Origin of the sequence: Pseudomonas sp. C 49-2 (assembly GCF_003970195.1) — a bacterium.
Taxonomy (GTDB): domain Bacteria; phylum Pseudomonadota; class Gammaproteobacteria; order Pseudomonadales; family Pseudomonadaceae; genus Aquipseudomonas; species Aquipseudomonas canadensis.
The window spans coordinates 114,289-168,889 of the sequence record NZ_RXYG01000006.1 but is presented as its reverse complement, the minus strand read 5'-3'; the positions used below and the strand labels follow the sequence as shown (position 1 = coordinate 168,889).

Genomic DNA, 54,601 nt, shown 5'->3' with positions numbered 1-54,601 from the left:
CGAAGGTGGCGCGCTGCGCAGTCAAGTGGTCGCCACGGTGAGTCGCATAGGAGTTGAAGTCGACCTCCGGCAGGCCCATTTTCGCCAGGTATTCGCCGGCGGCGCTGTCGAGCATGATTGCGTTGGACGGCGACAGGTGGTCGGTGGTGATGTTGTCGGGCAGCACCGCCAGCGGGCGCATGCCCTTGAGCGGACGAGCACCGGCCAGCGCGCCTTCCCAGTAAGGCGGGCGGCGGATGTAAGTGCTTTGTGGGCGCCAGTCGTACAGCGGCGCGACTTTCGGGCCGGTGTCTTCGTGGATGGCAAACATCGGGATATACACCGCGCGGAACTGCTCTGGCTTGACCGAGGCCTTGACCACCGCGTCGATCTCTTCGTCGCTCGGCCAGATGTCCTGCAGGCGGATCTCCTTGCCGTTGGCGTCCAGGCCAAGCACGTCTTTCTCGATGTCGAAACGGATAGTGCCGGCAATCGCGTAGGCCACTACCAGCGGCGGCGACGCCAGGAAAGCCTGCTTGGCATACGGGTGGATACGCCCGTCGAAGTTGCGGTTGCCCGAAAGCACGGCGGTGGCGTACAGGTCGCGGTCGATGATTTCCTGCTGGATCACTGGGTCGAGCGCGCCGGACATGCCGTTGCAGGTGGTGCAGGCAAACGCCACCACGCCAAACCCGAGTTTTTCCAGCTCGTGGCCCAGACCCGCTTCCTCCAGGTACATGGCCACGGTTTTCGAGCCGGGCGCCAGGGACGATTTGACCCATGGTTTGCGCGTCAGCCCCAGCTTGTTGGCATTGCGCGCCAAGAGGCCTGCAGCAATCACGTTGCGCGGGTTGCTGGTGTTGGTGCAACTGGTGATGGCCGCGATGATCACCGCGCCGTCGGGCATTTGCCCCGGCACTTCGTCCCACTGGCCGGAAATGCCCTTGGACGCCAGGTCGCTGGTGGCAACGCGGGCATGCGGGTTGCTCGGGCCTGCCATGTTACGCACGACGCTGGACAGATCGAACGTAAGGCCGCGCTCGTATTGCGCGCCTTTCAGGTCATCCGCCCACAGGCCGGTGTGGCGGGCGTATTGCTCAACCAGGGTGACTTGTTCGTCTTCACGGCCAGTGAGCTTGAGGTAGGCGATGGTCTGCTGGTCGATATAGAACATCGCCGCAGTGGCGCCGTATTCCGGGGCCATGTTGGAGATGGTCGCGCGGTCGCCCAGGGTCAGTGCCGAAGCGCCTTCACCGAAGAACTCCAGCCAGGCGCCGACCACTTTCTGCTTACGCAGGAACTCGGTCAGCGCCAGCACCATGTCGGTGGCGGTGATGCCCGGCAGCAGCTTGCCGGTGAGTTCCACGCCGACGCTTTCCGGCAGGCGCATCCATGAAGCGCGGCCGAGCATCACACTTTCCGCTTCCAGGCCGCCGACGCCAATGGCGATCACGCCCAGCGCGTCAACGTGAGGGGTGTGACTGTCGGTGCCGACGCAGGTGTCCGGGAATGCCACACCGTCACGCACCTGGATCACCGGAGACATTTTCTCCAGGTTGATCTGGTGCATGATGCCGTTGCCGGGTGGGATCACGTCGACGTTCTTGAAAGCCTTTTTGGTCCACTCGATAAAGTGGAAACGGTCTTCATTGCGACGGTCTTCGATGGCCCGGTTTTTCTCGAACGCGTCCGGGTCGAAACCACCGGCTTCGACGGCCAGGGAGTGGTCGACGATCAGTTGGGTCGGCACCACCGGGTTGACCTGGGCCGGGTCGCCGCCTTGCTGGGCGATGGCATCGCGCAGGCCGGCGAGGTCGACCAGCGCGGTCTGGCCGAGAATGTCATGGCACACCACACGCGCCGGGAACCACGGAAAGTCGAGGTCGCGCTTGCGTTCGATCAGTTGGCTGAGGGAAGCGTTGAGGGTGGCCGGATCGCAGCGACGCACCAGGTTTTCCGCGAGTACGCGGGAGGTGTAAGGCAAGGTAGCGTAGGCGCCGGGGGTGATTGCCTCGACCGCCGCACGGGCGTCGAAGTAGTCCAGGCGACTGCCGGGGAGCGGTTTGCGGAATTCAGTGTTCATCGGTCAGGACTCGGTCACGGTGGTTGCAAAAGGAGCCCACGGATCCTGGGAGAGAATGCGATCAAAAGGTGGGAGCGGGCTTGCTCGCGAAGGCGGTTTAACAGTCGCCATGTGTGTTGAATGACACACCGCTTTCGCGAGCAAGCCCGCTCCCACATTTTTGATCCGGTTTCACCCCGGGTTCAGCGGTTTCTCCATTCAGCGACGTTCGATTGGCACGAACTTGCGCTGCTCTACGCCGGTGTACTCGGCGCTTGGACGGATGATGCGGTTGTTGGCGCGCTGCTCGAACACGTGGGCAGCCCAGCCAGTCAGGCGCGAGCACACGAAAATCGGCGTGAACAGCTTGGTCGGGATGCCCATGAAGTGGTACGCCGAGGCATGGTAGAAGTCGGCGTTGGGGAACAGTTTCTTCTGCTCCCACATGGTCTTGTCGATGGCTTCGGAGACCGGGAACAGCACCTTGTCACCGACTTCGTCAGCGAGTTTTTTCGACCAGCCCTTGATCACTTCATTACGCGGGTCGCTGTCTTTGTAGATCGCGTGGCCGAAGCCCATGATCTTGTCCTTGCGCGCCAGCATACCGAGGGTGCCTTCGACCGCTTCTTCAGCGGACGAGAAACGCTCGATCATCTCCATCGCCGCTTCGTTGGCGCCGCCATGCAGCGGGCCACGCAGGGAGCCGATGGCGGCGGTGACGCAGGAATACAGGTCGGACAGGGTTGACGCACACACCCGCGCAGTGAAGGTCGAAGCGTTGAATTCGTGTTCCGCGTAGAGGATCAACGAAACGTTCATGACCTTGACGTGCAACTCGCTCGGCTTCTTGCCGTGCAGCAGGTGCAGGAAGTGGCCGCCAATGGAGGGTTCATCGGTCACGCAATCGATGCGTTTGCCGTCATGGCTGAAGCGATACCAGTAGCACATGATCGCCGGGAAGGCGGCCAGCAGGCGGTCAGTGACGTCGTGCTGCGCGCCAAAATCTTTCTCGGGCTCGATATTGCCCAGGAATGAGCAACCGGTGCGCATCACGTCCATCGGGTGAGCGTCGGCGGGGATGCGTTCCAGCACTTCTTTCAGCGCTTGCGGCAGGTCGCGCAGCTTGCTCAGCTTGGCGCTGTAGGCGGCCAGTTCGGCCTTGGTCGGCAGTTCGCCGTACAGCAGCAGGTAAGCGACTTCTTCAAACTGCGCATCGGCGGCCAGTTCGCGCACGTCGTAGCCGCGATAAGTCAGGCCGGCGCCGGCCTGGCCCACGGTGGACAGTGCAGTCTGCCCGGCCACCTGGCCACGCAGGCCGGCGCCACTCAATACTTTTGCTTCAGCCATTTTTCTTCTCCAATCTTGTATTTATAAGGAGGCCTTGGTTAATCGCGGCCCTGTAGGAGCCGGCTTGCCGGCGATAGGCCCTTGAGGCTTGCGCCAGGTTCGAAGGCGCAATCGCCGGCAAGCCGGCTCCTACAGTTGTTCGTCAGGCATTTATTTCTTGGCGGCAAACAGCGCGTCGAGCTTCTGCTCGAAGGTGTGGTAGTCGATGCGATCGTAAAGCTCCATGCGGGTCTGCATGGTGTCGATCACGTTCTGTTGGGTGCCATCGCGACGGATCGCGGTATAGACATTCTCGGCGGCCTTGTTCATGGCGCGGAAGGCCGAGAGCGGGTACAGCACGATGGAAACATCGGCAGATTTCAACTGTTCGGTGGTGTACAGCGGCGTGGCGCCGAACTCGGTGATGTTGGCCAGGATCGGGGCCTTCACCTTTGACGCAAAGAGCTTGTACATCTCAAGTTCAGTGATGGCTTCCGGGAACACCATGTCGGCGCCGGCTTCAATGCAAGCGGCGGCGCGCTCCAGCGCAGACTCCAAACCCTCCACCGCCAGGGCATCGGTGCGGGCCATGATCACGAAGCTGTCATCGGTGCGCGCATCCACGGCAGCTTTGATGCGGTCGACCATTTCCTGCTGGGACACGATTTCCTTGTTCGGGCGGTGGCCGCAGCGCTTGGCGCCGACCTGGTCTTCGATATGGATCGCGGCCGCGCCGAACTTGATCATCGACTTGACCGTGCGCGCCACGTTGAACGCCGAGGAGCCGAAACCGGTGTCCACGTCCACCAGCAGCGGCAGGTCGCAGACGTCGGTGATGCGGCGCACGTCAGTCAGCACGTCATCCAGGCCAGTAATCCCCAGATCCGGCACGCCAAGAGAACCGGCAGCCACACCGCCACCCGACAGGTAGATCGCCTTGAAACCGGCGCGTTTGGCCAGCAGCGCGTGGTTGGCATTGATAGCACCGACCACCTGCAAAGGATGCTCGCTGGCGACCGCGTCACGGAAACGCTGGCCTGGAGTCGTCTTATTATTGGAACTCATCATTCACCTCGTGATTGGGCAGTGCCGTCCGGGAAGTGACGGGCAATGTTGCGTTTGGATGCGCCGATATGCCGGCGCATCAACAGTTCGGCCAGTTCACCGTCGCGATCGGCAATTGCGTCAAGGATGCGGTGGTGCTCGGCAAAGGCCTGGCGTGGACGATTGGGGGTGGCGGAGAACTGGATGCGGTACATGCGCACCAATTGGTACAGCTCGCCGCAGAGCATTTGGGTCAGGGTACGGTTACCGGCGCCTTGAATGATCCGGTAATGAAAATCGAAGTCGCCCTCCTGCTGGTAGTAACCAAGGCCGGCCTGGAAGGCTTCATCGCGCTCATGGGTATGCAGCACCTGGCGTAGCTCTTCGATTTCCGCATCGGTCATTCGCTCGGCGGCCAGGCGACAGGCCATGCCTTCGAGGGATTCGCGGATTTCATAGAGCTCGATCAGCTCGGCGTGGCTCAATGAAACCACCCGAGCGCCGACATGCGGCACGCGCACCAGCAGGCGCTGGCCTTCCAGCCGATGGATCGCCTCGCGCAGCGGGCCGCGGCTGATGCCATAGGTGCGCGCCAGTTCCGGCTCGGAGATCTTGCTGCCGGGAGCGATCTCACCCTTGACGATGGCGGCCTGGATACGCCGGAAGACGTTCTCGGACATGGTCTGGGAATCGTCTTGCGCCACCACTGGGGATTCCAGCTGATCCAGCATATTGTCGACACCTTTAAAAGCAATGCCGCAAAAACTAGCCAATCAGCCCTGGATAGTCAAAGAATAAATCCATATTGTCGACAATCGTCTAATAACCGCCGATGCACCCTTGCAGGGCATGGCCGCCTGCCAGCGCTGGCGCCAAAAAAGCATCATGTTAGAATGCCCGCCACTTTTGCCTGACATCGCGAGATGAAACGGCGCACGAGGGAGCTTGCGCAGTAATGCCAGTCGCCTTGAATTGAACATCGCACTGCACCGCCTCGGGATTTATGAGACTCAAGCCCTTCCTTCTATTGATTTGCCTCCTGGCTGCACCGGGCCTTGGCGTCGCCGCCGAGAAGACCGTGTACGGCCTCAACGAATACGCCCAGTTGGCCGGGATCGACCTGGAAGTCGCCGCCAAACTGGACACCGGCGCCAAGACCGCCTCCCTCAGTGCCCGCGATATCAAGCGCTTCAAGCGCAACGGCGAATCCTGGGTGCGTTTCTACCTGGCCATCGACACTGCCCATTCCCACCCCATCGAACGCCCCCTGGCCCGCGTCAGCAAGATCAAGCGCCGCGCCGGTGACTATGACCCCGATGAGGACAAGAACTACACCGCCCGTCCGGTGATTGCCCTGGATATCTGCATGGGCACCGCTTTACGCAGCATCGAAGTGAACTTGACTGACCGCAGCGCATTCCAATACCCGCTGCTGATCGGCTCCGAAGCGCTGAAACGCTTTGATGCGCTGGTCGACCCCAGTCTTAAATACGCAGCAGGCAAACCCGCCTGCGCCGCCGACGCTCATACCGCCGAGTAAACCGAATGCGCTCTCTGACCCTGCACCTGAAAATCCTCATCGCCATCCTGGTGGTGTTGGGTATTTCGGTCACCGCCTACCAGATCTTCGTGCTGGGGATCCCCGTCACCGAGGACGCCACCGACGACTTGTGGAACATCGACGCCAAGGTCGAGTTCGTCGCCAACCCGAAAGACCCGGTGAAGATCCAGATGTTCGTGCCGCCCCTGAGCCGCGACTTCGTCAGCCTCAACGAGAGCTTTATCTCGAACAACTACGGCGTGAGCGTCAACCGCACCGACGGCAACCGCAAGGTGACCTGGTCGGCACGCCGCGCCAAGGGCAACCAGACCCTGTATTACCGCCTGGTCCTCACCAAGCGTTACAGCGGTGAAAAGGTCAAGGTCAAGGGCCCGACCTTCCGCGACAGCATTGCCGTGGAAGGCCCGGAAAAAATCGCCGCCGAAGCCCTGCTGGCGCCGATCCGCCAGCACTCGGCCGACGTCGAGACCTTTATCAGCGAAGCCATCAAGCGCACCAACAACCTCAATGACGACAATGTGAAGCTGCTGCTGGCGGGCGACCCCTCCATCCCGCACAAGGCCAAGATCGTCGAGTTGCTGCTGTCCATCGCCCACGTACCAGTGGAAAAGGTCCACACCATCCGCCTGGTGGCCGACCAGCCGCAAACCCCGGAACTCTGGCTGCGCAGCTTCAATGGCAGTGACTGGCTGTACTTCAACCCGGAAACCGGCGAACAGGGCCTGCCCACCGACCGCCTGCTGTGGTGGACCGGTGATGAAAACCTGATCACCGTCGATGGCGGCAAGAAGGCCATGGTGACCTTCAGCCTGAACAACAGCGAAATGAACGCGATTCGCCTGGCCAAGCTGACGGACGAGAACACCGACGCCAACTTCCTCGAATATTCGCTGTACGGCCTGCCGCTGCAAACCCAGCAGACCTTCATGATCATGGTGATGATCCCGATTGGCGTGCTGGTGATTTTGATCCTGCGCAACTTGATCGGCCTGCAGACCCTGGGCACGTTCACGCCGGTACTGATCGCCCTGGCGTTCCGCGAGACGCAACTGGGCTTCGGGATTGTGCTGTTTACGATTATCACGGCGCTGGGGCTGTCCCTCAGGTCGTACCTGGAACACCTGAAATTGCAGATGCTGCCGAGGTTGTCGGTGGTGCTGACGTTCGTGGTGGTGCTGATCGCGGCGATCAGCCTGTTCAGCCATAAACTGGGGCTGGAGCGCGGGTTGTCGGTGGCGCTGTTCCCGATGGTGATTTTGACCATGACCATCGAACGCCTGTCGATCACCTGGGAAGAGCGCGGCGCCAACCATGCGCTGAAAGTGGCGATTGGTACGCTGTTCGCCGCGTCCCTGGCGCACCTGATCATGAGCGTGCCGGAGCTGGTGTACTTCGTGTTTACCTTCCCGGCAATCCTGCTGATTCTGGTGGGCTTCATGCTGGCCATGGGTCGTTATCGCGGCTACCGCCTGACCGAGCTGGTGCGTTTCAAGGCCTTCCTGAAGGCTGACCAGTAATGTTCGGTTTCTGGAAGACCTGGAAAGCCCTGGAAGCGCGGGGAATCATGGGCATCAATCGGCGTAACGCCGACTACGTGCTCAAGTACAACAAGCGCAGCCTGTACCCGATCGTGGATGACAAGATCATCACCAAGGAGCGCGCACTGGCCGCCGGCATTCATGTGCCGGAGATGTACGGGGTGATTTCCACCGAGAAGGAGATCGACAAGCTCGACGATATCATCGGCGGGCGCAGCGACTTCGTGATCAAGCCGGCCCAGGGCGCCGGCGGTGACGGCATCCTGGTGGTGGCAGACCGCTTTGAAGGGCGCTATCGCACGGTGTCCGGCAAGATCATCAGCCATGAAGAGATTGAGCATCAGATTTCCAGCATCCTCACCGGCCTGTACTCGCTCGGCGGCCACCGCGACCGTGCGTTGATCGAATACCGCGTGGTGCCTGACCAGATCTTCAAGAGCATCAGCTATGAAGGCGTGCCGGACATCCGCATCATCGTGCTGATGGGCTACCCGGTGATGGCCATGCTGCGCTTGCCGACCCGTCAGTCGGGCGGCAAGGCCAACCTGCACCAAGGGGCGATTGGCGTGGGTGTCGACCTCGCGACCGGCCTGACCCTGCGGGGCACCTGGCTAAACAACATCATCACCAAACACCCCGACACCACCAACGCGGTGGATGGCGTGCAACTGCCCAACTGGGACGGTTTCATGAAGCTTGCGGCGGGTTGCTATGAGCTGTGCGGGTTGGGCTATATCGGCGTGGACATGGTGCTGGACCAGGAGAAAGGCCCGCTGATTCTTGAGTTGAACGCGCGGCCGGGGCTGAATATCCAGATTGCCAACGACTGCGGTTTGACCCTGCGTACGCATGCGGTGGAAGCGCGGCTGGAAGAACTGAAAGCCGCTGGCGTAACGGAAACGCCGGAGGAGCGGGTGAGGTTCGTGCAGGAAATGTTTGGGCATATTCCACCTGTGGAAGGCTGAAGATCGCATCGCCGGCAAGCCGGCGCCTACAGTGGAATGCGGTACAATTGCCGCCCCTTCTATGCCCATAGCTGATTCGCCTCGCATGTCGACCTGCTCTGTATACCCACTGCCTTACCAGGCCAACCCCGCTGCGTATTTTGCGGCGATTCGCAATGCGCCTGGCGCGGTGCTGCTGGACAGCGGCCGACCGGCAGCTGAGCGCGGGCGTTATGACCTGCTGAGCGCCTGGCCACAAGCGACATTGACGGTTTCACCTGACGAAAGCGGTGGTGATTTCCTGCAACGCTTGCGGGAAAACCTTACGCAGTTGGGCGAGGCGGATCTGCCCGCGGGCTATGAGCTGCCGTTTGCGGGCGGGCTGATCGGCTACCTGAGCTATGATTTTGGTCGCCATCTTGAGCACATGCCGCACCTTGCCGCGGACGATTTGCACCTGCCGGACGCGCGCTTCGGGCTATATGCCTGGGCGTTGATCAGCGATCATCAGGCGCAGACCAGCCAGCTTGTGTTTCATCCGGCACTGGCCGAGAGCGAGCAACAACGCTTGATCACTCTGTTCAGCCAGCCGGTAGCCAGCAACGCGGTGACCTTCAAGCTTAAAGGCCCCATGGCTCCGGACCTCAGCGCCGAGGCCTATCGCCAGGCTATCGTGCGCATCCAGGACTACATCCAGGCAGGCGACTGCTACCAGGTCAACTTTGCCCAGCGCTTCCGAGCGTCGTGCGCGGGCGATCCCTGGGTTGCCTACTGCGCCCTGCGCGAAGCCTGCCCGACGCCGTTCTCCGGATTCCAGAGCCTGCCGGACGACGGCGCGGTGCTGAGCCTGTCGCCCGAGCGCTTTGTGCATATCAGCGAGCGCCGCGTCGAAACCCGGCCGATCAAAGGCACCCGCCCCCGCGGCCTGACGCCCGAAGACGACGCCGCCAACGCCGCCGAACTGCTGGCCAGCCCCAAGGATCGCGCCGAAAACCTGATGATCGTCGACCTGCTGCGCAACGATCTCGGCCGCACCTGCCGCACAGGCTCGGTGAGCGTGCCAGAGCTGTTCAGCCTGGAGAGCTACCCCAACGTGCACCACCTGGTGAGCAGCGTCATCGGCGAATTGGCCGATGGCAAAGACGCCCTCGACCTGATCGCCGGCAGCTTCCCAGGCGGCTCCATCACTGGCGCGCCGAAGATCCGCGCGATGCAGATCATCGACGAACTTGAGCCGACGCGACGCGGGTTGTACTGCGGGTCGCTGGTGTATCTGGATGTGCGGGGAGAGATGGACAGCTCCATCGCCATTCGCAGTTTGTTGGTCAAGGATGGGCAGGTGTGCTGCTGGGGTGGCGGCGGGATTGTGGCGGATTCGCAGTGGGAGGCGGAGTATCAGGAGTCGCTGACCAAGGTGCGGGTGCTGTTACAAACTTTGGAAAACCTGTAGCCCCCAGGCTCCTCCTGGCTCTGCAACATAGGGCCAGGCAGGAAGAAAGATCCTGATACGGAACGACTGTGGACGCTGAGTGAACTGGAAGATAGCGTCCAGCTCTGACCGGCGACCCGCCGTTTGTGAGGGATCACATGAAGCGTCTGCTTACTCGTCAGAAATTGTTTCCGAGATTGCATCTCAACTCAACCACACCTATCACCTCCCAAATTGGGAGGTGGCAGCGATGCGAATAATCTCTCTCTACCTTGCGAATATTCTGGGAAAGCCACTCAGCTTATTCCGACGCCAAAACGCCTCTTGTCGAGCTGTATCGCCATATGGAAAAGGCGAATTACCCAACGCCGCAAGCGCTCAAAGCAGAGCTTAGAGCGGCAAGCATTCTTAAAAGTGGCAGGGTTGTCTTCAACGTGGCCGGCAACAAGTACCGAGTGATCATTGCGATCAACTATCAGCGACAGCTTGGGTTCATACGTTTCGTGGGGACTCATGCCCAGTATGATCAGATCAACGCGGAGACCGTGTGATGAACATCAAACCTATACATTCCCATGAGGATCTAACTGCTGCGCTTGCGCGCGTGGAGCAGATATGGGGAGCGCAGATCGGCTCACCTGAGGGTGACGAGCTGGAAATTCTTGCTGTCCTCATTGAGAAGTACGAGGCAGAGCATTTTCCGATGCCGCCCTCGGACCCTGTGGAAGCGATCAAATTTCGCATGGAGCAACTGGGCATGACCGCCCGCGACCTGGAGCCATTTATCGGCACCAGCGGGCGGGTGTCCGAAGTGCTCAATCACAAGCGCAAGTTGAGCTTGTCGATGATCAAGCGCTTGCATGAGGGCTTACGCATTCCTTATGAGCGCTTACTGGCTGGCATATGAGATTTGCGGCGTCTGTGGAGGCCCCATCGCGGGCAAGCCCGGCTCCCACAATTGATCGGGTTCACACCACCCAAAGGTGGGAGCTGGCTTGCCTGCGAAGAGGCCATCCGCCGCACTGAAAAACTTACAGGCTCAACGCCCGATTCGACGCCTTGATGAACTCTTTCTTCAAGTCCTCAAAGGTGTGCACCGCCGGGAACTGCGGGAACTCGCGAATCACATTCTCCGGCGCATGGAACAGAATCCCACGGTCGGCTTCGCCCAGCATGGTGGTGTCGTTGTAGGAATCACCGGCGGCGATCACGCGGTAGTAAAGGGTCTTGAAGGCCAATACCGACTGGCGCTTCGGGTCTTTCTGGCGCAGTTGGTAACTCACCACGCGATCGGTTTCGTCAGTGATCAGGCGGTGGCACAGCAAGGTCGGGAAACCCAGTTGACGCATCAGCGGCTGGGAGAATTCATAGAAGGTGTCGGACAGGATCACCACTTGGAAGCGCTCGCGCAGCCAGTTGACGAACTCGACAGCGCCGTCCAGCGGCTTGAGGGTAGCGATCACTGCCTGGATATCCGCGAGCTTGAGCCCGTGTTCATCGAGGATGCGCAGGCGCTGCTTCATCAGCACGTCGTAGTCGGGAATGTCCCGAGTGGTGGCCCGCAGGGATTCAATACCGGTTTTTTCGGCGAAGGCGATCCAGATTTCCGGCACCAGCACCCCTTCCAGGTCGAGACAGGCAATTTCCACAAGACACTCCCATTGTTGATGTTGTCGGTTGAGCGAGCAAAAGGACTGCCGAACTCTAGCGATTCAAGCTCGCCGCCGCAACGCAGAGCGGATTTTGATACCATCGCTCCCCTATAGAGCGCTCAGCGCCACTGACCTGTAGGAACCGTCCTGATGAACCAAGCCTTCGACGTCGCTGAACTCGCCGCGACTTACGCCAACAAATCTGCCCAGGACACTCTCAAACTGGCGTTCAGCCAGTTCGGTGATGACCTGTGGATTTCCTTCAGCGGCGCCGAGGACGTGGTGCTGGTGGACATGGCCTGGAAGCTGAACAAGAACGTCAAGGTGTTCAGCCTCGACACCGGCCGCCTGCACCCGGAGACCTACCGGTTTATCGAGCAGGTGCGCGAGTTCTATAAAATCGACATCGAACTGATCTCGCCGGACCAGAGCAAACTGGAACCCTTCGTCAAAGAAAAGGGCCTGTTCAGCTTCTACAAGGACGGCCATGGCGAATGCTGCGGCGTACGCAAGATCGAGCCGCTGCGCCGCAAACTCTCCGGCGTCAGTGCCTGGGCCACCGGCCAGCGCCGTGACCAGAGCCCGGGCACCCGCAGCCAGGTGGCGGCGCTGGAAATCGACACAGCCTTCTCCACCCCGGAACGCACCCTGTACAAGTTCAACCCGCTGGCGCAGATGACCAGTGAGGAAGTCTGGGGTTACATCCGTATGCTGGAGTTGCCGTACAACAGCCTGCATGAGCGTGGCTTTATCAGCATCGGCTGCGAACCCTGCACCCGCCCGGTGCTGCCGAACCAGCACGAACGCGAAGGCCGCTGGTGGTGGGAAGAAGCCACGCAGAAGGAATGCGGGCTGCATGCGGGGAATATCATCAGCAAGGCGTGACCCTCGATCTGTACACAAGAATGTCACCATTAGTGCCATTCTTGTGTGCACTTATAAAATTACGCACCGAAAAGTTACATTCTTCCCCGCCTCAACACCCTCGCTGTTTTGCACACACTTCACCCAACAAAATAAATAGCTGTTCAAACGGTCAATTTATATCGCTTTGAATTCAGCTAGTTATTTCATGCGCCTATAAAAACGAAATTACCCACAGTTTTCATAGATCAGAAACTGGCACGCAAGTGGCTTAAGGTGAAATGCGCTTTGTATACAATAAATACAAAACCTACATACACTTTGCCATCTGCGGCTTGGCTGCCGATGCGCTGGAGCCTGCCGGAATGCGTACAAGCCTCTCGAATAACATCGCACTGGATCTGCCCTCCTCCCTGAAGCCCGAAGCCATCGAGCCAGGCCCGCTGGTGCTCAGCCCACGCCTGCACAACAAGGACTTGGCGCCCACCAAAGTCGAAGGCCGGCGCTGGGGGCGCTACAGCATCTTTGCGCTGTGGACCAATGACGTGCACAACATCGCCAACTATTCCTTCGCCATTGGCCTGTATGCCTTGGGCCTGGGCGGCTGGCAGATTCTGCTGTCCTTAGGGATTGGCGCGGCGCTGGTGTACTTCTTCATGAACCTGTCGGGATACATGGGGCAGAAGACCGGCGTGCCCTTTCCGGTGATCAGCCGTATCAGCTTCGGCATTCATGGCGCGCAGATTCCGGCGTTGATTCGCGCGGTGATTGCGATTGCCTGGTTCGGTATCCAGACCTACTTGGCTTCGGTAGTTTTCCGAGTGCTTTTAACGGCAATTCATCCGGGTTTTGCCGACTACGACCACAACTCGATCCTGGGCCTGTCGTCGCTCGGCTGGGCCTGTTTCGTGGCGATCTGGTTGGTGCAATTGGTGATCCTGGCCTACGGCATGGAGATGGTGCGCCGCTACGAAGGCTTCGCCGGGCCGGTGATTCTGCTGACGGTGGCATCGTTGGCTGGTTGGATGTATTTCCAAACCGCTGGGAATATCGCCTGGTCGATCCGCGAACCGCTGCGCGGCGGCGAGATGTGGCGCAATATATTTGCCGGTGGCGCGCTGTGGCTGGCGATCTACGGCACGCTGATCCTCAATTTCTGCGACTTCGCCCGCTCTTCGCCGTGCCGCAAAACCATCCAGGTTGGCAACTTCTGGGGCCTGCCGGTGAATATCCTGGTGTTTGCCGTGATCACCGTGCTGCTGTGTGGCGGGCAATTCCAGCTCAATGGCCGGGTGATCGAAAGCCCCACTGAAATCATCGCGGCGATTCCCAGCACCTTTTTCCTGGTGCTCGGTTGCCTGGCGTTCCTGATCGTCACCGTGGCAGTGAACATCATGGCCAACTTCGTCGCACCGGCCTTTGTGCTGAGCAACCTGGCGCCCAAGTACCTGAACTTCCGTCGCGCCGGGTTGATCAGCGCCACCGTGGCGGTGTTGATTCTGCCGTGGAACCTCTACAACAGCCCGTTGGTGATCGTCTATTTCCTTTCCGGCCTGGGCGCCCTGCTGGGGCCGCTGTATGGGGTGATCATGGTGGATTACTGGTTGATCCGTAAAAGCCGGGTGGACGTATTGCAGCTGTATAGCGAAGACCCGAATGGCGTTTATTACTACAGCCGTGGGGTCAATTTACGCGCAGTAGCGGCCTTTATTCCCGCAGCCGTGATTGCCATTCTCCTGGCGCTGCTGCCCGGTTTCGCCAGCGTGTCTCCGTTTTCCTGGATGTTTGGCGCCGGTATTGCAGGGGTGCTGTACCTGCTGATCGCCAAGCGTCAGCCGTTCTACGCCGATGTCAGCGGCGAAAGCATTGCAGTCGATAACGTCAGTCATTAATCAAGGACATTCCATGCGTATCCTCGTGGTCAACGTCAACACTACCGAATCCATCACTGAAACCATCGCCCAGCAGGCACGGGCGGTGGCTGCGCCCGGCACTGAGATTGTCGGGCTCACGCCCTACTTCGGCGCGGAGTCGGTGGAAGGCAACTTTGAAAGCTACCTGGCGGCCATCGCGGTGATGGACCGGGTGATGGCCTACGACCAGCCGTTCGACGCGGTGATCCAGGCCGGCTACGGCGAGCACGGCCGCGAAGGCTTGCAGGAACTGCTGAACGTGCCGGTGGTGGACATCACCGAAGCGGCCGCCAGCACGGCGATGTTCCTCGGTCACGCCTACTCGGTGGTGACCACCCTGGACCGCACCGTCCCGCTGATCGAAGACCGCCTGAAACTGGCCGGCCTGTACCAACGCTGTGCCTCGGTGCGGGCCAGTGGGATGGCGGTGCTGGAGTTGGAAGAAAATCCGTTGGCGGCCATGGAAGCCATCGTGCGCCAGGCCGAACTGGCCATCAGCGAAGACAAGGCCGAGGTGATCTGCCTGGGCTGTGGTGGCATGGCCGGGCTGGATGAGCAGATTCGCCAGCGCACCGGTGTGCCGGTGGTGGACGGTGTGACCGCTGCGGTGACCATCGCCGAGTCGCTGGTGCGGTTGGGGTTGTCGACGTCGAAGATCAGGACCTATGCAACGCCGAGGGCGAAGAAGGTGATTGGCTGGCCGGGCCAGTTCGGACGGTAGACCGAGGTGTGGCCATCGCGGGCAAGCCAGCTCCCACAGGGGAATGCATTCCAAGGTGGGAGCTGGCTTGCCTGCGATGGCCGCGATGCGGTGTGAGAGTGTAATCAAATGGCACTGAATCGCTGCCCCAACTGCTGTTCGGCAAATTGCTCGATGATGAAATCCACGAATGCGCGGGTCTTGCCGGGCAGCAGTTTGTGTTCGGCGTAGTAAATGGAGATGTTACCGTCGTCGACGTACCACTCGGGCAGCACCCGCACCACCGCGCCGCTGTCCAGGAACGGCACCGCCATGGGCATGCTCACCAAAGCGATGCCCAGGCCCTGGGCGCTGGCGCAGCAGGCGGCTTCGGAGTCGCTCATGGTCATGCCTGGTTTGAGCACCAGCGGGCGGTGTTCACGCTCGGTGCTGGTCAATTGCCAGGAGCGGATGCGGCCGGTTTGCGGTGAGCGGATGAGAATCCCGGTGCAACGCGCCAAGTCCTCTGGGGTTGATACCGAAGCGCGTTGCGCCAAGTAGCCCGGTGACGCCACCAGCACGCGATGAGCCGGCGTCAACTTGCGCGCCACCACGCCCTGGGGCAGCTCGAAACCACCACCAATGGCGGCATCGAAGCCCTGCCCGATCAAGTCGACCTGGCGGTTATCGAAATGCCAGTCCGGGCTGATATCCGGAAACCGCTGCATGAACGTCCCCAGCAGCGGCACCACATACCGATTACCAAACACCGTACCCATGCTGACCTTGAGCGTGCCCACTGGCCGTCCTTCGGCACTGGCCAGGTTGGCCACGGCGTTCTGGATGGTGGTGAGGCTGCCACTGACTTCGTCGAGAAACAGTTTGCCAGCCTCGGTCAGCGTCAGGCGCCGAGTGCTGCGCTGGAACAAGCGCACACCCAGGCGCGCCTCCAGCTTGGCGACACTTTTGCCGACGGCTGCCGGGGTCAGGCTCAGGTGCCGCGCCGCTTCAGCAAAGCTGCCACCTTCGGCGCTGCGCACGAAGCATTCGATACTGCCAAAGCTTTCCATACCGACCCACTCTAAACTTTTGGTTTACACAGACTATAGCAATCACGGTCTACCGGGAGGGGCTGGCGAGGTCGATACTCGGTTCCAACAACAAGGCATCCCGCCTTGAACAGCTAGGAGATCGACATGACCACACAGAACCTCAGCGGCAAAGTCGCCTTGATTCAAGGCGGTTCTCGCGGCATCGGCGCCGCTATCGTCAAACGCCTCGCGGCGCAGGGTGCAGCAGTCGCTTTTACCTACGTCAGCTCGGCTGCCAAGGCTGAAGAATTGCAGAACAGCGTGATCAGCGAAGGCGGCAAAGCCCTGGCGATCCACGCCGACAGTGCCGATGCCGGCGCCATCCGCAACGCGGTCAACGCCACGGTCGAAGCCTTTGGCCGCCTGGACATTCTGGTGAACAACGCCGGTGTGCTGGCCATCGCGCCGCTGGAAGACTTCAAGCTGGAAGATTTTGACCAGACCCTGGCGATCAACGTACGCAGCGTGTTTATCGCCACCCAGGAAGCGGCCAAGCATATGGGTGAAGGGGGTCGGGTGATCAACATCGGCAGCACCAATGCCGAACGCATGCCGTTTGGCGGTGGTGGCCCATATGCCATGAGCAAGGCGGCGCTGGTGGGGTTGACCAAGGGTCTGGCGCGGGATCTGGGGCCACGGGGTATCACCATCAACAATGTGCAGCCTGGGCCGGTGGATACCGATATGAACCCGGCGAACAGTGATTTTGCCGAGAGTTTGATTGGGTTGATGGCGGTGGGTCGGTATGGGCATGTCGAGGAAATTGCCAGCTTTGTGGCTTACCTCGCAGGGCCGGAAGCGGGCTACATCACCGGTGCAAGCTTGACCATTGATGGTGGCTTCAGCGCCTAGGGCTTCCTGAACACCGCAAATCAAATGTGGGAGGGGCTTGCCCCCTCCCACATTTTTAACCGCGATCAGTCAAGGTCGAGGGGGCAGGCCGTAGGCCGCCAGGTCAAAGTCCGCGAGCTTGCGGATGATCTGGTCGGCGTGGTGGTATTTGCTGTCGGCCATGGCTTCATCCGGTACGGCGATAGCGGTCATGTGCGCAGCCTTGGCGGCGGTGACGCCAAACGGCGAATCCTCGAACACCAGGCAATCCTCGGGTGCAACGCCCAGGCGGCGGGCGGCGGTGAGGAAGATGTCCGGCGCAGGTTTAGCGGCGCCGACTTCCGGGTCGTCAGCGGTGACGATGGTGTCAAACAGGCCAAACCATTCGCGGTGCAAGGTGGTCTTGTGGCCAAACGAATTGCGCGACGAACTGGTGCCCACGGCAATCGGGATGTTATGTGCCTTCAAGTGCCGCACCAAGACTTCCGCGCCGGGCATGCCCAAGGCTTTTGGGAAGCGCTCGCTCATCAGCGGTTCACGGATCGTCAGGAATTCGGCGGGCGTGATCGGAAGATCCAGCGCCTTCACCACGTAGTCAGCCAAATCCTGGGCGCCGCGCCCGATGATGTGCTGCTTGATGCCCCAATCGTAGGTGCGGCCGTAGCGTTCAGCGATGATCTGTGTGACTTCGGTGTAGATGCCTTCAGTGTCCAGCAACAACCCGTCCATATCGAAAATCACAGCCTTGATTGGGCCGACTCTACGCGGTGCGTTCATCAAAACAGATCCTTGGGGGGAAGGACTAAAAGGATTCAGCACAATAACGGTCACACTTGTCAGCAAGCAACCCTTTAGACTGTGAACCTCACCTTTCAAAGTACCCGCAATGCTTTACCGTCTAGCTGCCGACAGCCTCGTGCTATTTCACTTGAGCTTCATCCTCTTTGTCCTGTTCGGCGGGTTGCTTGCGCTGAAATGGCGCCCGGCGATCTGGCTGCACCTGCCCGCCGCGGCATGGGGCGTGGCGGTCGAAGTGTTCCACCTGCCCTGCCCACTGACCCGCTGGGAGAATCTGTTTCGTCACCTCGCCGGGCAGGACGGCTATGGCGGTGGATTTATCGAGCATTACATTCTCACGCTGATCTACCCCGCCGGCCTGACTCCGCAGATCCAGCTGGGCCTGGGCGCGTTGGTGCTGGTGATCAACATCGCAGTATACGGATGGTTGATCCGGCGTTATGTACAGGCTTGAGACAGCTTCATTGGTAAAGAATCAGACTCCCTCATCCCCTTCACAGACGCCCCCATGTCCGAAGCCTTCGAAGTCCCAAGCCCCCACGAAAAACACCTCGAACACACCACCGAACATGCCCACGGCCGCGGCGACAATTTCGCCAGCCGCATCGCCGTGATGACCGCCCTCATGGCCACCCTCGGCGCCATGCTCAGCTACCAGGCCGGCTCCACCGAAAGCGAAGCGGCGATGGACAAGAACAACGCCGCCATCTTCAAGACCGAAGCGGCCAACCAATGGAACTACTACCAGGCCAAGTCCAGCCGGCAAAACCTCGCGGAACTGGCCACTCATATTCCCGGTGTGGACGCGGGGCATTACAAGGAAGAAATCGAGCGCTACAAGAACCAGAAGGAAGACGTGCGCAAACAGGCCGAGAAGCTTGAAGCCACATCAAAGGAATGGGATGAAAAATCGGAACAGGCGCTGCACCAGCATCATCGCTGGGCCCAGGCAATGACCGCGATTCAGATCGCGATTTCGTTGGCAGCGATTACCTTACTGACGCGGCGGGAGTGGTTGAAGCGGATGTCGTATGCAGCAGGCGGTATGGCAGTAGTATTGGGTAGCCTGGCCTGGCTGCATTTCTAGCAAATTCCCTTGGGTGCCCTGTCCTATCGCTATATCGTAAATAGCATAACGCTGCTCAGGGCTTGGGTGTACGTGCAGGCCTGAAGCGTTGAGCTTGCTGCCTAAAGGCTGTCATACCCCTGAAACAACAAAACCCCTGGTTTCTCTCGAAACCAGGGGTTTTGTTTACATCGAATTTGGCGGTGAAGGAGAGATTCGAAACTACCCGCAAAGTTACTTTCACTATGCAAGTACCCGGTTTACAAGGGCTGCAGCGATGTTACGTCTCCAAAAAATTGGCATTCTCAGTCCCATGGTAGTCCCATGGCTTTTGCACCAAGTTAGTGCGAGAGGGTTGGAATGGGGTAAAAAACGGCATCCCGGTCGTTTTATGTTGAGGCATGGGAAAAAGGTAATATTGGTAATACGGTGAAGAAATTAGAATAAAAACCTTTAAATTCAATTGGTTGAATGATATTTAGAAAGGTAATAATTTGGTAATTTAAAGGTTAGGTCGTTACCTTTTCAGCGAGTAATTCCTGACAAGCTCAATCCCCAGCAAAACCGGGCACTTGGACGAATATTACCTTTGCCATTACCAAATATTACCCCTCAAGGTAATGCGTCAAACCCACGGACTACGTGGTCTGCAGCGGCTTTAGTACCCTTCCTAACCGAAATTACCTTTTCCCCAGCCCTAGTTCCAAAATAGCCGTCTGTGAGGCGAATCCTGCAGCTTGAGGCTAGTCTGATAGTTCACTATAGGAACCTTCATATGACGCCTGATTATTCGCTCTCAGATGTGCTTGAAAGGATGTACGAGAATCAGTTGGCACTTGAAGCAGCCGTGATGGAGATCACCCTACGCCTGGAACAACAAGGCTCAGCAGAAGTAGCTGAAAACGTGCGTGGGGCCTTAGAGGCAATCGGTGAGAACGCGGGGCATATCAAGCAAGGCTTGGCACGCCTGAAAAGGTCAGGAGCCAGCTAAGGAGGCGGGACAAATTGTGAAATGCTTCAATCTCGACAAGGCCCACACGTTTCGTGGCTTATGGCAGCTTTCAGCCTCTTCAAAGACAGCTACAGACGGCGAGAAAAAAGACCTATCTCGTTTCGGAAAATGCCCGTATTCCTACGTTTTCCTCCCTTCCAACCAATGAACCCGGGGCCTCCAACCCTGCCCCGTTCATGATCGCCTTCTACGTCGCTGTGCGACCGCCCTGCACTTCTCTTCAAATCTTTGCAATCAGTGAAACTGCCGGTCGCCCGTAGAGCGTGCCGGCCCGCCTGGGCTGCGGGTTCGTTTGCACTACATCTGGGTTTGCACAAAAAAAGGACGCAAACCCCGTCGGCGGGAGGGGGATAAGTGCTTTTTCCTGAGTTTTTTCTTTCGCCGTGATTTCTTTTAGAATCCAGCATACTGGCCCCTAGCTAGGCGCTGCCGCTTTCAGTCGAAGGTGAGGCAATTACCGGGATGAGGGTCATCCAAGCTATCGGTGCCTGACAGGAGCCAAATCGGCTGAACGAGAGCGCCAAACTTACCGAGGAAAGAGTATAGAAAACCATCAAGTTTTCTACGACAATGCTACTAATGGCGAAGCTTAAAAATCGACTTAAGTGAATAGCTGAACGAAACGAAGCACCTAACTGATGACTTAGTGTCGCCTCTTGACAGGCTTTCTGTCGAAATCGAGAGCGTCACACTGAAGCCTTGATAAGTTATTATGGGATGACCTGCCAAAGGAGAGCAGATACAACATGGAAATTTTTTGGTTTTTTTTAGTCATTACATCCCCTGTAGCAGTTCCTTTTTTAATAATGATTTTTCTAGAACCAAACGGCAATCTTTTAAACAGATGCAAGTCAACTTTAAAACTAAACTCTCAGACAGGGCTATTAGAGCAAAAGCTATTCTGGTTAAGCATTTCAATACCAATATGCTACTTTCTAATGTTCGGAACGATTATCTGGAAAGATTATACCCCAGACCTTTCGACCACTGGTCTGAACGTTTTCATCAGCATTAGCAAGTTCCCATTAGCCATGCTGTCAATAGCGGTTCCCCTAGCAGTTACTGTGGCAAGCTTTCACTCGACACAACAAACTGCAGAGCAAATCTCAATCGCTATGAGGAAGAGCAATTTAGAATCCTACTACTTACATAGAACCGAATTTTTTTCCTATTTTGAGAGATATGAAAAAGCCACTTACCTAGATTGCTTTAACGCAAATTTCAAAATAAACCCACGACTATATGACAACTGTTTCAAAGGCCGACCTGAAGAAGGAACACCTGAAGTTGAAAACGATTTTTTTGTGAAAATTGAAATCTCGTTTATAACCTTCGAAAAACATATCGACGCAACAATAAGAGGCGAGCGAGAACCAAGGAGCATCATTGGACACTACTTAATAAATGCGTGCCCTAATCTCTTCTACCTCAGTGTTGCGATGGGACTTTCAGAAATATATGAAACATTGTCGGAAAAAGTCAAACTCATCCCCGTGAGCCTAGAATCTTACGAGCCTAATGAGGCGAGACTGCATGGCACCTTAGGAGACAGTACCCGAGAAGCCATCGCTGCATATAGATATGCTCGAGACTACTATGACATTTTATGTAAGTATGCTGGTAGAGAGCCTTATCAGCACACGGACACGTACAACTACTTAGCTTGGGGAAAGCATCCTGACCTTGAAGAAGGAAACATAGAGTGGTTTCATCGGGAAGTTGCCCCAAGCATGCATGCGCACGCGCAAATATTAGGTTTGAAAACGAATACAACTCACTTTAACCAAACTATATCGTAATTAGCGCCATCACTTGATGCAATGCCGCCATCTCTGCGGCGCTTCTTGTAAAATTCACTGCATTTCCCGGCGCGGGTGTAGGTCCGTGTGTGTGCTCCGCTATCTGACGGTTCATTTCTTCCAATAGATTTAGCACATCACACAACACCCGCAATACGTTCACTCCATCGGACCCTAACCAAGTCTTAGGCGCCACAATCCTCTGGCTGACCGCAGCGACACTCTTGCGTAGTCCCTCAATCCTTTCCTCCATGTCGCCACCCACCGTAGCGTTGTGCTTCTGCCCCACTACCAGGTTCAAGTCCCTCCCGGTCGCCTGGTGTAGATCATCCACTGCCGCCAAGCTTGCAGATCCTCCCGATAGCAGCTTGAGCGCGCCCAGCGCCTCCAGGGTCTTGGTACCCCCCACCGACTCAGTTGAATGATCGTCCACGGTACTGGTGTGGCTCTGGTACCGCTCGGTGTTGCCCATCGCCTTCACTTCCCGCTCGATCGCCTTGTCCAGGATCTTACCGTCAGTCTGGCGCAGCCAGTTGCCGTCGGCGTCGACGCGCTGCTGACAGGCTTCGCTGTGCTGCCACACCTGGTCACCCTTCGGGACACTGGGCATGCTCAGGCCGTGGGGCAGAATGGTCTGGATATAGGGCTTGTGTGGCAGGCCGTAGGCAAAGCACACCACAACCTGGGTGCCTTCTTCGGGGAACGCATAAATGCCCATTTCCTCGCCACCGGTGGGCAGCGGCAAGGGCACGCCGGCCAGGATCGGCAGCTTGGTGTCTGGCTCGCCGTCCGGGCCCATGACCTCGATGTCGACCGCGTAACGCGGGCGGAAGTCGTCGCAGATCCCGGCGCCGGCGGGTGCATCGGCCACGGCGACAACCCGGGCAAAGCGTGGCAGGTGGTAACCACCGGTGAGTTCGGGGAATTGTCGTTCTACGCTGCGGCGGATTGCGTCGTCCATCGGATGGCCATCTGGTTGTCGATGAGCGCGACACTGGTGATGCGCTCGCCGTGGTTGATCATTGCACCTGGTCGCAACCCGGGAAGGGCTGCAATCATTGCGCTCTGGTTGCCTTGGTAGTCGTCGAACAGCTCCACCGGCAGCTGCAGCGGCGAGCGAACTCCGAAGAAGCTGTCAGTCCAGCTGCCCACGAATACCTCCCCGTCACCCTGCTGCTGCCAGATGAAGTCGGGGATGTTGAAAACCCGGGCCAGGCTGTCCATGGCTTGATAGCCAGCGGCCAGACTGTAGAAAAACGGCGCCTTAACGCTGGCATACGGCTGTTCGGGGACGCGAAAGCGCAAACCGGTGTGCTGGCCGATCTCGACCAGGACGGCGCGCAGATCGACGTGACGCAGGTTCAGCGGCAGCGGGTTGGCCAGGATCGCGGCCAGCTCGCGACAGAAAAGCACCTGCTGGGTGCTGCTGGCCGTGCTGCTGCGCTCAACGTAGCCAATGAAGTGTCGCTGCAGCGTGCTGCTGTTGTAGCCGATATCGAGTGTCACCAGCCCCTTGACCGGCGCCGTAGCCTGGATCGTGAACGTCGCCCGGCCCGGGCTTTTCGCATCCAGCCGGACTTCGTTTTTAACCAGGACGTAAGGCGCCCCGCTGATGGTCAATTCCTTGTGTAGCTTCATGCCTTGGGACTCCCACCCAACCAGGTATCCACTTTTTTTAACGTGGCTTCAAAGCCGGTCAGTTCTTCGGGGCCACCTGGTGTGTCGCCACCGGTGCCACCGACCGCGCCGCCCGGGCCAGACTGCGCCGTCACCGCGTTGCCCGATCGGCGCCCTTCCACTTTTTCTGGGTTGGAAAGCTTTTCAGTCAGGGTGAACTGGATCAGCCAGCCGCGCAGGTTGTCATCTTCCCGGGCGCTCACGCCTTCGGTGAATGTCACCTGGCGCATGCCAAACGCGGCGGCGGTGTCGTTGACGATCCGGTACGTCTTAAGCTGGCCACCGCCGGCGGTCGCTTCCACCAGGCGCATCAGGTCGCGCAGCTGCACCTGGTCAACGAAAGGAATCATCAGGCTGACGGTCAGGGTTTTGGGCTTGAATCCCTTGTGCCCCTTGTCGGTGTTGCTGGTCTGGCCTGACAGATCGTCGCTTTCAATACGCAGGTTGCCGGTGACCTTGAGGTTCTTCCCGCGCACCTCTTGCCCGTCGAGTAGCAGCGTCATAGGCCCACCAGTTCACGAACAAAGCTCAGGCCCTGCTCAGATCCAACCAGCAGCGCTCCGGCGCACAACACCCACTCATGACCCGGGGAATCACCTGCCAACAGCGCCTGGCGCAGCTCAGTAGCGTTGCCCGGGCCGATCAGCCGCGCACGCATGCTGCTATCAGCGTTGCCGCCGGACAGCAGGGCTTTGAGGTCGGCCAGCTGTTGGTCACGGCCCTGTTGCTGGGCGGCCTTGCGGCTGGCCAGGTCCGAGAGTGCCGCCATGGGTGAGCTGTCGGCGGCGTAGCTCTCCAGGACGGCAATCTGGCCGGCCATGGACTGCTGGGCTGCTTTGACCACGGTGCAACGCTCCAGGGGTAGAGACTGCCAGCGCGGCAAGGTGCCGGCGGCGGGGATCTCCCACTTTTCCGTCTCCAGCTTCGACAGGTGCCGCGCTCGGCGCTCGGTTCGCACCAGGTCAGGCATCGGCAGCAAAGCGTTGAAGCGCGCCAGGCTGTCGGCCAACTGATCGAAACGGGTGGCCAGGAACAGTAGGCACAGCGCGTGCTGGGGGGCGTCGGGCCGGCCAATATCGCTGACATCCACCAGCTTGCCGGCCAGGTGCTGCAGCAAGTTCGGTGCAGACAAAAAACGCTGATAGCCGCGACCCTGGCCAACCCCACTTTGAAACGGCGTCACCACCAGGCAGGCCGGGGCCTCGCCCATTTGATCAGCGAGCGCGGCACGCCCTGCAGCGATCGCGCCCTGGGCCGCATCACCCACCGGCCCCGGGTTGGTCGTGGTCTTGCCGTTGAGATCGGCCAGGCGTTTGGCGGTGCTGGCCAGCTCGCCGCCTGCCAGGTTCTGCGCGTCTGACAGCTGGCCCATCCACTGGGTGGCCTGTTCTGGCCAGCGCATTTTCACTGCATCCCAGGTCATGCCGGCGGTGTCCATTTGATGGACTTCATCACCTTGAGCTTTTTGTCTTTGAGCGCGGTGGCCAAGTCCTGCTTGAGGTTGTCGGCGTGCTGCAATGCTGCCTGCTTGAAGCGCACCAGGTCCTGGCCCACCAGGTGCAGTTGCACTGACGTATGCGGGCGGAAGCCTTTCACCAGGTTGGCGTCGAAACAGGCATAGCTGGCATCCAACCCGCTCAGCACCATGCCTGTGAGGTTGATTTGATCGTCCATCTGGCTGGCGTAACAGTGGGGCTCGCCCAAGGCACTGGAGACAAACCCGCTTTCGATATGACGATTGCAGCCGTCATTGACCTCCTGCAGCTTCTGGTCATACAGCGTTGCCAGAATCGCGCCAATATCGTCTACCCATTCGCCGTTCTTCCAGACCTGGTCGGGGCCCGGCTTTTGGGTGGTGTATCCGCTAGGGATCGGCCCCACGCCGGTGACCGTCAACGGTTCACCCGTGGTGGTGCTGTAGACAATCAAGCCGTCAAAGTAATCGACCAGAACCCACTTACCATTGCTCCAGCAGGCGCCTTTGTTGGCCGGGATCTTCGGTGGTGCGACCTCCACACAACCACCAGGAATCAGGAACACGTCTGGTTCCAGGGGGGATTCGTCAGCCTCTGTTGTTCCGATGTAGAGGCCCAGTTGATTGGTCTGATAGACCGTTTTGGTTTTCATGTTGGACCTCAATGCTTAATGCAATAAACCACTGCGACGTTGACCGGGCGCGACTCGTTGCCCCCGGATGCGTCGACGGTGATGGTGTGGTTATGAGCGCCGGCAACTGGGCCTGCAGCCGTTGGACTTGGCCCCACCGAGTAGTGGCCACCACCCTGGTTAGTGGCAATGTTCAGAATGATGGGATACATGCCGTGGCTGTGTGCACCCTGGACATCGCTCGACGCGGTGTGGCTGTGTGAGGCGTTTTGACTACCTTGGGGTGCGTGGAGAACTCGCCCCGGATCGAGCCCCTTACCATCGTCGAAGCCCCGGAGAAACACGCCGCGCATGTCAGGGAGATTGAACGTAGTCGCGCCATCGCCGCCCCCGTAGAACGTACCGATTCTGGCGAATAGCGCGGCAAAGGCTGTTCTGGATACGGCCGCACCATTCGCTTTCAGGTAGCCGGACGGGATGTCGGACATGGCGAAAGCCATAATGGCGCCGGCAGGCACGATGCTGCTGGGGTTCAGGTTCCCCTCATGGAAAATCCGTTGGTTGTTCCAGAACAACGCGCCGGTGTGGTCCATCGCCAGATCGAAAGCAACGAAAGAGCCCCAGTGGAAAAGGATTCGCGGCGCGTAACTAAAATCTGTCGAGCCGCCGCCGACCTGCTTGGCCTCGCGGATCTCGATAGCCCCCCCGCCATTGGCGAAACCTCCCGTGTTCGGCGCAGCAAGGCTAGGGCGCTGCCGCGTAGTACGATCGGTAACTAGGGCGTTGGTAATGCCGTAGGTCTCGACCGTGGTGGGCTTGCCGCTGGTGATCTTTGACCAATCCAACCCAGGGATATCTGAGGGCAGGAGCGTTTCGCCATAAGTCACCAGCCCCTTGGAGTTCACCGTGACCTTGGTGTACTTCCAGGACGCCACGATGTCGGGCATCGTGACCTGGATGTTCACATCGGCCGTACCATCAAAAGTTGCACTACCCGTGCCGACGCCGCTGATCGACACTTTGCGAGCGGTTTCCAACTGCTTGGCTTTGCCCGCCGGCGTCGTGCCGTCGATCAGTTTGTCGATCGCTTGCTGCAGGAATTTGCGAACGCCAAACACTGCTTTGGTGGTTGCCAAAATTTTGCTGCTGTCGGTGCCGGCGTCGTCGCTGATGGCGTTCGGCAGATTGCCCAGCTCCACGTCGTCCTTGGTGGTCGCCCGGGCGCGCAGGTGCTCATAGTCGCCATTGCGGGCGGCTAGGTGCTGAATCAGTGGCCCGCTGATAGGTTCAACAGTCCGAAAATCGGTGTTGTCTGAGGTTTTGAGGTACGCCAAGGCAACGAAGTAGTGACGTGTACCAGCACTGTCGGTGTAGTCGACGCCTTCATACGCAATCGACCACGCAGCAACGGTGTCATTCAGCTCGCGGCGTAACGCCACATGCACAAATACAGCCGTCGGCAACCCCGGCAAAGTGATGGGTAAGGTGTTGGCCAGCTCAATGCGGACCCCCTCAACGTAGGCCAAACCTGGTTTCAGCTGGTACGCGGTACCGACCTTTTCAACCTGGAACGCCTGCCCGAAAAAGCACGCCCGACCGAAAATATCGCGGTTGCTCAAACGCTCGCGCTCGTCGATACCCTTTAGCCGAATCGTGAAGTCGTGCTGCCAGGTCTTGGCGTCAATCGTGATGCCGGTCAGAGCCTGGGCCCCGTCGAACACCACCAGGATGTTGCGGGTCACGTTGTTGCCCAGCTGCAGCGGCGGGATGTTTTTGCGCTTCTGCTGCAGCGGCATGTAAGCCACGGCCAGCAACACGTTCTCGGCGGTTTCCAGGCCGATCCAGTTCCAATCGAAGTCCCCGACATCACTGCCCAACATCGAGCTATAGACCACCTGGTTGGGGTTCACATACCCCACGTTTTGCTGGGGGATGGTGTAGCTGTGCACGATCTGAGCCGCCGGCGGCTTCGCGGCAGCGCGGTTGACCGGTGCGTTTGGGTCCAGGCCTGGCACGTTGGCAAAAATGAAGCGCACGACATCAAGGCGCTGTTGCGATCCCAGTTTCTGGGCGATCAGGCTTTCACCTGCAAGGGTAATACTGGCTCCCATTGGGGCTCCTACAGGCTGGCGATCAGCGTTTGCTGATCGTCGTTGAAGTCCACCGCGACGATGCGCAGCGATACGGGGGTGATGGTCACGAAGTCATAGCGCCGGCAGGTGCGGCCGTATTGCTGAATCAGCACGCGCAACAGCTCAGGGTTCTGCGACAGCTGGGAGTCGGAAAGGCGCAACAGCACCACGTCCCAGTCCCGATCGGGCATGCGCTCGTCTATCTCCACGTAACCCACGCCAAGGCGCTGCAGGATGCGTTTGAGCCCCGCTGTGCTGCCGGCATCGACGGCGTTGATAAAGGCGAACTTGACCCGCAAGCGGTACAGGCTTTCCGGTTCGTCCTTGAAACGGCTGATGTCCCGCTGCCAGGCCAGCAGGTCGAGAATGGTCAGGTGGCAGGTCTCGGCGTCCATCTGCAGCAATGGCCACTGCATCCAGCCTTCAACTTTCTCCCACCAGGCCTGGCAAGCCGCTTTGAGCTTGGCCAACTGCGGCCCATCCAGCCAGAACGGCAAATTGAGCTTGATCATGGCAACACCACCTGCAGGCTGCTGATCCGGGGGATGGTCAGCTCTGACACGATGTCGGCGTTATCGAAGTGCAGCGACTCGATGCCGGCGAACTGCTGGTGGAGTTCTTCGGCCAGGCGGCTGAAGGAAAAGCGCGCCTGGGGATAAGTCAGCGTCGGCTGATAGTCACCGGTGCCACTTTCACGAAAGGCCGCACGGATGAATAACGCGGACTCGGCCTGCAGCTTGGCGCGTTGCTCGGTGGTCAGTGCAGGACGTGGCCACAGCGTCACACTCAGTTCGTGCAGGGTCTCCGGCATCACCAACACCAGCAGATCGTCCCCGTGGCCATGGTTGCCCTGGTCACGGATATGGGCGTTGATTTGCTCCAGGTAAGCCGCTGCCGGCACATCCGCTTCAAACAGCACATAGGCGTTCGCACTGCCCGGGCCACGTGGTGCACCGTGCAGGAAGTAAACGCCATCAGGCCGCACCGCCGGGAACGCGGAAATCATCGCCCGGTAGACCGCATCGGTGTGCCACTGGTTGACCGCCGAGAACTGGTTACGGACCCGCAAACGCAGCTGATCGTCAGGCTCAGGATCTGCACCTGGTGCAATCAACCAACCGTCGGTGTTGACCACTTGGACGATGCCGGGAATGGGCACCGGCAGAATCGCGTAGTAACCCGGGGCTAGGTTGTAACCACTGCCGACCTCTTGCGCCTGGGCCGGGACTTCCAGCTGCAGCACGCCATCGGCAAAGGTCACAGCCTGGGTGGTGACCAGCTGATAAATATGGCCGTTGATGGCTGCGGACTGCACCTGGATGCCGGCGGGCATCTGCAGCACACCGCCGGCAACGTCGCGGGTGAACAACAGCATGCCCTGGGCCTTGGTGGCGCCTTTGCGCTCGACGTTGACCGCCCAGGCCAGCATGTCCAGCCACTTGTCCCGGGCGGTTCTCACAAAGAAGTTGGGCAGGACAGTGCCGCTGATAAAGCTGATCAGCCACATGACCGGCTTGGTCACCAGGGCGGTCATCACTCGCCAGAACGGCGAATAAGCGCTGGTGTTGCTCATCTTGCTGCCCTGGGCCGCTACTTCCTTTTCCCAAGCCTTACGCAAGCCGTCCTCGGTCGTGGGAATGCCGGCATCAGCGAGCGCCTGCTTAAAATCTACGTCGCTCACAGGGTCACCTCGATGTCGCCAAACTTCAGCGTTTTGGCCGTGACCAGGTACTGGCCGGATTGCACCTGGTTAATCAGTGCTGTGCCCGGTACCAGGCGTTCGTCAGCCTCCACCAACAGCTCCAGTTGCTGGATGCAGTCGCGTTGACGCAGGCGGCTGCGTTCGGCGACCAGCGTCACCAGCAGGCCGCTTTCGCGGATCATGTGCGCGATGTCCTGGGCGATGCTGGCCCGGTCCTCGATCAGCAGCGGCTGACGGGACGGGTCCAGCACCAGGTCGTTGTCGACGATCAGCAGGTCGATGTATTCGCTCATCCACCCACCGCCATGGCCAACATGCCTTCCAGCTCAAGCGGGTTCATCGGTTTACCGGTGTGAATGTTGACGTTCTCCACATGGGTGCCCTTGTTCTGGGTTTGGTTGTTGTTCTGGATGCTGCTCAGCAAGCCGCCCCGGGGCACGGCTTCGGGCCGTGCCGGTGACAGACCGGCCACAGAACCATTGATCCGTTGCTGGGTTTGCTCGGCCTGCGCGGTGGGTGCCGGTGCCATGACCAGGGCCGGCGGTTGAGCCTGGGGCTGCAGGGCTTCCAGCATCGGCATGGCCATCGCCGGCGCCGCTGCCTTTGAGGCAGCCGCCATCACCAGGGGCGGCGCCTGGTTGGGCTGCTGGGGGACGCCCATCAGCTGCGGCAAGATGGGGGTGTCGATCTTCGGGGCGCTAATACCGGGTAGGTCCGGAGCTTTCGGCATGTCGCCAAATGCGGCATCGATCTGGACGCCGGGGATCTTGTTCAGCATCTCGATCAAGCCATTGATGGCCGATTTAAAGATATTGACGATGCCGTCCCACGCGGCGCTGGCCATGCCTGTCCAACCGCCCATGGAGTTGAACCAGTCAGACAGCGCCGTCAGTTGGCCACTGATCCACTGGAACGCCTCGGTGTTCATCAGGGCGCTGGTCCATTCGTCCCAGTAGATAATCGCCGCCGCCACGGCAGCGACCAGGGCGACAATGCCGACCACGATCCAGGTCACCGGGTTGGCCAACAGCGCGGTGTTGACCAGCCAGATGGCGCCCTGCCACAGCAGCATCGCGCCCTTGACCAGGCCCATCCAGGCGACCATCAGCACCAGGCCCGCGACGAACCCGATCACCATGACGGTGTGGTACAGGAACATGGCGATACTGCGCAGGCCGGCCATGGTCAGGACTTTCCACACAGTGACCAGGCCCAGCCAGACGATTTTCGACATGCCCACGGTCAGCGTAAGCAACGACATGGCCGCAATGATCCCGAACACCACCAACGTGGTGATGCCGATCACGCGGGTGATATTGGGAAACAACTGGGTCCAGCGGGTCAGCGTGCTGGCGATTGCCACCAGGCGATCCATCAGCGGCGTCAGAATCGGGATCAGCGACTGCCCGAAGGCGATACGCAATGCCTGCACAGCGGCGCCGAACTGTTGCCACGGGTCTACCATCTGTTTGGCCATGCGCTCGGCGTTCTCCAACCCGTGCACATTTCCCAGTCGATCCATGCCGTTCTTCAAGCGGTCGGTGTCACCCAGCAGTGTGGTGATCAGTCGCGCCGCTTCGCCACCAAAGGCGTCACGCAGCTTTTTGCCGTTGGCCTCAATCGACAGATCGCCAAACTTGCCTTTGAGCTTGTCCAGGATGTCCATCATCGGCAGCAACTTGCCCTGCTGGTCGACAAACGACATACCGAGCTTTTCCGATGCGCCGCTGACGTTCTCAAAGAACGATTTATAGAGGCCGCCGGCCTCCCCGCCGTCCATGGTGCTGCCCAGTGTACCCAGCACCGCCATTTGCTCGGCCAGGCTCACACCTGCGGTGCTGGCCAGGCCGCCGGCGGCTTTAAATGCCTCGCCGATCTGCTCGCCACTGGTGCGAAACAGCTGCACTGCAGTGGCGGTTTGGCCGGCCAGATTCTCAACCCATTGGCCTTTGCCCATGGCGTCGGCCTGGCCTTTGAACAGGTTGTACATGGTGCCGACGTAGGTACCCATGGTGTTCGCATCGGACTTGGTGGCCTTGGCCAACAGGTTGCTAGCGTTGGTGAAAGTGGCCAACTGACTGCCCGCCAACCCCTTTATGGCTCCCTCAATGTGGTACGCCGAGGCTACAAAGTCCCGGGCGTTTTCACCGTAGGCCACCGAAAACTCCAGCGACTTGCGGTTCAGAGCGGTCAACGCATCCTCAGCCACACTCAGCGATCGGACTTCGCCCAGGGCGCGGTTCATCTCCAGGGCGGGCTCCAGAGACTGAGTGATGGCCACGCCGGCACCGACCAAGCCCGCCAGGCCAAGGCCCATGGTCTTAATGTGCTTTTCGCTCTGTTCCGCCAGGTCAGAAAAGCCCATTTTCACCTTGCCCAACGGGGCGGTGACCTTATCGGTCAGGCTCAAAATGAAGGCCAGGCGGGCGCTTTGGTCAGCCATCTGTGTTTATCCGTTCAATGCGTGGGCGATGCCGTTGGCGATGGCGATTTCCATCCGCCGCCAGTGTTCGTCCTCAAGCCACTTGGCCGTGCCCATCACCTCGGCGGTGGGCTCGGCACCTGGTAGCCAGCGACCGGCCAGGGCCACAAGTTGGCCAAGGCCGTTTTCGGTCAGTCGTTCGGCGTGGTCGAGGGCTTTTTTACGGTGATTTCAACGTCGGGGCTGTATTCCTCCAGCAGCGCGCCGGCCAGTTGCATCACGAATACCGGGTTGCCCAGCATCGGTTTGAGGGTGGCGCGTTCTTCCTGCTTAACGGTGGTCACCAGCAAGTTGTTCGCCGGCGCGACCTTGTTGGTCTGGGTCACGGCGTTGAAGTACTTGGTCACGTCCTGTGGGGTCAGCTCAAAGGTGAATTCCTTGGCGCCGACTTCCAGGGTGATCTCGCGTTTATCGGTCATGGGTGTAGTTCCGTTCAGGGTTTAAAAGTGGGAAAACGTCAGCGCAAGCAAACCCGGCGCACGTGGTCCTGTAGGCCCAGGATCATTTGCCGACTGAGGGCGAGCTGATCTCTGAGGGTGAAATAATCTTGTCGAGCGTCTTCTGTGAGTTCGGCGGATCCGCCATCAGCCAAGCCGCCGGCGCCGGTGGTACCGGTCGCGGGGGCGCTGCAGGTGGCGTTGAGCTGCAGCCGCTTAAGGCCAGCGCGAACAGCGAGGCGCAGGCCGTCGTTTTGGGCGCGTTCATGGTTCAATTCCTGGGTACGTTGAAGGTCGATGGCGTCACGCTCAGCCAGCCGCTCGCCGGTGATGCGAGCCGCTTCGCGCAGACCGGTGACTTCGAACAGCGCTGCATCGCGCTCGCTGCGGGCGATATCGCGCTGACCTTCCAGCAGGTCAAAGGCGAACCAGGCCACCAGGCACAGCACCAGGGGGAAAATGGCTTCGCGCATTACAAACCCGCCTTGCACAGCTGTGCTTCGGCCAACCGGCGCCGGTGCAGGCCCCGGACAAACTCCTTTTGCCCCGGGGCGGTGGTGACGTAGGCCCACACTGGAGTTTTGCCGTCAGCGGCCCACGCCAGCGCGTTGCATCCGTCCTTGATGCGCCCGACATTGATCAGCGCGACGGCCCGACTGACGCAGGTGCTGGGCACGCCGAAGTTGTGGCTATGGCTGCTCAACGCATCGAAAGTGTTCTGGCCCACGTCCTGGTTGGTGATGCAGTCGGCCAACTGCAACTGGCCCTTGCTGATCACCAGCTGCTCCACCTCGGCGCACCGCGCGTCTGACCAGTAGTCGCCAACAACCACTGGATAAGGACTGGTGTGGCGGGTGATGCCTTTGCACACGGTCGGCAGGCCCTGGGCGAGCTTGTCGGCATAAACGGTGTTCTGGCCGTTGCCTTCCCAGGTGCCCAGGAACACCACCAGCGTGGAGCTGCAGAGCGCAATGGCGCCGGCGGCGATCTTGCCGCGCAGGCTCATGGGAACACCACGCGAAGCAAGGTTGGGCCGATCATCTGCAGCACGGCCCACAAGGTGCTGGCCACGGCCAGCGCCCAGGTAATTTTGGTGCCGAGGCCGGACACAACGCTGGTCAGCTTCTGCTGGCCCTCATTGAGTTCCGAGAGTTGGCCAGCCAGGTGTTCAAACTGCTGTTCCAGCTTGGTGACACGGGTCGGGACCGTTTCCATCTGGCCCACGCGGTGTTCGACCACTGCCATTTTTCGCTCAAGGCGCCCCAGGCGAGCGGAGTTCGCCACCAGGTCGGGCGTGGTTCCATCGGTCATCGGCGGCGTCCTTTCTCGAAAGTGGTTTGGCATGGCGTGCAGCGCGTTTTCCCGCCGAGGGCCCGGCGCGCCTCCGGAATTTCGTTCTCACAGTCCAGGCAGTGGATACAGCTGGGGCCTGTCGACTGCGCCCGGGCCAGACGCAACTGAGCGTCGATAGCCTGTTTTCGTTGACGCTGTTCCAGGGCCTGAGCGCGGTCGAACAGGCAAGTCATCAGCTCAGGCCCTCGATCTCGGTTGCGTCGAGGTAGGGCACGCCGTTGATGCGGATAAAGTCCGGGCTGGTGACCTCAAACGGCACCTTGTGCTTGGTCTTCTCGCCGCCCTTGGGATCGATGCTCAGCAGGCTGGAGACCTTCAACTTGCAACCGAAGGCCTCAATGCGCAGTTCGTCGTCGCCGGCCTTGGCAAAAAACACCGCGTCGAAGGCTTCCAACTTGCGAAAGCTGCCAGCAGTGCGGGCCGCTTCGATCAGCAGATTGAAGTTGGTGGAATCCAGCTCCAGGTCGCCCGCCGCTGCCACATCGCCGTCGACGTAGCCGTCAGGCACGCCCCGGGTTTGCGCCGTTTTGCTGTTGTCGGTGATATCCAGGGTGCAGCTTTCGACGTGGACCCGTAGGTCGCCCAGGTTCACGTCAAAGTTCTTGCCGCCAATACGTGACATGGGGGGTTACTCCGAATCGTCGGTGGAAAGGTCAAGGGCGATGTTCGCCGTGAGGTCTTTCGGGCAGTTGTGGGGTTTGAGCTTGATGAACGCCTCTACGGCGGTTTTGCTCTTCCAGACCAGCACGATGTCGCCATCCTTCGGTGACTCGATTTCACCCGGGAACACCTGGCCGGCGAACTTCACCGACTTGGCCATACGGCGCAGGGGCGCCATCAGCGCGTTGATGTTCACGGCCATGCTGTTGGGTGTGCTGTTCAATCGGCGATCGCCAACACGGCGGATAAGCAACGGACGCACCTGACGTGCCGCCTTGTCGGCCAGGCGCAGGTATTCAATGACCTGGAAGTCGCTGGCCGGGGTGTCCAACATGTTGCCGTCGCCCCAGTACACGCCCGGGTAATCGGGGTAGGTCTGAGAGACGGAAAAGCGGGCCTTGTCCAACTCGGCGCGGATCGAGGACGGCAAAGGGACACCCTCCTTATCCGCCGGCACGCTGCCGAGGCCGAGAACGGCACCGGTGGCCACACGCATAGGACTGTCTGCAACACTCACAGCGGCGTTGGCCAAGCGACCGGCCAATACGCCCAGGTCGTTGCCATGTAGCTGGGGCACTACCAAGACACGGGGGGCAGCCAGGTCGGCGGTGATCGCCTTCTGTTCCAGCAGGTACTCGTCCCAGGTCTGCAGCGGCGTCGGGCTGGCGGACGCTGCCATGACGAACACGCGGCGCCCGTAGACATTGCTCAGCGACACAGCGGCGTCGTGCATTGCTGCCAGCTCTTCGCCCTTGGCCACGGGTTTGGTGATGACCACGGCCTCGACGGAAAAACCCTGCTGTTGCGATGCTTCCAGCGCCGGTTTCCAATCGCCTTCCGCGCCAATCGGCGCCGCCAGGCATGCCCAACGATCGCCACCGTTCAAGCGTGCTGCAGTGATCTGGGTTTTCAGGTCGCTGGGCTGTAGGCCCAGGGTGGCGTCCAGGTCGCTGTCGTTATTGAGCGCGACCAATTTGCCGGCGTTTTTCGTGCCGGGACCAATGAACAGGAAATAGCGCTCGATCTCAGTCACGGCGCCTTGGCCCAGATTGAGATTGTTAACGCTGACTTTGCCAAGTGCCATGCTGTGCCTCGTTAGCGGGGTGAATTAAGGATTTGTTGGAAGACCTGGTTAACCAGCTCGCGGGTTTCGCTCCCGGTCTCTACCCCGAGGAACTGGCGTTTTGGCAGGGTGATGTCCCAGCTTTGTGCGCCCGATGTCTCGGTTTTTTCATCGTTCAAAATGCGGATCAGCAAGCCGGCCTTGGCGTAGTTCACGTGTTCTTGAATCCATGCAACCGACGGCCGGGTCAGCGTCTTTTTGCCCTTCTGCCGGGTGCGAAACCCCAGCCGGCGTAAGCGCTTGGCTTGTTTGTCGGTGCAGGCGATTCCCGGCGGGACTTTGTTCCAGCGCTTCATCTGTGTAGCGGTACGCCGCTCGCTGACACCGTTGTGCTGCTGGGAAGCGACCCATCTGGTGAGCGCGTTTTTCCAGCCCAGTTCGGCTTCATCGGAGCTGACACGGGTGACCTGCAGCAGCTTCGCCAGGCCGGCTTCCATCTTCTTTTTGCCCTTGGCAGAACCCTTGCGCTCGGCGAAGGGGCTACCGTCCAGGTTCTTTTGTTCACGTACCCGCTTGCGGCTCATCGAGCGCACGCGCTTGGTCACGTTGTTAAGCAGCCGCCGGCGCAACTGGGGCGACAGATCAAGCAACGCCAACTGGGCGTCGACGTTGAGCAAGCCCCTGACATCGAGGTCGAGCGGGCTGTCAGCCATGGCCGACCTCGCCGTGCTCAGCAATCCACAGATCGAACGGCACAAAGGCCCAGGTCTTGTTGAACGCCTCGATCTCGCCGGCGGGATCCTCGGCCAGGTATTGCGGCTCGACGAATTCCAGGGACAGCTCCACGTCGAAGCTGTCCTGGTCCAGCGGCTCAACGGCAAACAGTGGCGCCGGCAGGTCGTGGCGGTACCGATCGGGATCGTGTGTTTCCAGCCAACTGCCCACCAGGGCCATCAGCCTGGCCGGGTGATCGGTGAAGCGCTCCAGGGCGAACACGGCGCGATAGCGCATGTCACTCATGTGCAGGCCGTCGCGGTCGGGCTTCCAGATCAGTTCCAGATTGACCTGTTCGGTCCAGCTGTCGAACTGTTCAGGCGCCACTAGGTTGCGGGCCATGAGGTAGGCGGTCAGCGCCTGCAGCTGGATCATTGCAATGACGCCGTGATGCGGCCACGGCCCTGCAGGGCCCGGACGGCCTGCTGGCTGAAAGCCAAGAACGTTTCCGCCCGCTCCGGGGCTTCCTTGCCGGTGTTTTCAGCGCTTTCCCTACGGGTGACCGTGGCGAACTGCGGCAGCAGATTGGCTTTGGTGCGGCAATACACGGCGCGCTTGTACAACTTCACCTTGAACGCACGTTCCTGCAGCAGCACCGTGTCTGCGGCTTCAACATTGTTGATGCCGAAGGCCTGCCACCGGGCCTTGCACTTGGCCAGGTCACCATTGACCTCGATCATGGCCATGGTCATGTCACCGCCCAGCAGCTCTATCAGGTACTCCGCCGGCAGGCGGTATTCCTTCTGGAATTCGGACAGGGAGAGGTCTGGCCAAAAGCCGTCGTTCTCGATTGTCTGTTCCACAAAGGTGGTGGGTTTCCCGGAAAAGCTCATCGCTGGGCGCTCAAATAGGGCGGGGAGCCTGTTTTCAGTGGGACGGTCCATAAATAGGCGGCTCACTTCCACAGGTCCCCGCTGGGGGGGGTAGTCGGTTATTCGGAAGCCGTGCTGGCCTGTTGTTTTGCCAATGCCTTGCGGCATTTCACGATGCGCGTTTCGTTGCCCGCTTTCGGGTACAGCTCGGTGGAGCGCTCAAGGTGCTTGAGCGCGGTTTCCCACTGCTCGGCCTCCATGGCGCGCATGCCGATCAACTTGTGGTACTTGCTTGGGATCTGTTCCGTCAGGTTCCACTCGTTGTCTACACGCGGCAGCAGGTCCGACAGGTAGGGCTCTGGGCTGCGACCGGCGTTGTATTCGGCATAGGCCCACTCGCACACGGCGTCAGCGACAAACGTCTGGATGTCCCGGCGCTTGAAGCGCTCCGGCATTTCCTGGCCCTGCTCCATCAGGAAGTCGGCCAGCTCCAGGGCGTCTTCGAACTGGGCGGTGTCGAACAGCCAGACCAAAACCTGCACCGCAACACGGTTGGGGAAGTTCAGCCCCGATTCGCAGTAGCGCTGGACGTATTCCTGGTATTTGGGCAGCAGCTCTTCACGCTTCAGCGCCTGGCGTCCGGCCAGGCCGTTGATAGCGCTGATTCGCGCCAGGTCCTGGTCCAACGCCGCTTCCTGAAGCAGCAAATGCTTTCGGGCATTGGCCGGGCTGCTCAGAGCATCGGCCGGGGAATAGGCCATGCCTGCAGCAGCGGCGAGCGCCGCAACTGCAGTGCTGCCCAAGGCCAGGGTGCGGCGCTTGTGCGCCAGGGCCAGGCTCACGCGACCACCAGCTCAACGTTTTCGGTGAACGCGATCTTTTCCAGTTGCTCGATCACGTAGCCTTCGTTGCGGCTGTTGTAGTCCTCGACGCGGGAGCGCTTCGGATTCTCGATCGTCTGCTTACGCCAGCTAGTGTCCTGGTAGTAAATCGAGAGGTTGTCCCAACTGGTGACCAGCACCGCGTTGACCGGAAAGTTAGGCACGCTGAACGCCGGCAGGCCGCCATAGGTCGCAATGACCTGAGCGTTTTCGATACGCTCCTTTTCGGTCGGGGTGTCGCCCTGTTTGGTGTACAACTTGGCCTTATCAGCAGCGAGCAAATCGGTGCCGATGATCGCGACCAGGTCGCCGTCTTCGCGCAGGATCTCGTCCACCATCTGCTTGGTGTCATGCACCAGGGCATCAAGGTTGGCGTAGTCGCCACCGGCGCCCAGCGTGACCTTACCGGCAGTCTTGCCCTCTTTGAGCACCTGCTGTGGGGCCTGCTCGCGAAGTTGCTGCAGCCAGCCTTTGTTCACGTCCTGCAGCTTGGGGAATTTCTCCAAATCAGTATCAACAGCAGCGTGAGTGCCATGGAAGCCGATAACGATCCGATCTTGCGCGATACGCTTCTGCACGGCGGCGGAATAGCGCTCTTTGAAGTCGGGAAACTTCGCCCAGGCGTCGATTTTGGCGTACGGAAGACCAACGTCCGACTGGGTATCAGCCAGTTCGTATTGGGTGTTGTCCAGCGCCGATGCGTCCTTGGCTTCGCGATCGGTTGTCTTGGTGTTGGTGCGGCCAGTGACCGGGCCGTTCACACCGATGAACACCTTCTCACCTTTGATCTCGCTGACCGGAGTGACGTTGATGCGCTCCAGGAAGTCGGCCTTAGCGGTGATCGCGTCGTTCAGCTCCTGAGCAATCGACGGTTCCACACTGAACATGCGGCTGGATCGTTCCACACCATAGGCTTCGGCGATTGCGGCCTGCAGCTCGGCATATTGTTTGGCGCCACGGGCGCTTAATGGCTGGGCCATGTCAGAGCACCTTGCGTCGTGGGGTGTTTACCGGGCCTGGATTGCGTGGCAACTGGCGACCGGTCGAGGTGTTCTGCAGTGCGGAAAACTGCTGCTCCAACTTCGCCATGCTGGCGAGCAATGCCTTGTTGGTGGCGCTGCCTTTACGGCTGAATTCACGGTCGTCTTCGGCAGTGGTGACGATATCGTCAACAGCTGCTGCTACGTCGTCGATTGGGGCGGCTTCGGGCTCTGGGGCGTCTTCCGCGACGGGCTCAATCACAGCCTGAATGCCGGCAGCGACAATCAGCAATTGAGCCAGCAGGGCTTTAAGGGCCGTTGCTGTAGCTTCATCCATTGGGGGTTTGCTCTCGTTTGGGGTGGTGGGTTCGACGGGCTCGTCATCCGTGGAAAAGCACTTGAACAAGCCAGCGAGCAAGCCGATAAGCTTGCCGACCTCGCTCTGTGGCTCAGCCTCAAAAGAGCCCAGTTCCACGGACGCGGCATAGAAAGAGTTTTTGTGGGTCTGCTTCGAAAAATAGAGTTCCTGGGTGCCCAGGCTGGCCGGCTCATCGGTGACGCCCAGACCTGTCAGGTAGGCTTTTCCGCTGCCGGCGAAGTTCGGGGTGATCTCGATGCTGGAGAAGAGCTTTTGGCCCTGATCATTCAACTGCAGTAGGCGATCATTCGGCTTGAGTTGTGCCTCAAGAGCGATTTGCCCGGGCTCCAGGTCTTCGCCCTCCTCCACCAAACGCACGGCAAAGACGGTGCCGTGGGAGCCGCTCCAACGCTCGTGATCGCACCAGATCACCGCCGTGTATTTCGAAGGCTTGTAGGTTTCAGCGATATCGCGCAGTTCCTGGGGAAGGATCTCGCGACCATCGGCGGTGGTGCCGCTGGTGGCGACACGTTTCCAGTACGAAACAAGGGAACGGGGCATGGGCGTTAGCTGCGCTCAATCGGTTGAATGAGCCGCCAAGATAGGGAGCCGCCAAGCCCTAAACAAACGGTTCAAATGCGCGTTTCTCCTATATTCGAGATATAGGAGAAACGCGGAATTTAACCCCGCGTTTCAAGCGTTTTCGCCGCATAGACTGCGGCCCATGTACTACTCGACCGAAGTTAAAGAAGCCGCCAAACGCCTGTTTCTGCGCCGCTGCAAGGCCAAGGAAATTCAGGCGCAGCTCAACCTGCCCAACATCCGCATCGTCTACTACTGGATCCGCCAGGGGGGGTGGGAGGACATGCTGTCGGACGAAGAACCGCTGACCGCCGTTGGCCGGCGAATCACCCTCCTCCTGGACAAAGCCAGCAGCCTGACCAAGGACGATCTGAACGAACTGGACCGGCTGACCACTGTTCGCGAGCGCCTGTTAAAGCAGGCGGTCAAGCCGACGCCCGCGCCGATCGGGGAATCTGCCAGCGAGCCCCAGGAACGTCGCCCGGGGCAGCGCGGCGAGCGCTCCAGCCGTGGCGATGGCGGCGGCAAGAAGCGCGAAAAGAAAGTAAAGAACGACGTCAGCGAGCTGACCGAAGTCGACTTCCTGGATAAGTTCATCAGCAAGATGTACCGGTATCAGCAGGAGCTGTTCGCAGCAAAACAAAACCCGCTGACGTGCCGGATCCGCAACATTCTGAAAAGCCGCCAGGTCGGCCTGACGTACTACTTCGCCGGCGAAGCGTTCATGGACGCGGTGCTAACGGGCGACAACCAGGTGTTCCTGTCGGCCAGCCGCTCGCAGTCGGAAATCTTCCGCAGCTACATCATCCAGTTTGCAAAGCAGTGGTTTGACATCGAGCTGACCGGCAACCCGATCGCGCTCAGCAACGGCGCCGAACTGCGGTTTCTCAGCACCAACAGCAGCACCGCCCAGGGCTACCACGGCCATGTGTATGTGGACGAATATTTCTGGATCCGCGACTTCGAAAAACTCAGCACCGTGGCCAGCGCCATGGGCACCCACAAGAAGTGGCGGAAAACCTACTTCTCTACGCCCAGCGCCGTGTCGCACCAGGCATACCCGTTCTGGTCCGGAGAGGAATTCCGCAACAGCAAACGCGGCAAGAAGACCGGTGGCACCTGGCCCACCGAGGCGGCCTACACCCAGGGCGCGCTGTGCCCCGATGGCCAATGGCGCAAGACCATTACCATCGACGACGCTATCGCCGGCGGCTGCGATCTGTTCGACCTTGAGCAACTGCAGCTGGAGTACGACGAAGACAAATTCCAGCAGCTGTTCTACTGCAAATTTATCGACAGCAGCCAGAGCGCCTTCGGCCTCAAGGATCTGGAGCGGTGCTATTCCGACCTGTCGTTGTGGGAGGACTACAACCCGGAACTGGATCGCCCTTACGGCAACAGCCCGGTGTGGCTTGGCTACGATCCCAGCCGCACCCGCGACGACGCCACGTGCGTGGTGGTCGCCCCGCCGCTGGAGCCCGGGGCAAAGTTTCGCATCCTGGAGAAGCACAGCTGGCGGGGGCATTCGTTCACCTATCAGGCCGCCCAGGTCAAAAAGCTTACGGAGCGTTTCAACGTCCAGCACATCGGGATCGATATCACCGGCGTGGGTTACGGCGTGTTCGACCTGGTGCGCGACTTCTACGCAAAGGCAACGCCGATTCACTACAGCCTTGAGACCAAAAACACCCTGGTACTCAAGGCCCAGGACACGATCCAAGGAAGCCGCATCGAGTGGGACGCCGGCTGGACGGACATCGCCCAGGCGTTCCTGACCATCAAGCGCGGCACCACCAACAGCGGGCAGGTCACCTACAGCGCTTCGCGCACAGACGCCACCGGTCACGCCGATATCGCCTGGGCAGTCATGCACGCCCTGGCCAACGAACCCCTGAATACCAACAAGCGGCGCCGTAGCCGCTATGTCACGAGCGGAAACAATGCCCAAACCACAACGCAGAAAGCCCCAAGCCAGTCAGCAGGTACGACAGCAGCAGCCAATGCGGGCGTTCACGTTCGGGGAGCCCGAACAGGTGCTGTCCGGCAACATCGGCGAGTATCTGGGGGTATTTCTCAGCGACGACGGCGAAATCTACAAACCGCCGGTATCGCGGGCGGGCCTGGCCAAGTTGTTGCGCGCCAACGCGCACCACGGCGCCATTCCCAAGTTCAAACGAAACCTGCTGTTGCGTGAGTTCATCCCTTCCGAGGGCTGCAGCACACAGACCATGGGACGGGCGAGCCTGGATTACATGGTGTTCGGCGAGGCGTATTTCTATCGCGACACCAATGCCTTCGGCGAGGTGCTGGAGATGCAGCACCTGCCGGCGATCAACATGCGGGTGAGAGTCGACGGCGGTTTCAGGATGCTGCTGCCAGACAGCAAATTCATGGACTTCGACCAGGACGAAATTGAACACGTCCTGGACTACGACGTTGAACAGAACATCTACGGAGTGCCCGACTACCTGGGCGGCCTGCAGGCGCTGTTGCTCAACGAAGCCGCGACCCTCTTCCGCCGGCGCTATTACAGCAACGGTGCGCACGCGGGTTACATCTTCTACACCAACGACCCGGACCTGACCGAGGAAGACGAAGAGAACCTGCGCGCCCAGATCAGCGCCAGCAAAGGCGTGGGCAACTTCCGTTCGATGTTCGTCAACATCCCCAACGGCAAGGAGAATGCGATCCAGATCATCCCCGTGGGCGACTTTCAGGCCAAGGACGAGCTGGAGAAGGTGAAGAACATTACCCGCAATGATGTGATCGCTGCCTGGCGCATGAACCCCGCGCTGGCGGGCATCATTCCGGAGAATAACGGCGGATTTGGCGATATCGAGAAGATCGATCGCGTGTATACCAGCAACGAGATCAGACCGATCTGTCAGCTGTTCAATCAGTTGAATGACAGCCTTCGACGCGACAGGCACATCAACTGGAAAAAGATAGATAACACAGGGGAAAGCGTTATCTGATCGATCAAAGATAGAGAAATATCCTGCACCACATGCGACCATAGTGGCAAATAGCTGCACCCTGGGGAGGGAATATGAGAGTTACTTGTAAATGCGGGCACAAAGGCAGGATTGCGTCGCGTGAGGTGCTATCTACCGACTTCGCGAAGCTCTATTGCCAGTGCCTTGACGCAAAGTGTGGGCACAGCTGGGTCGCAAATCTCACCTTTTCCCACACACTCAGCCCGTCAGCACAGACGTTCGACAGGCTGCTGATTGATCGTCTACGAGACATGCCCAGGGCCCAGCAGCGGGAGCTATTCGAAAAGCTCGGATCGCAGGCAGTCGCATGATGCAAACCGCCGACAACTGCATGCCGGCGGCTCAGGAATCAATCTTCGTCGGATTGGTCCGGATTGCTTATCAGCGCTTCGGTCAGCCGGCGCAATTGCTCCTGATCATGCAAGCTCAACTGGCGATAGAAACCAATCAGGCGACGTTCAATGTGCGAAAGCTCATACCGCGCGGATGCAGCTATTTCAACGTAACCGGCATCGGCGTTTGTGCGATCCAACATGCTTACCACTCCATAAAATCCATTGCTGAAACAGAGATATGGGGGCAAGCCGGTGGTAAGACAGGAACAGTGGGCTCAGCTCACTCCTTTGACAGCATCGTCAGCCATGGCCTGGATAAAGCGTCGAATCGCCCTCTGATCATCTGCCGGGATACTGCGATATTGCTGAACAATTCTGTCCTCAATCTCATTCAGCGAATCAAGGGCCAGCGTGCTACGCCGCCCGGTGAGGATGTAGGGCACATCGAATTCGAACTGGACCGCCACCTTACTCAGATAGGACGCCGTAGCATCGCTAGATCCTGCCTCGTAGTTCGCCTGTGTTCGCTTTGCAATCCCAAGTGCTTCCGCGACCTGGTTCTGTGTCATGCCGCATCGCTTCCGTTCTTCTTGCAGCCGAGAACCGATATCTTCCGAAAGATGCACTTTTTTTCATCCTTACTATTTACAAGTGCACCTAAGTGCATCATTGTGCATCTCACACCACATGAAATTGCACGGATCTGCACTATGCCGAACACCAGCGTTACCGAGCAAGCCCGTCATCAAGCACGGGAAGCATTAGAAAAACGCGGCCAGTCAGCCAAAGACTTCGCTGCCCAACATCAACTCAACCCCAGCACCGTCTATGCGGTCCTGAGTGGGCAAAGCCAATGCCGTCGTGGGGAAGCTCATCGCGCGGCCGTATTACTCGGAATCAAAGACGGCGTGATTGAACAGTAATGGCCGGTGCACTGAGGGAACAGCAGAAGATGAAAAGTCAGGTTCTAAAAACACGGCGTGAAGTCGTCAGTGCAATTATTTGCACCTTTGAAGGTGGCCGCGAACGCGCCGCCGCTCGCATCGGCCTACCTCTCAAGAAGTTTGATAACCACGCTTACGAGAACAATAACTGCCGTCCGCTGACAGACTTTCAGATCTATCAGCTGGAACAAGTCACAGGCACCCAGCACCTGGCCAACTACGTAGCGGCCATGTACGGCGGCATGTTCGTGCCGGTCATCCAACCGGAAAACCTAGACAACGTTGAGATGTATGCACGGGCAGTGCAGACGTCGGCCAAACAGGGCACGGTCGACCAGGTTATCGCTCAGGCTATCGAGGACGGAGTGATCACCGAAGACGAGGCCGAATTGATCCTGAACGCGCACGTCTTGCACATAGCTGCACGTACTGCCGAAATTCATGCCGCCATCGATCTCTACCGCGCCAAGTCAGGGAAAGGCCAATGAACACTCAAACCAATACCCTGGACTACAAGCAGTGCATGCAGAACGCTGCCCTGGCGTTTCTTGAGCGCCATCAAGCCGAACACCTGGGCGATCTGTCGACGCTACGCAAACGAGCAATCTTTCATTTGGTTGAGAACCTCGACGTGGCCGAACCGGTAGCAACCAAACTGACCGACCTTGCCCACAGTGAGTTGTTGGACCTGGCACACCGCCAACGCTCCGCGAACTCGTAACACCCAACCCAACCAATCGCCGGCCCCACGTCCTGTGGGTTTGGGTGAGCTGCGCCCGAAATTGAGGTTTAACGATGACAAACGCCGTAATTGTCACCACACAACTGCCCCCAGCCGAGGCCGAAGCGTTGCTGGCCAACCTGCGTGAACAGTATCGCTTGAGCCTCAACGAACACTGGTACGCCGACCAATTCCGCCTTGTTGCGGCCGGTCTGCGCCACGGCGCGATTCTCGCCCACATCCCGGTCATGGCTGCGCAAAAACGCCTCATGGCAGCCCTGTCCCACAGCCTCAAAGCAGTGAAGTAATCCCATGAAAGAAGACCTTCGTCACGACGTGCTGCAACGCCTTCAGGCCGACTTTGGGCTCAAGCACCGCACAGGCACCGACTACATGCGCGGCGGCACCTGCCCGAAGTGCAAAAAGAAAGAACTGTATTCCCGCTTTGATACGCCATGGATGGTGATTTGTGGTCGCCCCGAAAAGTGTGGCCACACCCTGCACGTGAAAGAGCTGTACGACGATCTGTTCGAAGACTGGAGCAAGCGAGCGCCGGCAACAGACCAGCATCCCAACGCAACGGCACGCGCCTACCTGGAGTTCGCCCGGGGCTTTCGGTTTGAGCTGATCCAGGGCTGGTTCACCCAGGAAACGTTCTACTCCGCTGAACACAACGCCGGCAGTGCAACGGTGCGCTTCGCCTTGGAAAAAGGCGGTTGGTGGGAACGCCTGATCGATCAGCCACACCGCTTCGGCAAGATGAAAGCCCGCTTCAAATCCAAGGATAGCTATCGCGGCGTCTGGTGGTGCCCGCCCTGCGTCGACCTTCTTGAAGCCAAGGAAATCTGGATTGTTGAAGGCATCTTCGACGCCATCGCCCTGGTGCACAACGACATCGCGGCCGTATCGGCCATGTCGTCCAATGCGTTCCCCGGTGACTCACTCAAGGCACTGATTAAGACCCGCGAGGGCGGGAAGTTGCCCAAGCTGGTCTGGGCGCTTGATAACGAGCCCAGCGCCAACGCCTACACCCGTCGTTGGGTGCGCGAAGCCCGCGCCCTGGGTTTCGTTTGTGAGTCTGCACAGATCCCGCAACGCGACGGCCGCAAGTCAGACTGGAACGATCTTCATCAGCGCTGGAACTTCATCCAGGACGACGCCAAGCGCGCCGAACAGATCGCTTCTGACCTCAAGCAAGCCCGGCACCAGGGCGCCCTGCTGCTGGCCGAGAGCGCAGCGGAAAAGGCCTTGCTGATGTACGACTGGAACAAGCGCGGGGAATTTCACCTGGGCTTTGCCAACCGCCTGTACTGGTTCAAGTTGGACATGGAGAAATTCAACCGGGCCATGTCCGACATCGAGGACAGCGAGAATCACGACGACCAGTTACTCAACCAGGCACAACAGCGCGAAAAGGCGCTGCAGCAGTCGGGCAGTGTTGTGGAGATTGCCAACTGCTACCCGCAAGCCCTTTATTTCCAGCGCAACGAAGTAACGGACGAGTCCTGGTACTACCTGCGCGTGGACTTCCCGCACGATTCCGAAAGCGTGAAAAACACCTTTACCAGTGGCCAACTGTCAGCCGCGAGCGAATTCAAAAAGCGACTGCTCGGCATGGCAGCAGGTGCGATGTTTACCGGCAGTGGCCAGCAGCTCGACAAGCTCATGAAGGACCAACTGTTCGGCATCAAAACTGTGTCGACCATCGACTACGTTGGCTACAGCAAGGAATACGCCTGCTACGTCTACGGTGACATCGCGATCAAGGACGGCACCACTTACAAGGTCAACAGCGAAGACTATTTCGAGTTCGGTAAGCTGCGCCTGAAAACCCTGCAGAAAGGCGTCCCTATCAAGCTGCAGCGCGAAGCAAAGGGCTTTGATGAAAAGTGGGTGCAGCTGCTGTGGACCTGTTTCGGCGCCCAGGGCTTCGTCGCGCTGGTGTTCTTCTTCGGCTCGCTGTTCTGCGAACAGATCCGCGCCCGTTACCAGTCCTTCCCGTTCCTGGAGGCCACCGGTGAGGCCGGCGCCGGTAAAACCACCCTGCTGAACCTCCTTTGGAAACTCCTCGGCCGTGAAGGCTATGAGGGCTTCGACCCCATGAAGTCGACCAAGGCCGGACGCTCGCGCCTGATGGGCCAGGTCTCTGGTATGCCAGTTGTGTTCCTGGAAGCCGACCGCCACAGCGATGATCGAGCGCACGCTAAAACCTTTGAATGGGACGAGCTGAAAGACTTCTTCGGCGGGGGCACCCTGGCTACGAAGGGCGTCAAGACTGCCGGTAACGAGACATACGAGCCACCATTCCGGGGAACGATAGCAATCAGCCAGAACGCGGCTGTGGTCGCTCACGAAGCGATCATGACGCGCATTGTGAAACTGCACTTTGTGCGCCCAACAGTCACGCCGCAGAGCCGTGCGGCAGCTGATCAATTGAACGCACTGGATGGCGGCACCCTCAGCCACTTCCTATTGCGGGCGGTGGGCAAAGAGTCCGCGGTGCTTGAGTTGTTCGCCCAGCGTATGCCCGAACACGAAGCGAAGCTGCGCCGCCTGCATACCCATTGCTTTGCTTGCGGTACCGCCTACGCCACCGACCAGGGCAACTGCAGCAGCTGCGGCTATGACTTGCGCGGTTACCTCCGTGTCGAGCGCATCAGCAAGAACCACGCACAACTGCTCTCGCTGTTGGATTGCCTGCGTCTGGTGCTGAAATTGAGCGATCCCCAGGTCGCTGCCACACAGCGTCAGATCGTGCGGATGGCCATCGAGCGCCAGGCCTCGATCAGTTCCGACCATTCGGCCGTAGCCGAGTTTTGGGAGGTCTACGACTACCTCGAATCCTTGAGCGAAGACCCGGTGGTCGACCACAGCAGCGACCCCACTGTGATTGCTATCAACCTCAACGAATTCTGCGAGCGCGCCGCCGAACACAAACAGAAGTTAGCCGACGTGGCCACGTTGCGCGATCTGCTCAAAGAGTCCCGTTCCCGCAAGTTTCTGGACAGCAACAAGGCGGTGCACAGCGCTGTACGTGCTGCCTTCAACACCCGAAACCCATGTTCACAACCCCGGCCGACGACAGTTAAGTGCTGGACATTCAAGGCGTAAAGGAGAGCAAGACCGATGCAAATCCAAGTGTTTATGGGCAGTGCCGGCGACGGCAAAAACAGCAAGCTCCAGTCAGTTCAGGACCGTTTGGACTTCACGGGAGAAAGCGCGCCGATCATCCAGGCCGGGGCATATGGAGAGGATGGTTTGCTGGAGATTTTGGAAGTGCGCGCAGCCGGTGGCCAACGCGAAATCCTGGTGGACGACTGCAGTCGGCAACAGATTTTGAGGGTGCTGGAATGGCAATCATGCAGTGAACATGAACCGAAGTTTGATGCCCTGGTGATCCACCTGGCCCGCAAGGACTGATATTTAAAAAATAGTGCCGAGGAGTTGCAGCTCCTCGACACCCGACCGCAACAGAGGGCTATACCATGCAAGCACAGAACCTAAGCAGCAGCGCCGCGAAGGCTACCACACCGGCGCGGCACCTGGTGGCCACCGCGATTATCGGCGCGGCCGTCATTGGCTACCTGGTGCACAAAACCCCTGAATCACGTACCCGCCTCGAAAGCCTCAGTCAGATGGCCAGCACCTTGGGCGAACTAAGCGAAACGGATGCGGCCGTCGTCGCCCAGCTGCTCGCCAACACCGCATACCGGGGGTCGGCGTGCCATGCCTAAGCAATCCCATGCAACTCGCGCACGACGCTTTCCCTGGAACATCGACTACACCAGCGTTTGCGACCTGTGCGGTCGTTGGCGCGCCCAGGGCAACCACGAGCAATGCAGCAGACAACGCCAACGGCTGAACGCCCATCTGCGCAATCACAAGCCCAAGCCATAAGCCGCGTCCACCAGAAGATGCGCTTCCAAATACTTGGCCCGGAAACGGGCCTTTTTGTTTCCGATCGTCAGACTGTCGCTATACGAGTACAGCGTTAGGGGTTTACATGAGTGGGGTCGAAGCTCGCGGAAAATCCGTGAGAATCTATTTTCAATACAACGGGGAAAAATGCCGGGAAGCAATCCCGGGGGGTAATACACCTGCCATCGTGGCCCAGGGAAAGCGCCTGGTCGAAATCATCGAATACGAGATCCAGGCCGGCACATTCGATTACGCACGCCACTTCCCCAACTCGGCAAAATTGATCGAAAACACCTTCGGACACTACCTGGACCTTTGGTTAAAGATCAAAGCCAATAGCGTGGCGGCTTCGAGCTATCGGGGCTATGCCAACAAGGCAGAAGTTCACGTGCGACCGCGCTGGGGCAAAGTACAGATCAACAACATCGATCACCTGGACCTGCAGGAGTGGATCCAGGAAACGCTATCTAAAACGCTCAAAAACAAGACCATCCGCGACATCATCAGCAACGTGCGCCAAGTGTTCAGACTGTACCGTACCAGGATGAAAGTCGCGCACGATCCAACCGAAGGTTTAATGGTGCGCCTGCCAGATGCCGAGGCGCCAGATCCGTTCACCCGGGCGGAAATCAAACAGATCCTGGAAACCCATACCAGCCGCACGCAAGAACTGTTGATGGTTCAGTTCATGATATGGGCCGGCCCCCGGGTATCCGAGACCATCGCACTGGCTTGGGAAGATGTCGACTTGGAGCAAGGCACCGTGACCTTCCGCAGGTCCAAGGTGCGAGGGGCTTACCGGGTGACGAAAACCCGGAGATCGACGCGCAAGGTTCGCCTACTTCCCCCCGCGTGGGATGCGCTGCAGAAAATCGATGCACTGAATAGGAACCGGAAGGCGGAAACGGTCGATATCGTCGAACGCGACAACAAGACGGTGCGCAAACACAAACTGCACTTTATCTTCCTGAATACGAAAAGCGGTCTGCCACACGCCAATGACTTTGTGGTGCGCGACAGGTTCTTCAAGGCTCATTTGCTCACGGCCGGTGTTCGCTATCGGGGGCCTGGCCAGTGCCGGCACACGTACGCTAGTCAGTTACTGACCACTGGCCTGGTATCGATCGACTGGATAGCCGAACAGATGGGGCATACCAACGGGAACATGATCCGTCAGCATTACGGTACGTGGATAAATGACGACGGGCCGGACGTTGTGGGCATGCTTAAAGTAGCGTTGAGGCTTTAGAAGAAGTGGTTGCTGCTCTCTGGCGGGCAGTTTGGGGCCAGACTGTGTAAAAATTTTAGCGCCGAGTTGACGGGCTGCACGGAATGAGAGGCGAGCTTCCCCAAAATTTTTAAGTCCACTGCGCGCCCAACCGCGAGGACAATTTATATATTGACGCAGACCAAAAAATGAAGTCTGCGTTTTTTTACACGATGAACCAAAAGAAGCCGCTTGGAGCATATGCAATATCGTGTTCAATTAAAGTTGACTATCATTTTAGCGACCATTTTCTTCAGTGTTTTTCGTTAAGGAGGCGCTAATTAATTCAGAAGCGACGCCCCCCCTTTTATCGCACCCAGCGTGGTTCGGTAGCGAAAAATCGAATTAATCAACTTCTCCTCTAGACCTATTTTGCAGCCTCTCTTAGAGATTGCGGCAGGATGCGTTCAATACGCTTCTTTCTTACTCCGGCCGCTCGTCTGTGCTGACTATCAAGAATTCCTATTACTTCAGATAGCCATTTCTTCTCATTTTTTAGCACGCCGTCCAACTCACCGCCCTCATACCTTCGCTCCAAGGCTCTACTAATAGGCTGCCAGTTACATGCAGCCGACCCCATCCACTCCTGTACAAAATCGCTTGGATCTATAGATGAAAGTATGTCAATACGCGCATATATATTGTTACCAGCAAAGGTTGGACTTACTAGTTGCGCGAATTTAGCACCGTCCGTCCCGACCAACTTAAGAAGCTCTTGAGTAATTAAGGGGAAGAGTTTTTTGGTTGCATGAGCCCTGGCTATTACCAAATGATCATCAACACGACGAAAGTGCGCCTTATAATTATCTTGAATCCAGAACATATACCCTTTGTAGCCATGAGAAAACTCACCACCCCACGCATTACTGCTGTTGATATCAGGTATAAGCTCATCCTTTGCAAGAAGCTCATCTATATATTCTTTACAATCGATTTCAGTTTGAGCAAAATCCTCTGAAATAATTTCCATATCAGAAAGAAGAAACCGAAGTGCAAACAAGTGAAGAATTTCGCCGGGGTCCTTTATTTCTCGAGCATCAAACTGCTCTTTAAGTTTTGTAGCGGCAACTGTGGACTGCGCGTCGTCGATTTCGTCAAACTTCATAAATACGAGCCATGCAGGCAGATCTTCAACTTTTACAAAATAAAGGCTTTCGTCTAGCGACTCTTGTATCTCAGCTTCAATATAATTGCCCTTCACCAACATATTTATAAGAGGTTGATCTTTGATAATCTGATTACCTAAATCGACAGCTCCATATCTGTTATTGGCAGCAAATATATTTGGTATATCTGTATTTTTATTATCCCTGGCTCGCTGCATCTGGAACCGAATTATGGATTGGCTGCGTTCAATGAGATCTTTTTCTTTCAATCTACCCGATCTTACCTCCAAGCTTAATGCCAAAAACAAAAAGCTAATTTCTCGTACCGCAGCATTATTAGACCTGTGATGTTCTGAGAGTGACTTGAATAGTCGCCCCAGATCTTCCAACGTGTGTTTAAGTATTCGGAGCGAGCGAGTATCTGACTGAAGGAAAATTTCAAGAATCTCCTCCTTCATCTCTTTTATTAAAATTTTAGTTTCTGAGTTTTGGATTGCGTCAGTAAAGCTGTCGAACGCATCCCATATCTGAGGGACCACCGCTATAGTCTGTCCGAATACTTTTTCTTTTCTGCTTTGTAGATCTTCTGATATTTTCTCGTCGTGTGCAATCACTACAACTCGGCATTCGTGATGCTCAACATACTTATTGAAGACACCAAGGAGGTCATTTAAATTTACGCTGCTTCTCTCAAGATCATCAAAAACCAAAATTCGATCAGTAACTACTTGCTCTCGCAAAAAAGCGTTTGCTATTCCTGAAACCAACCCGCCTATATTAACATTAGCGAATGGAATTGTAAGCTCAGTACCATTAGTCGATTTTGCAGCGTTACGAGCAAACGCTTTCAAGGGGAACATTTTTGTATAAACAGCAGAATAAATCTCCTCTACACTTTGAGTACCGAATAAGCTTACATAGTAAATATCTGCTGGCGTTAGTATTTTGTTTATTTGGTGTGTTTTTCCAGACCCCCAATCTCCAGTAATCAAAACTGCATAGCCTGGATTTACTAGTTGCTTGTAATAATCCAAATATTTCCCAAGGTGTGAACCTCCACTGTAAGAGGCGTGACTCGTTGACGCTTCAGCTTCTCTGATCATAACGATAGCCTTCTCGATTGATGAACATTACCGGCGATTGAATTGCACGTATTTTATCGACCAGAACACAACTTAAAACCAAATACCAGATTATAAAAATATAAACTAATTATGGTTTCTGGCATTAGTACTAAGTGTCACTCAGAATTGAAAGCATAGGAGCGGCGCTGAGCCTAGCTTCAAGACTGGGATAGGCGCCCTAACAAGTGGCAGATCCTAGTCGATTGTAGGCAATCTGGGTCACCGGGCCCACACGAGATAAGCCCCATCTGTCCCAGATCTGTCCCATATAGCTATTTTTCAGACGCAAAAAACCACAAACCCCCGACTTTCTTTAGGAAAATCAGGGGTTTGCGTTTTCAGAATGTGGCGGTGAAGGAGAGATTCGAACTCTCGATACAATTTCTTGTATACACACTTTCCAGGCGTGCTCCTTAAGCCACTCGGACACTTCACCGTATCTCGTCAAACCAGTTCAGTCTGTCGAGGCGCGCTAATGTAGTCGAAAGCCTTTCTGATGGCAAAGGTTTTTTTCAGAATATTCATGCGGTTAGCCCGTTATGCCGTTTAACGCCCGGCAAGGGGTGGTGATTGTGCCATTCTCAGGCATCGGCGGTGTGCGTCTGGGACGGTGATTGCGCCCTGCGTCTGGCATTCCCACGCCCGGTGCAGGGGAAAACCCTGACTGGCCAGTCAGTCACAGCGCTTTACCGGGGCGGGCGTGGTGGGTAACGTCTGCTGCATACTTCTATAACAAGTCCTACAAGGAACCGCGTCATGAGTGAGTTGATTGCCTACCACCTCGAAGACGGTATCGCGACCCTGACCTTGAGCAACGGCAAGGTAAATGCCATTTCTCCGGCGGTGGTCAGTGCCTTTAATGAAGCGCTGGATCAGGCCGAGAAGGACCGGGCGGTGGTGGTGATCACCGGCACGCCGGGGATTCTGTCGGGTGGTTATGATTTGAAGGTGATGACCGCCGGTCTTAAAGAGGCGATCGGCCTGGTAACGTCCGGTTCGACCTTGGCGCGTCGTCTGTTGTCGCACCCGTTCCCGGTGATTGTGGCGTGCCCTGGGCATGCGGTGGCCAAGGGTGCGTTCCTACTGTTGTCGGCGGATTATCGGATTGGTGTGGAAGGTCCGTTCAGCATTGGCCTGAACGAGGTGGCAATCGGCATGACCATGCACCACGCCGGTATCGAGCTGGCGCGGGATCGTTTGCGGAAGTCGGCCTTCCATCGTTCGGTGATCAATGCCGAGATGTTTGACCCGCAGGGCGCGTTACAAGCCGGTTTCCTCGATAAGGTGGTGGCACCAGAGGAATTGCATGCGGCTGCGCTGGAGGCGGCACGTCAGTTGAAGAAGCTGAACATGAATGCGCACAAGCACACCAAGTTGAAGGTGCGTAAAGAGCTTCTGGAGGCCTTGGACGATGCAATCATCCTGGACCAAGGGCATATCCTTAACTAAGTCCTACCCCTGATATGTCAGAGCCCGACCTTGAGTCGGGCTTTTTCTTACAAATAAATCCGAATCATCTTTAGCCGCTCTAGCCTGCCCGTGTTGATAGATGTTGAAACATGCTCTTAAACATCGGCTATCTCCTACCTCTACAGGGGTAATTGCCGAATACAGTGCACATCCGTACACTGCGCCACCTTTTGTCCGGATAGGCCGTGTCGATGCTTTTTCTGCTGCGTATGTTGTTGATGGGCCTGCACTTTATGCTCGCCGGTGTACTGGGCGTGCTGGTCGGTCTGTGTCGACCGTTCAATCCGGACAACAGTCGCCTGTGTGCTCGTCTCTATGCGCTACCGGCCATGTGGATTCTGCGCCTGAACGTGAAAGCCGATGTGGACTCGCTGCGCAACAAGCCTGGCACCTGCGTGATCATCGCCAACCACCAGTCCAATTATGACCTGTTTGTGTTCGGCAACGTGGTGCCCTACCGCACCGTGTGCATCGCCAAGAAAAGCCTGAAGTGGGTGCCGCTGTTCGGTCAGTTGTTCTGGCTGGCGGGCAACGTGCTGATCGACCGAGGCAATGCGCACAAAGCTCGCCGCGCGATGCTCACCACGACTCACACTTTGCAGCATGAAGACACGTCGATCTGGGTGTTCCCGGAAGGCACGCGCAATCTGGGCAAGGGCTTGCTGCCGTTCAAGAAAGGCGCGTTCCATATGGCGATTGCGGCCGGTGTGCCGATCGTGCAGGTGTGTGTCAGCAATTACGTGACACATATGCAGCTCAATCGCTGGAACAGTGGGGATGTGCTCATACGGTCATTGCCGCCGATTCCTACCATTGGGATGACTGCGGATGACATACCGGCGTTGATGCAGGCGTGTCATGTGCAGATGGATGAATGCATCGCGCAGATGGACCGCGAGTTGCGGGCTGTCTGAACATTCTGGGGGCGCTTCGCACCCAGCGCGAGCAAGCTCGCTCACCACAAAAAAGCTTGCCGCTACGACGGAACGCCATTCAGGCTAAGCTGCCCAACACCTGTCCTCCCAATAAGAAGCGATCAGCACCATGGGTAGAGTTGTTGCGGCCGCCGTCTATAGCGCCGGTAAGAAAGTCACGGATATCACCCTCGATGAAGGCGCGGCCTGGGCCGCCAA

Annotated in this window: 63 protein-coding genes and 1 tRNA gene (2 of these 64 running past the window's edge); 29 read left to right on the top strand and 35 right to left on the bottom strand. The window is 58.4% G+C overall.

Annotated elements, in window-relative coordinates:
* From acnD to EJ576_RS14010, 4 genes are all read right to left on the bottom strand, one after another.
* Positions 1-2,062, bottom strand: the 5' portion of a protein-coding gene (gene acnD / locus EJ576_RS14025) for a Fe/S-dependent 2-methylisocitrate dehydratase AcnD (protein ID WP_126570571.1). The gene continues 533 nt to the left of window position 1, outside the view; the window shows 2,062 of its 2,595 coding nt (coding positions 1-2,062); the start codon lies at positions 2,060-2,062; its stop codon lies off the left edge, out of view.
* A 198-nt stretch (positions 2,063-2,260) separates the two neighbouring features.
* Positions 2,261-3,388 carry a 2-methylcitrate synthase gene (gene prpC / locus EJ576_RS14020; protein ID WP_068935377.1) on the bottom strand — a complete coding sequence of 376 codons (1,128 nt, stop codon included), beginning with the start codon at positions 3,386-3,388 and terminating at the stop codon, positions 2,261-2,263.
* A gap of 150 nt (positions 3,389-3,538) precedes the next feature.
* On the bottom strand, positions 3,539-4,432 hold the full coding sequence (prpB, locus tag EJ576_RS14015; RefSeq protein WP_028617524.1) for a methylisocitrate lyase: 894 nt from the start codon (positions 4,430-4,432) through the stop codon (positions 3,539-3,541).
* A complete protein-coding gene (locus tag EJ576_RS14010; RefSeq protein WP_016979247.1) occupies positions 4,432-5,142 on the bottom strand; it encodes a GntR family transcriptional regulator in 711 nt (236 codons plus the stop codon). The genes prpB and EJ576_RS14010 overlap by 1 nt, the downstream gene beginning before the upstream one ends.
* Positions 5,143-5,414: 272 nt before the next feature.
* Here EJ576_RS14010 and EJ576_RS14005 point away from each other — a divergent pair, with 272 nt between their 5' ends.
* The 6 genes from EJ576_RS14005 (at position 5,415) to EJ576_RS13980 (ending at position 10,790) form a co-directional block, all read left to right on the top strand.
* Entirely contained in the window at positions 5,415-5,951 is a 537-nt protein-coding gene (locus EJ576_RS14005) for an ATP-dependent zinc protease (protein ID WP_028617525.1), read from the top strand.
* Positions 5,952-5,956: 5 nt separating this feature from the next.
* Entirely contained in the window at positions 5,957-7,489 is a 1,533-nt protein-coding gene (locus EJ576_RS14000) for an inactive transglutaminase family protein (RefSeq protein ID WP_122726520.1), read from the top strand.
* Positions 7,489-8,475, top strand: a complete 987-nt coding sequence (locus EJ576_RS13995; RefSeq protein ID WP_123474544.1) for an alpha-L-glutamate ligase-like protein — start codon at positions 7,489-7,491, stop codon at positions 8,473-8,475. Before EJ576_RS14000 ends, EJ576_RS13995 begins: the two co-directional genes overlap by 1 nt.
* A gap of 85 nt (positions 8,476-8,560) precedes the next feature.
* Entirely contained in the window at positions 8,561-9,904 is a 1,344-nt protein-coding gene (pabB, locus tag EJ576_RS13990; protein ID WP_126570570.1) for an aminodeoxychorismate synthase component I, read from the top strand.
* A gap of 251 nt (positions 9,905-10,155) precedes the next feature.
* A complete protein-coding gene (locus EJ576_RS13985) occupies positions 10,156-10,434 on the top strand; it encodes a type II toxin-antitoxin system HigB family toxin (protein WP_126570569.1) in 279 nt (92 codons plus the stop codon).
* Complete coding sequence (locus EJ576_RS13980; RefSeq protein ID WP_126570568.1) at positions 10,434-10,790, top strand: type II toxin-antitoxin system HigA family antitoxin; 357 nt, start codon at positions 10,434-10,436, stop codon at positions 10,788-10,790. Before EJ576_RS13985 ends, EJ576_RS13980 begins: the two co-directional genes overlap by 1 nt.
* A 124-nt stretch (positions 10,791-10,914) precedes the next feature.
* On the opposite strand, the gene thrH is transcribed toward EJ576_RS13980, so the two are convergent.
* Positions 10,915-11,532, bottom strand: coding sequence for a bifunctional phosphoserine phosphatase/homoserine phosphotransferase ThrH (gene thrH, locus EJ576_RS13975; protein WP_095017258.1), 618 nt, complete (start codon positions 11,530-11,532; stop codon positions 10,915-10,917).
* 153 nt (positions 11,533-11,685) lie between these two features.
* Here thrH and EJ576_RS13970 point away from each other — a divergent pair, with 153 nt between their 5' ends.
* From EJ576_RS13970 to EJ576_RS13960, 3 genes are all read left to right on the top strand, one after another.
* Positions 11,686-12,420, top strand: coding sequence for a phosphoadenylyl-sulfate reductase (locus tag EJ576_RS13970; protein ID WP_126570567.1), 735 nt, complete (start codon positions 11,686-11,688; stop codon positions 12,418-12,420).
* Between the two features lie 344 nt (positions 12,421-12,764).
* A complete protein-coding gene (locus EJ576_RS13965; RefSeq protein ID WP_126570566.1) occupies positions 12,765-14,291 on the top strand; it encodes an NCS1 family nucleobase:cation symporter-1 in 1,527 nt (508 codons plus the stop codon).
* A gap of 13 nt (positions 14,292-14,304) precedes the next feature.
* Entirely contained in the window at positions 14,305-15,033 is a 729-nt protein-coding gene (locus EJ576_RS13960) for an aspartate/glutamate racemase family protein (RefSeq protein WP_068935389.1), read from the top strand.
* Positions 15,034-15,137: 104 nt separating this feature from the next.
* On the opposite strand, the gene EJ576_RS13955 is transcribed toward EJ576_RS13960, so the two are convergent.
* Positions 15,138-16,061, bottom strand: coding sequence for a LysR family transcriptional regulator (locus EJ576_RS13955; RefSeq protein WP_122726509.1), 924 nt, complete (start codon positions 16,059-16,061; stop codon positions 15,138-15,140).
* A gap of 126 nt (positions 16,062-16,187) precedes the next feature.
* Here EJ576_RS13955 and EJ576_RS13950 point away from each other — a divergent pair, with 126 nt between their 5' ends.
* Positions 16,188-16,934 (top strand): 3-oxoacyl-ACP reductase family protein, encoded by a 747-nt coding sequence (locus EJ576_RS13950; RefSeq protein WP_033901224.1) that lies wholly within the window; start codon positions 16,188-16,190, stop codon positions 16,932-16,934.
* A 69-nt stretch (positions 16,935-17,003) separates the two neighbouring features.
* On the opposite strand, the gene EJ576_RS13945 is transcribed toward EJ576_RS13950, so the two are convergent.
* Positions 17,004-17,690, bottom strand: a complete 687-nt coding sequence (locus EJ576_RS13945) for an HAD-IA family hydrolase (protein ID WP_126570565.1) — start codon at positions 17,688-17,690, stop codon at positions 17,004-17,006.
* A 109-nt stretch (positions 17,691-17,799) separates the two neighbouring features.
* Between EJ576_RS13945 and EJ576_RS13940 the strand changes: the two genes are divergently transcribed.
* The 4 genes from EJ576_RS13940 (at position 17,800) to EJ576_RS13925 (ending at position 21,588) form a co-directional block, all read left to right on the top strand.
* A complete protein-coding gene (locus EJ576_RS13940) occupies positions 17,800-18,165 on the top strand; it encodes a DUF2784 domain-containing protein (RefSeq protein WP_123474549.1) in 366 nt (121 codons plus the stop codon).
* A gap of 54 nt (positions 18,166-18,219) precedes the next feature.
* A complete protein-coding gene (locus EJ576_RS13935; protein WP_126570564.1) occupies positions 18,220-18,798 on the top strand; it encodes a DUF4337 domain-containing protein in 579 nt (192 codons plus the stop codon).
* A 754-nt stretch (positions 18,799-19,552) separates the two neighbouring features.
* A complete protein-coding gene (locus EJ576_RS13930; RefSeq protein ID WP_126570563.1) occupies positions 19,553-19,768 on the top strand; it encodes a hypothetical protein in 216 nt (71 codons plus the stop codon).
* 767 nt (positions 19,769-20,535) lie between these two features.
* Positions 20,536-21,588: a hypothetical protein gene (locus EJ576_RS13925; RefSeq protein WP_126570562.1), complete on the top strand. Its 1,053-nt coding sequence runs from the start codon at positions 20,536-20,538 to the stop codon at positions 21,586-21,588.
* On the opposite strand, the gene EJ576_RS13920 is transcribed toward EJ576_RS13925, so the two are convergent.
* From EJ576_RS13920 to EJ576_RS13810, 24 genes are all read right to left on the bottom strand, one after another.
* A complete protein-coding gene (locus EJ576_RS13920) occupies positions 21,578-22,549 on the bottom strand; it encodes a hypothetical protein (protein WP_126570561.1) in 972 nt (323 codons plus the stop codon). The two genes, EJ576_RS13925 and EJ576_RS13920, sit on opposite strands and share 11 nt — an antisense overlap.
* Entirely contained in the window at positions 22,522-23,226 is a 705-nt protein-coding gene (locus tag EJ576_RS13915; protein WP_126570560.1) for a hypothetical protein, read from the bottom strand. Before EJ576_RS13915 ends, EJ576_RS13920 begins: the two co-directional genes overlap by 28 nt.
* Positions 23,223-23,768: a hypothetical protein gene (locus EJ576_RS13910; RefSeq protein WP_063033533.1), complete on the bottom strand. Its 546-nt coding sequence runs from the start codon at positions 23,766-23,768 to the stop codon at positions 23,223-23,225. The genes EJ576_RS13915 and EJ576_RS13910 overlap by 4 nt, the downstream gene beginning before the upstream one ends.
* Positions 23,765-24,688: a hypothetical protein gene (locus EJ576_RS13905; protein WP_126570632.1), complete on the bottom strand. Its 924-nt coding sequence runs from the start codon at positions 24,686-24,688 to the stop codon at positions 23,765-23,767. Before EJ576_RS13905 ends, EJ576_RS13910 begins: the two co-directional genes overlap by 4 nt.
* The gene (locus EJ576_RS13900; protein ID WP_126570559.1) at positions 24,685-25,392 is read right to left on the bottom strand and encodes a hypothetical protein; all 708 of its coding nucleotides are present in this window, start codon (positions 25,390-25,392) and stop codon (positions 24,685-24,687) included. The genes EJ576_RS13905 and EJ576_RS13900 overlap by 4 nt, the downstream gene beginning before the upstream one ends.
* An 8-nt stretch (positions 25,393-25,400) precedes the next feature.
* On the bottom strand, positions 25,401-27,482 hold the full coding sequence (locus EJ576_RS13895; protein ID WP_126570558.1) for a phage tail protein: 2,082 nt from the start codon (positions 27,480-27,482) through the stop codon (positions 25,401-25,403).
* Positions 27,483-27,490: 8 nt separating this feature from the next.
* Entirely contained in the window at positions 27,491-28,015 is a 525-nt protein-coding gene (locus EJ576_RS13890; protein ID WP_126570557.1) for a phage tail protein, read from the bottom strand.
* Positions 28,012-29,184: a baseplate J/gp47 family protein gene (locus EJ576_RS13885; protein ID WP_126570556.1), complete on the bottom strand. Its 1,173-nt coding sequence runs from the start codon at positions 29,182-29,184 to the stop codon at positions 28,012-28,014. Before EJ576_RS13885 ends, EJ576_RS13890 begins: the two co-directional genes overlap by 4 nt.
* Positions 29,181-29,498: a DUF2590 family protein gene (locus EJ576_RS13880; protein ID WP_126570555.1), complete on the bottom strand. Its 318-nt coding sequence runs from the start codon at positions 29,496-29,498 to the stop codon at positions 29,181-29,183. The genes EJ576_RS13885 and EJ576_RS13880 overlap by 4 nt, the downstream gene beginning before the upstream one ends.
* A complete protein-coding gene (locus EJ576_RS13875) occupies positions 29,495-31,648 on the bottom strand; it encodes a phage tail tape measure protein (protein WP_126570554.1) in 2,154 nt (717 codons plus the stop codon). Before EJ576_RS13875 ends, EJ576_RS13880 begins: the two co-directional genes overlap by 4 nt.
* Positions 31,649-31,654: 6 nt before the next feature.
* Positions 31,655-31,795: a hypothetical protein gene (locus EJ576_RS29785; RefSeq protein WP_167356499.1), complete on the bottom strand. Its 141-nt coding sequence runs from the start codon at positions 31,793-31,795 to the stop codon at positions 31,655-31,657.
* Between the two features lie 23 nt (positions 31,796-31,818).
* A complete protein-coding gene (locus EJ576_RS13870) occupies positions 31,819-32,106 on the bottom strand; it encodes a putative phage tail assembly chaperone (RefSeq protein ID WP_126570553.1) in 288 nt (95 codons plus the stop codon).
* A 38-nt stretch (positions 32,107-32,144) separates the two neighbouring features.
* Entirely contained in the window at positions 32,145-32,597 is a 453-nt protein-coding gene (locus EJ576_RS13865; protein WP_126570552.1) for a lysis protein, read from the bottom strand.
* Positions 32,597-33,130: a lysozyme gene (locus EJ576_RS13860; RefSeq protein ID WP_126570551.1), complete on the bottom strand. Its 534-nt coding sequence runs from the start codon at positions 33,128-33,130 to the stop codon at positions 32,597-32,599. Before EJ576_RS13860 ends, EJ576_RS13865 begins: the two co-directional genes overlap by 1 nt.
* Entirely contained in the window at positions 33,127-33,435 is a 309-nt protein-coding gene (locus EJ576_RS13855) for a hypothetical protein (protein ID WP_178083544.1), read from the bottom strand. The genes EJ576_RS13860 and EJ576_RS13855 overlap by 4 nt, the downstream gene beginning before the upstream one ends.
* On the bottom strand, positions 33,432-33,650 hold the full coding sequence (locus EJ576_RS13850) for a TraR/DksA C4-type zinc finger protein (protein WP_126570550.1): 219 nt from the start codon (positions 33,648-33,650) through the stop codon (positions 33,432-33,434). The genes EJ576_RS13855 and EJ576_RS13850 overlap by 4 nt, the downstream gene beginning before the upstream one ends.
* On the bottom strand, positions 33,650-34,099 hold the full coding sequence (locus EJ576_RS13845) for a phage protein (protein WP_126570549.1): 450 nt from the start codon (positions 34,097-34,099) through the stop codon (positions 33,650-33,652). The genes EJ576_RS13850 and EJ576_RS13845 overlap by 1 nt, the downstream gene beginning before the upstream one ends.
* 6 nt (positions 34,100-34,105) lie before the next feature.
* Entirely contained in the window at positions 34,106-35,221 is a 1,116-nt protein-coding gene (locus EJ576_RS13840; protein WP_126570548.1) for a DUF2586 domain-containing protein, read from the bottom strand.
* 11 nt (positions 35,222-35,232) lie between these two features.
* Complete coding sequence (locus tag EJ576_RS13835; protein ID WP_126570547.1) at positions 35,233-35,913, bottom strand: virion morphogenesis protein; 681 nt, start codon at positions 35,911-35,913, stop codon at positions 35,233-35,235.
* Positions 35,906-36,349, bottom strand: coding sequence for a phage tail protein (locus EJ576_RS13830; protein WP_126570546.1), 444 nt, complete (start codon positions 36,347-36,349; stop codon positions 35,906-35,908). The genes EJ576_RS13835 and EJ576_RS13830 overlap by 8 nt, the downstream gene beginning before the upstream one ends.
* The gene (locus EJ576_RS13825; protein WP_126570545.1) at positions 36,346-36,807 is read right to left on the bottom strand and encodes a head completion/stabilization protein; all 462 of its coding nucleotides are present in this window, start codon (positions 36,805-36,807) and stop codon (positions 36,346-36,348) included. Before EJ576_RS13825 ends, EJ576_RS13830 begins: the two co-directional genes overlap by 4 nt.
* Before the next feature lie 98 nt (positions 36,808-36,905).
* Positions 36,906-37,628 carry a phage terminase small subunit gene (gpM, locus tag EJ576_RS13820; protein ID WP_099312197.1) on the bottom strand — a complete coding sequence of 241 codons (723 nt, stop codon included), beginning with the start codon at positions 37,626-37,628 and terminating at the stop codon, positions 36,906-36,908.
* Positions 37,625-38,647, bottom strand: a complete 1,023-nt coding sequence (locus tag EJ576_RS13815; RefSeq protein ID WP_099312194.1) for a phage major capsid protein, P2 family — start codon at positions 38,645-38,647, stop codon at positions 37,625-37,627. Before EJ576_RS13815 ends, gpM begins: the two co-directional genes overlap by 4 nt.
* Position 38,648: 1 nt before the next feature.
* Positions 38,649-39,566, bottom strand: coding sequence for a GPO family capsid scaffolding protein (locus EJ576_RS13810; protein WP_126570544.1), 918 nt, complete (start codon positions 39,564-39,566; stop codon positions 38,649-38,651).
* Between the two features lie 163 nt (positions 39,567-39,729).
* On the opposite strand from EJ576_RS13810, the gene EJ576_RS13805 reads away from it, so the two are divergent.
* The 3 genes from EJ576_RS13805 to EJ576_RS13795 all read left to right on the top strand — a co-directional run bounded on the left by EJ576_RS13805 (position 39,730) and on the right by EJ576_RS13795 (position 42,894).
* Positions 39,730-41,781, top strand: coding sequence for a terminase large subunit domain-containing protein (locus tag EJ576_RS13805; RefSeq protein ID WP_126570543.1), 2,052 nt, complete (start codon positions 39,730-39,732; stop codon positions 41,779-41,781).
* Positions 41,720-42,562 (top strand): phage portal protein, encoded by an 843-nt coding sequence (locus EJ576_RS13800; RefSeq protein WP_256656611.1) that lies wholly within the window; start codon positions 41,720-41,722, stop codon positions 42,560-42,562. The genes EJ576_RS13805 and EJ576_RS13800 overlap by 62 nt, the downstream gene beginning before the upstream one ends.
* A 74-nt stretch (positions 42,563-42,636) precedes the next feature.
* Positions 42,637-42,894: an ogr/Delta-like zinc finger family protein gene (locus tag EJ576_RS13795; protein ID WP_043047335.1), complete on the top strand. Its 258-nt coding sequence runs from the start codon at positions 42,637-42,639 to the stop codon at positions 42,892-42,894.
* A gap of 38 nt (positions 42,895-42,932) precedes the next feature.
* On the opposite strand, the gene EJ576_RS13790 is transcribed toward EJ576_RS13795, so the two are convergent.
* Both EJ576_RS13790 and EJ576_RS13785 read right to left on the bottom strand, forming a co-directional pair.
* Positions 42,933-43,118 (bottom strand): hypothetical protein, encoded by a 186-nt coding sequence (locus EJ576_RS13790; protein WP_126570542.1) that lies wholly within the window; start codon positions 43,116-43,118, stop codon positions 42,933-42,935.
* A gap of 75 nt (positions 43,119-43,193) precedes the next feature.
* On the bottom strand, positions 43,194-43,487 hold the full coding sequence (locus tag EJ576_RS13785; RefSeq protein ID WP_256656610.1) for a helix-turn-helix domain-containing protein: 294 nt from the start codon (positions 43,485-43,487) through the stop codon (positions 43,194-43,196).
* A 141-nt stretch (positions 43,488-43,628) separates the two neighbouring features.
* On the opposite strand from EJ576_RS13785, the gene EJ576_RS13780 reads away from it, so the two are divergent.
* The 9 genes from EJ576_RS13780 (at position 43,629) to EJ576_RS13745 (ending at position 49,750) form a co-directional block, all read left to right on the top strand.
* A complete protein-coding gene (locus EJ576_RS13780; RefSeq protein WP_099312182.1) occupies positions 43,629-43,841 on the top strand; it encodes a hypothetical protein in 213 nt (70 codons plus the stop codon).
* 29 nt (positions 43,842-43,870) lie between these two features.
* Positions 43,871-44,350: a YmfL family putative regulatory protein gene (locus tag EJ576_RS13775; RefSeq protein WP_305956018.1), complete on the top strand. Its 480-nt coding sequence runs from the start codon at positions 43,871-43,873 to the stop codon at positions 44,348-44,350.
* Positions 44,347-44,583 (top strand): hypothetical protein, encoded by a 237-nt coding sequence (locus EJ576_RS13770; protein ID WP_126570539.1) that lies wholly within the window; start codon positions 44,347-44,349, stop codon positions 44,581-44,583. The genes EJ576_RS13775 and EJ576_RS13770 overlap by 4 nt, the downstream gene beginning before the upstream one ends.
* Positions 44,584-44,657: 74 nt before the next feature.
* Positions 44,658-44,891 (top strand): hypothetical protein, encoded by a 234-nt coding sequence (locus EJ576_RS13765; RefSeq protein ID WP_099312178.1) that lies wholly within the window; start codon positions 44,658-44,660, stop codon positions 44,889-44,891.
* Positions 44,892-44,895: 4 nt separating this feature from the next.
* Complete coding sequence (locus EJ576_RS13760) at positions 44,896-47,694, top strand: toprim domain-containing protein (RefSeq protein ID WP_126570538.1); 2,799 nt, start codon at positions 44,896-44,898, stop codon at positions 47,692-47,694.
* Positions 47,695-47,709: 15 nt separating this feature from the next.
* Positions 47,710-48,003 (top strand): hypothetical protein, encoded by a 294-nt coding sequence (locus EJ576_RS13755; protein ID WP_126570537.1) that lies wholly within the window; start codon positions 47,710-47,712, stop codon positions 48,001-48,003.
* 65 nt (positions 48,004-48,068) lie between these two features.
* Complete coding sequence (locus tag EJ576_RS13750) at positions 48,069-48,317, top strand: hypothetical protein (protein WP_126570536.1); 249 nt, start codon at positions 48,069-48,071, stop codon at positions 48,315-48,317.
* On the top strand, positions 48,310-48,480 hold the full coding sequence (locus tag EJ576_RS29780) for a hypothetical protein (RefSeq protein ID WP_178083543.1): 171 nt from the start codon (positions 48,310-48,312) through the stop codon (positions 48,478-48,480). The genes EJ576_RS13750 and EJ576_RS29780 overlap by 8 nt, the downstream gene beginning before the upstream one ends.
* A gap of 106 nt (positions 48,481-48,586) precedes the next feature.
* Positions 48,587-49,750, top strand: a complete 1,164-nt coding sequence (locus EJ576_RS13745; RefSeq protein ID WP_126570535.1) for an Arm DNA-binding domain-containing protein — start codon at positions 48,587-48,589, stop codon at positions 49,748-49,750.
* 385 nt (positions 49,751-50,135) lie between these two features.
* Here the strand turns inward: EJ576_RS13745 and EJ576_RS13740 are convergent, their stop codons facing one another.
* Both EJ576_RS13740 and EJ576_RS13735 read right to left on the bottom strand, forming a co-directional pair.
* Positions 50,136-51,977: a P-loop NTPase fold protein gene (locus EJ576_RS13740; RefSeq protein ID WP_126570534.1), complete on the bottom strand. Its 1,842-nt coding sequence runs from the start codon at positions 51,975-51,977 to the stop codon at positions 50,136-50,138.
* A gap of 367 nt (positions 51,978-52,344) precedes the next feature.
* Positions 52,345-52,434 (bottom strand) — tRNA-Ser (locus EJ576_RS13735).
* Positions 52,435-52,754: 320 nt separating this feature from the next.
* Here EJ576_RS13735 and EJ576_RS13730 point away from each other — a divergent pair.
* From EJ576_RS13730 to EJ576_RS13720, 3 genes are all read left to right on the top strand, one after another.
* The gene (locus EJ576_RS13730; protein ID WP_126570533.1) at positions 52,755-53,447 is read left to right on the top strand and encodes a crotonase/enoyl-CoA hydratase family protein; all 693 of its coding nucleotides are present in this window, start codon (positions 52,755-52,757) and stop codon (positions 53,445-53,447) included.
* Between the two features lie 212 nt (positions 53,448-53,659).
* The gene (locus EJ576_RS13725) at positions 53,660-54,382 is read left to right on the top strand and encodes a 1-acylglycerol-3-phosphate O-acyltransferase (protein ID WP_122726499.1); all 723 of its coding nucleotides are present in this window, start codon (positions 53,660-53,662) and stop codon (positions 54,380-54,382) included.
* 130 nt (positions 54,383-54,512) lie between these two features.
* Positions 54,513-54,601, top strand: the 5' end (the start) of a protein-coding gene (locus EJ576_RS13720) for a magnesium and cobalt transport protein CorA (RefSeq protein WP_126570532.1). 883 nt of this gene lie beyond the right edge of the window; 89 of the gene's 972 nt are visible here — the first part of the coding sequence; its start codon is at positions 54,513-54,515; the stop codon falls past the right edge of the window.

Bases quoted from the DNA above. Each gene is read 5' to 3' on its own strand.
- prpC (WP_068935377.1), bottom strand. From the start codon at position 3,388: ATGGCTGAAGCAAAAGTATTGAGTGGCGCCGGCCTGCGTGGCCAGGTG.
- prpB (WP_028617524.1), bottom strand. From the start codon at position 4,432: ATGAGTTCCAATAATAAGACGACTCCAGGCCAGCGTTTCCGTGACGCG.
- EJ576_RS14010 (WP_016979247.1), bottom strand. From the start codon at position 5,142: ATGCTGGATCAGCTGGAATCCCCAGTGGTGGCGCAAGACGATTCCCAG.
- EJ576_RS14005 (WP_028617525.1), top strand. From the start codon at position 5,415: ATGAGACTCAAGCCCTTCCTTCTATTGATTTGCCTCCTGGCTGCACCG.
- EJ576_RS14000 (WP_122726520.1), top strand. From the start codon at position 5,957: ATGCGCTCTCTGACCCTGCACCTGAAAATCCTCATCGCCATCCTGGTG.
- EJ576_RS13995 (WP_123474544.1), top strand. From the start codon at position 7,489: ATGTTCGGTTTCTGGAAGACCTGGAAAGCCCTGGAAGCGCGGGGAATC.
- pabB (WP_126570570.1), top strand. From the start codon at position 8,561: ATGTCGACCTGCTCTGTATACCCACTGCCTTACCAGGCCAACCCCGCT.
- EJ576_RS13980 (WP_126570568.1), top strand. From the start codon at position 10,434: ATGAACATCAAACCTATACATTCCCATGAGGATCTAACTGCTGCGCTT.
- EJ576_RS13970 (WP_126570567.1), top strand. From the start codon at position 11,686: ATGAACCAAGCCTTCGACGTCGCTGAACTCGCCGCGACTTACGCCAAC.
- EJ576_RS13965 (WP_126570566.1), top strand. From the start codon at position 12,765: ATGCGTACAAGCCTCTCGAATAACATCGCACTGGATCTGCCCTCCTCC.
- EJ576_RS13960 (WP_068935389.1), top strand. From the start codon at position 14,305: ATGCGTATCCTCGTGGTCAACGTCAACACTACCGAATCCATCACTGAA.
- EJ576_RS13955 (WP_122726509.1), bottom strand. From the start codon at position 16,061: ATGGAAAGCTTTGGCAGTATCGAATGCTTCGTGCGCAGCGCCGAAGGT.
- EJ576_RS13950 (WP_033901224.1), top strand. From the start codon at position 16,188: ATGACCACACAGAACCTCAGCGGCAAAGTCGCCTTGATTCAAGGCGGT.
- EJ576_RS13945 (WP_126570565.1), bottom strand. From the start codon at position 17,690: ATGAACGCACCGCGTAGAGTCGGCCCAATCAAGGCTGTGATTTTCGAT.
- EJ576_RS13940 (WP_123474549.1), top strand. From the start codon at position 17,800: ATGCTTTACCGTCTAGCTGCCGACAGCCTCGTGCTATTTCACTTGAGC.
- EJ576_RS13935 (WP_126570564.1), top strand. From the start codon at position 18,220: ATGTCCGAAGCCTTCGAAGTCCCAAGCCCCCACGAAAAACACCTCGAA.
- EJ576_RS13930 (WP_126570563.1), top strand. From the start codon at position 19,553: ATGACGCCTGATTATTCGCTCTCAGATGTGCTTGAAAGGATGTACGAG.
- EJ576_RS13925 (WP_126570562.1), top strand. From the start codon at position 20,536: ATGGAAATTTTTTGGTTTTTTTTAGTCATTACATCCCCTGTAGCAGTT.
- EJ576_RS13920 (WP_126570561.1), bottom strand. From the start codon at position 22,549: ATGGACGACGCAATCCGCCGCAGCGTAGAACGACAATTCCCCGAACTC.
- EJ576_RS13915 (WP_126570560.1), bottom strand. From the start codon at position 23,226: ATGAAGCTACACAAGGAATTGACCATCAGCGGGGCGCCTTACGTCCTG.
- EJ576_RS13910 (WP_063033533.1), bottom strand. From the start codon at position 23,768: ATGACGCTGCTACTCGACGGGCAAGAGGTGCGCGGGAAGAACCTCAAG.
- EJ576_RS13905 (WP_126570632.1), bottom strand. From the start codon at position 24,688: ATGACCTGGGATGCAGTGAAAATGCGCTGGCCAGAACAGGCCACCCAG.
- EJ576_RS13900 (WP_126570559.1), bottom strand. From the start codon at position 25,392: ATGAAAACCAAAACGGTCTATCAGACCAATCAACTGGGCCTCTACATC.
- EJ576_RS13895 (WP_126570558.1), bottom strand. From the start codon at position 27,482: ATGGGAGCCAGTATTACCCTTGCAGGTGAAAGCCTGATCGCCCAGAAA.
- EJ576_RS13890 (WP_126570557.1), bottom strand. From the start codon at position 28,015: ATGATCAAGCTCAATTTGCCGTTCTGGCTGGATGGGCCGCAGTTGGCC.
- EJ576_RS13880 (WP_126570555.1), bottom strand. From the start codon at position 29,498: ATGAGCGAATACATCGACCTGCTGATCGTCGACAACGACCTGGTGCTG.
- EJ576_RS13875 (WP_126570554.1), bottom strand. From the start codon at position 31,648: ATGGCTGACCAAAGCGCCCGCCTGGCCTTCATTTTGAGCCTGACCGAT.
- EJ576_RS13870 (WP_126570553.1), bottom strand. From the start codon at position 32,106: ATGACCGATAAACGCGAGATCACCCTGGAAGTCGGCGCCAAGGAATTC.
- EJ576_RS13865 (WP_126570552.1), bottom strand. From the start codon at position 32,597: ATGCGCGAAGCCATTTTCCCCCTGGTGCTGTGCCTGGTGGCCTGGTTC.
- EJ576_RS13860 (WP_126570551.1), bottom strand. From the start codon at position 33,130: ATGAGCCTGCGCGGCAAGATCGCCGCCGGCGCCATTGCGCTCTGCAGC.
- EJ576_RS13855 (WP_178083544.1), bottom strand. From the start codon at position 33,435: ATGACCGATGGAACCACGCCCGACCTGGTGGCGAACTCCGCTCGCCTG.
- EJ576_RS13850 (WP_126570550.1), bottom strand. From the start codon at position 33,650: ATGACTTGCCTGTTCGACCGCGCTCAGGCCCTGGAACAGCGTCAACGA.
- EJ576_RS13845 (WP_126570549.1), bottom strand. From the start codon at position 34,099: ATGTCACGTATTGGCGGCAAGAACTTTGACGTGAACCTGGGCGACCTA.
- EJ576_RS13840 (WP_126570548.1), bottom strand. From the start codon at position 35,221: ATGGCACTTGGCAAAGTCAGCGTTAACAATCTCAATCTGGGCCAAGGC.
- EJ576_RS13835 (WP_126570547.1), bottom strand. From the start codon at position 35,913: ATGGCTGACAGCCCGCTCGACCTCGATGTCAGGGGCTTGCTCAACGTC.
- EJ576_RS13830 (WP_126570546.1), bottom strand. From the start codon at position 36,349: ATGATCCAGCTGCAGGCGCTGACCGCCTACCTCATGGCCCGCAACCTA.
- EJ576_RS13825 (WP_126570545.1), bottom strand. From the start codon at position 36,807: ATGAGCTTTTCCGGGAAACCCACCACCTTTGTGGAACAGACAATCGAG.
- EJ576_RS13815 (WP_099312194.1), bottom strand. From the start codon at position 38,647: ATGGCCCAGCCATTAAGCGCCCGTGGCGCCAAACAATATGCCGAGCTG.
- EJ576_RS13810 (WP_126570544.1), bottom strand. From the start codon at position 39,566: ATGCCCCGTTCCCTTGTTTCGTACTGGAAACGTGTCGCCACCAGCGGC.
- EJ576_RS13805 (WP_126570543.1), top strand. From the start codon at position 39,730: ATGTACTACTCGACCGAAGTTAAAGAAGCCGCCAAACGCCTGTTTCTG.
- EJ576_RS13795 (WP_043047335.1), top strand. From the start codon at position 42,637: ATGAGAGTTACTTGTAAATGCGGGCACAAAGGCAGGATTGCGTCGCGT.
- EJ576_RS13790 (WP_126570542.1), bottom strand. From the start codon at position 43,118: ATGTTGGATCGCACAAACGCCGATGCCGGTTACGTTGAAATAGCTGCA.
- EJ576_RS13785 (WP_256656610.1), bottom strand. From the start codon at position 43,487: ATGACACAGAACCAGGTCGCGGAAGCACTTGGGATTGCAAAGCGAACA.
- EJ576_RS13780 (WP_099312182.1), top strand. From the start codon at position 43,629: ATGCCGAACACCAGCGTTACCGAGCAAGCCCGTCATCAAGCACGGGAA.
- EJ576_RS13775 (WP_305956018.1), top strand. From the start codon at position 43,871: ATGAAAAGTCAGGTTCTAAAAACACGGCGTGAAGTCGTCAGTGCAATT.
- EJ576_RS13770 (WP_126570539.1), top strand. From the start codon at position 44,347: ATGAACACTCAAACCAATACCCTGGACTACAAGCAGTGCATGCAGAAC.
- EJ576_RS13765 (WP_099312178.1), top strand. From the start codon at position 44,658: ATGACAAACGCCGTAATTGTCACCACACAACTGCCCCCAGCCGAGGCC.
- EJ576_RS13760 (WP_126570538.1), top strand. From the start codon at position 44,896: ATGAAAGAAGACCTTCGTCACGACGTGCTGCAACGCCTTCAGGCCGAC.
- EJ576_RS13755 (WP_126570537.1), top strand. From the start codon at position 47,710: ATGCAAATCCAAGTGTTTATGGGCAGTGCCGGCGACGGCAAAAACAGC.
- EJ576_RS13750 (WP_126570536.1), top strand. From the start codon at position 48,069: ATGCAAGCACAGAACCTAAGCAGCAGCGCCGCGAAGGCTACCACACCG.
- EJ576_RS29780 (WP_178083543.1), top strand. From the start codon at position 48,310: ATGCCTAAGCAATCCCATGCAACTCGCGCACGACGCTTTCCCTGGAAC.
- EJ576_RS13745 (WP_126570535.1), top strand. From the start codon at position 48,587: ATGAGTGGGGTCGAAGCTCGCGGAAAATCCGTGAGAATCTATTTTCAA.
- EJ576_RS13740 (WP_126570534.1), bottom strand. From the start codon at position 51,977: ATGATCAGAGAAGCTGAAGCGTCAACGAGTCACGCCTCTTACAGTGGA.
- EJ576_RS13730 (WP_126570533.1), top strand. From the start codon at position 52,755: ATGAGTGAGTTGATTGCCTACCACCTCGAAGACGGTATCGCGACCCTG.
- EJ576_RS13725 (WP_122726499.1), top strand. From the start codon at position 53,660: ATGCTTTTTCTGCTGCGTATGTTGTTGATGGGCCTGCACTTTATGCTC.